This window comes from Marinobacterium marinum (assembly GCF_013868415.1).
GTDB lineage: Bacteria > Pseudomonadota > Gammaproteobacteria > Pseudomonadales > Balneatricaceae > Marinobacterium > Marinobacterium marinum.
On record NZ_JACEMT010000041.1, the window covers coordinates 287277 to 344947 of the forward strand.

At 55.7% G+C, this 57671-nt stretch carries 44 protein-coding genes (2 of these 44 cut by a window edge); 17 read left to right on the forward strand and 27 right to left on the reverse strand.

What is annotated here, in order from left to right; all coding sequences use genetic code 11:
- Window positions 1-1288 carry the 5' portion of a Na+/H+ antiporter family protein gene (locus H1S06_RS06565; protein WP_181738424.1) on the reverse strand. It extends 29 nt beyond the left edge of the window, so 1288 of the gene's 1317 nt are visible here — the first part of the coding sequence; its start codon is at window positions 1286-1288; its stop codon lies off the left edge, out of view.
- Between the two features lie 93 nt (window positions 1289-1381).
- Window positions 1382-1999: a flavin reductase family protein gene (locus H1S06_RS06570; protein WP_181738426.1), complete on the reverse strand. Its 618-nt coding sequence runs from the start codon at window positions 1997-1999 to the stop codon at window positions 1382-1384.
- A gap of 234 nt (window positions 2000-2233) precedes the next feature.
- On the opposite strand from H1S06_RS06570, the gene H1S06_RS06575 reads away from it, so the two are divergent.
- A complete protein-coding gene (locus tag H1S06_RS06575) occupies window positions 2234-2509 on the forward strand; it encodes a hypothetical protein (RefSeq protein ID WP_181738429.1) in 276 nt (91 codons plus the stop codon).
- Between the two features lie 59 nt (window positions 2510-2568).
- Here the strand turns inward: H1S06_RS06575 and H1S06_RS06580 are convergent, their stop codons facing one another.
- Together H1S06_RS06580 and H1S06_RS06585 are read right to left on the reverse strand one after the other, a co-directional pair.
- Entirely contained in the window at window positions 2569-3498 is a 930-nt protein-coding gene (locus H1S06_RS06580) for an electron transfer flavoprotein subunit alpha/FixB family protein (RefSeq protein WP_181738431.1), read from the reverse strand.
- Entirely contained in the window at window positions 3498-4247 is a 750-nt protein-coding gene (locus tag H1S06_RS06585) for an electron transfer flavoprotein subunit beta/FixA family protein (protein ID WP_181738433.1), read from the reverse strand. The genes H1S06_RS06580 and H1S06_RS06585 overlap by 1 nt, the downstream gene beginning before the upstream one ends.
- Window positions 4248-4510: 263 nt before the next feature.
- On the opposite strand from H1S06_RS06585, the gene H1S06_RS06590 reads away from it, so the two are divergent.
- The 4 genes from H1S06_RS06590 (at window position 4511) to tal (ending at window position 11327) form a co-directional block, all read left to right on the forward strand.
- Complete coding sequence (locus tag H1S06_RS06590; protein ID WP_220183795.1) at window positions 4511-6145, forward strand: electron transfer flavoprotein-ubiquinone oxidoreductase; 1635 nt, start codon at window positions 4511-4513, stop codon at window positions 6143-6145.
- A gap of 1173 nt (window positions 6146-7318) precedes the next feature.
- Window positions 7319-9022, forward strand: coding sequence for a group II intron reverse transcriptase/maturase (gene ltrA / locus H1S06_RS06595; protein ID WP_181738437.1), 1704 nt, complete (start codon window positions 7319-7321; stop codon window positions 9020-9022).
- Between the two features lie 287 nt (window positions 9023-9309).
- Window positions 9310-10344 (forward strand): tRNA dihydrouridine(20/20a) synthase DusA, encoded by a 1035-nt coding sequence (gene dusA / locus H1S06_RS06600; RefSeq protein WP_181738439.1) that lies wholly within the window; start codon window positions 9310-9312, stop codon window positions 10342-10344.
- A gap of 35 nt (window positions 10345-10379) precedes the next feature.
- Window positions 10380-11327 (forward strand): transaldolase, encoded by a 948-nt coding sequence (gene tal / locus H1S06_RS06605; protein WP_181738442.1) that lies wholly within the window; start codon window positions 10380-10382, stop codon window positions 11325-11327.
- 33 nt (window positions 11328-11360) lie between these two features.
- Here tal and H1S06_RS06610 read toward each other — a convergent pair whose 3' ends face one another.
- The 9 genes from H1S06_RS06610 to H1S06_RS06650 form a co-directional block, all read right to left on the reverse strand.
- A complete protein-coding gene (locus H1S06_RS06610; RefSeq protein ID WP_181738444.1) occupies window positions 11361-11846 on the reverse strand; it encodes an STAS domain-containing protein in 486 nt (161 codons plus the stop codon).
- The gene (locus tag H1S06_RS06615; protein WP_181738446.1) at window positions 11843-13012 is read right to left on the reverse strand and encodes a PP2C family protein-serine/threonine phosphatase; all 1170 of its coding nucleotides are present in this window, start codon (window positions 13010-13012) and stop codon (window positions 11843-11845) included. Before H1S06_RS06615 ends, H1S06_RS06610 begins: the two co-directional genes overlap by 4 nt.
- Window positions 13013-13086: 74 nt before the next feature.
- Window positions 13087-13791 (reverse strand): MlaA family lipoprotein, encoded by a 705-nt coding sequence (locus tag H1S06_RS06620; protein ID WP_181738447.1) that lies wholly within the window; start codon window positions 13789-13791, stop codon window positions 13087-13089.
- 160 nt (window positions 13792-13951) lie between these two features.
- Window positions 13952-14941, reverse strand: a complete 990-nt coding sequence (locus H1S06_RS06625) for a porin (RefSeq protein ID WP_181738449.1) — start codon at window positions 14939-14941, stop codon at window positions 13952-13954.
- 348 nt (window positions 14942-15289) lie between these two features.
- Entirely contained in the window at window positions 15290-19201 is a 3912-nt protein-coding gene (gene hrpA, locus H1S06_RS06630; protein WP_181738451.1) for an ATP-dependent RNA helicase HrpA, read from the reverse strand.
- A gap of 67 nt (window positions 19202-19268) precedes the next feature.
- On the reverse strand, window positions 19269-20921 hold the full coding sequence (locus H1S06_RS06635) for an AMP-binding protein (protein WP_181738453.1): 1653 nt from the start codon (window positions 20919-20921) through the stop codon (window positions 19269-19271).
- Window positions 20922-20924: 3 nt separating this feature from the next.
- Window positions 20925-21707 carry a class II glutamine amidotransferase gene (locus tag H1S06_RS06640; RefSeq protein ID WP_181738455.1) on the reverse strand — a complete coding sequence of 261 codons (783 nt, stop codon included), beginning with the start codon at window positions 21705-21707 and terminating at the stop codon, window positions 20925-20927.
- Window positions 21708-21710: 3 nt separating this feature from the next.
- Window positions 21711-22187 (reverse strand): bactofilin family protein, encoded by a 477-nt coding sequence (locus H1S06_RS06645; protein ID WP_328515321.1) that lies wholly within the window; start codon window positions 22185-22187, stop codon window positions 21711-21713.
- On the reverse strand, window positions 22136-23068 hold the full coding sequence (locus tag H1S06_RS06650) for a M23 family metallopeptidase (RefSeq protein ID WP_181738458.1): 933 nt from the start codon (window positions 23066-23068) through the stop codon (window positions 22136-22138). Before H1S06_RS06650 ends, H1S06_RS06645 begins: the two co-directional genes overlap by 52 nt.
- 166 nt (window positions 23069-23234) lie before the next feature.
- Between H1S06_RS06650 and H1S06_RS06655 the strand changes: the two genes are divergently transcribed.
- Window positions 23235-25592 carry a proline dehydrogenase family protein gene (locus tag H1S06_RS06655; protein ID WP_181738460.1) on the forward strand — a complete coding sequence of 786 codons (2358 nt, stop codon included), beginning with the start codon at window positions 23235-23237 and terminating at the stop codon, window positions 25590-25592.
- 2 nt (window positions 25593-25594) lie between these two features.
- Here H1S06_RS06655 and ppnN read toward each other — a convergent pair whose 3' ends face one another.
- Window positions 25595-26980: a nucleotide 5'-monophosphate nucleosidase PpnN gene (ppnN, locus tag H1S06_RS06660; protein ID WP_181738462.1), complete on the reverse strand. Its 1386-nt coding sequence runs from the start codon at window positions 26978-26980 to the stop codon at window positions 25595-25597.
- Window positions 26981-27199: 219 nt separating this feature from the next.
- On the opposite strand from ppnN, the gene H1S06_RS06665 reads away from it, so the two are divergent.
- The 4 genes from H1S06_RS06665 (at window position 27200) to H1S06_RS06680 (ending at window position 33062) form a co-directional block, all read left to right on the forward strand.
- Window positions 27200-28588: a PhoH family protein gene (locus H1S06_RS06665; RefSeq protein ID WP_181738464.1), complete on the forward strand. Its 1389-nt coding sequence runs from the start codon at window positions 27200-27202 to the stop codon at window positions 28586-28588.
- A 299-nt stretch (window positions 28589-28887) separates the two neighbouring features.
- Entirely contained in the window at window positions 28888-30441 is a 1554-nt protein-coding gene (mqo, locus tag H1S06_RS06670; RefSeq protein WP_181738466.1) for a malate dehydrogenase (quinone), read from the forward strand.
- A 100-nt stretch (window positions 30442-30541) separates the two neighbouring features.
- On the forward strand, window positions 30542-30826 hold the full coding sequence (yidD, locus tag H1S06_RS06675) for a membrane protein insertion efficiency factor YidD (protein WP_181738468.1): 285 nt from the start codon (window positions 30542-30544) through the stop codon (window positions 30824-30826).
- Between the two features lie 31 nt (window positions 30827-30857).
- Complete coding sequence (locus H1S06_RS06680; RefSeq protein WP_181738471.1) at window positions 30858-33062, forward strand: sodium:solute symporter family protein; 2205 nt, start codon at window positions 30858-30860, stop codon at window positions 33060-33062.
- A 2-nt stretch (window positions 33063-33064) separates the two neighbouring features.
- Here H1S06_RS06680 and H1S06_RS06685 read toward each other — a convergent pair whose 3' ends face one another.
- Window positions 33065-33883 (reverse strand): mechanosensitive ion channel family protein, encoded by an 819-nt coding sequence (locus H1S06_RS06685; RefSeq protein ID WP_181738473.1) that lies wholly within the window; start codon window positions 33881-33883, stop codon window positions 33065-33067.
- A gap of 130 nt (window positions 33884-34013) precedes the next feature.
- Here H1S06_RS06685 and H1S06_RS06690 point away from each other — a divergent pair, with 130 nt between their 5' ends.
- On the forward strand, window positions 34014-34586 hold the full coding sequence (locus H1S06_RS06690; protein WP_181738475.1) for a TIGR04211 family SH3 domain-containing protein: 573 nt from the start codon (window positions 34014-34016) through the stop codon (window positions 34584-34586).
- 72 nt (window positions 34587-34658) lie between these two features.
- Here H1S06_RS06690 and H1S06_RS06695 read toward each other — a convergent pair whose 3' ends face one another.
- Together H1S06_RS06695 and H1S06_RS06700 are read right to left on the reverse strand one after the other, a co-directional pair.
- Entirely contained in the window at window positions 34659-34883 is a 225-nt protein-coding gene (locus H1S06_RS06695; protein ID WP_181738477.1) for a hypothetical protein, read from the reverse strand.
- Window positions 34884-34895: 12 nt separating this feature from the next.
- A complete protein-coding gene (locus H1S06_RS06700) occupies window positions 34896-37436 on the reverse strand; it encodes an EAL domain-containing protein (RefSeq protein ID WP_181738479.1) in 2541 nt (846 codons plus the stop codon).
- Between the two features lie 143 nt (window positions 37437-37579).
- On the opposite strand from H1S06_RS06700, the gene ptsP reads away from it, so the two are divergent.
- Window positions 37580-39886, forward strand: a complete 2307-nt coding sequence (gene ptsP, locus H1S06_RS06705) for a phosphoenolpyruvate--protein phosphotransferase (RefSeq protein ID WP_181738480.1) — start codon at window positions 37580-37582, stop codon at window positions 39884-39886.
- Window positions 39887-39906: 20 nt separating this feature from the next.
- On the opposite strand, the gene H1S06_RS06710 is transcribed toward ptsP, so the two are convergent.
- Complete coding sequence (locus H1S06_RS06710) at window positions 39907-40815, reverse strand: ATP-grasp domain-containing protein (RefSeq protein ID WP_181738482.1); 909 nt, start codon at window positions 40813-40815, stop codon at window positions 39907-39909.
- Window positions 40816-41132: 317 nt separating this feature from the next.
- Here H1S06_RS06710 and H1S06_RS06715 point away from each other — a divergent pair, with 317 nt between their 5' ends.
- Both H1S06_RS06715 and H1S06_RS06720 read left to right on the forward strand, forming a co-directional pair.
- The gene (locus H1S06_RS06715; RefSeq protein ID WP_181738484.1) at window positions 41133-42167 is read left to right on the forward strand and encodes a glutathione synthetase; all 1035 of its coding nucleotides are present in this window, start codon (window positions 41133-41135) and stop codon (window positions 42165-42167) included.
- Window positions 42151-44127: a flavohemoglobin expression-modulating QEGLA motif protein gene (locus tag H1S06_RS06720; RefSeq protein WP_181738486.1), complete on the forward strand. Its 1977-nt coding sequence runs from the start codon at window positions 42151-42153 to the stop codon at window positions 44125-44127. The genes H1S06_RS06715 and H1S06_RS06720 overlap by 17 nt, the downstream gene beginning before the upstream one ends.
- A 32-nt stretch (window positions 44128-44159) precedes the next feature.
- Here the strand turns inward: H1S06_RS06720 and H1S06_RS06725 are convergent, their stop codons facing one another.
- Both H1S06_RS06725 and H1S06_RS06730 read right to left on the reverse strand, forming a co-directional pair.
- Entirely contained in the window at window positions 44160-44978 is an 819-nt protein-coding gene (locus H1S06_RS06725; RefSeq protein WP_181738488.1) for a class II glutamine amidotransferase, read from the reverse strand.
- Window positions 44979-44981: 3 nt separating this feature from the next.
- On the reverse strand, window positions 44982-46172 hold the full coding sequence (locus H1S06_RS06730) for an MFS transporter (RefSeq protein ID WP_181738490.1): 1191 nt from the start codon (window positions 46170-46172) through the stop codon (window positions 44982-44984).
- Window positions 46173-46377: 205 nt separating this feature from the next.
- Here H1S06_RS06730 and H1S06_RS06735 point away from each other — a divergent pair, with 205 nt between their 5' ends.
- A complete protein-coding gene (locus tag H1S06_RS06735) occupies window positions 46378-47178 on the forward strand; it encodes a response regulator (RefSeq protein ID WP_181738492.1) in 801 nt (266 codons plus the stop codon).
- Between the two features lie 7 nt (window positions 47179-47185).
- Here H1S06_RS06735 and H1S06_RS06740 read toward each other — a convergent pair whose 3' ends face one another.
- The 5 genes from H1S06_RS06740 to H1S06_RS06760 all read right to left on the reverse strand — a co-directional run bounded on the left by H1S06_RS06740 (window position 47186) and on the right by H1S06_RS06760 (window position 53641).
- Complete coding sequence (locus tag H1S06_RS06740; RefSeq protein WP_181738572.1) at window positions 47186-48985, reverse strand: methyl-accepting chemotaxis protein; 1800 nt, start codon at window positions 48983-48985, stop codon at window positions 47186-47188.
- 112 nt (window positions 48986-49097) lie between these two features.
- Window positions 49098-49784, reverse strand: coding sequence for a M48 family metallopeptidase (locus H1S06_RS06745; protein WP_181738494.1), 687 nt, complete (start codon window positions 49782-49784; stop codon window positions 49098-49100).
- Window positions 49784-51760 (reverse strand): transglutaminase family protein, encoded by a 1977-nt coding sequence (locus H1S06_RS06750; RefSeq protein WP_181738496.1) that lies wholly within the window; start codon window positions 51758-51760, stop codon window positions 49784-49786. The genes H1S06_RS06745 and H1S06_RS06750 overlap by 1 nt, the downstream gene beginning before the upstream one ends.
- Entirely contained in the window at window positions 51757-52740 is a 984-nt protein-coding gene (locus H1S06_RS06755; RefSeq protein WP_181738497.1) for a DUF58 domain-containing protein, read from the reverse strand. Before H1S06_RS06755 ends, H1S06_RS06750 begins: the two co-directional genes overlap by 4 nt.
- Entirely contained in the window at window positions 52724-53641 is a 918-nt protein-coding gene (locus H1S06_RS06760) for an AAA family ATPase (protein ID WP_255482932.1), read from the reverse strand. The genes H1S06_RS06755 and H1S06_RS06760 overlap by 17 nt, the downstream gene beginning before the upstream one ends.
- 308 nt (window positions 53642-53949) lie before the next feature.
- On the opposite strand from H1S06_RS06760, the gene H1S06_RS06765 reads away from it, so the two are divergent.
- Complete coding sequence (locus tag H1S06_RS06765; protein ID WP_181738500.1) at window positions 53950-54432, forward strand: FKBP-type peptidyl-prolyl cis-trans isomerase; 483 nt, start codon at window positions 53950-53952, stop codon at window positions 54430-54432.
- 114 nt (window positions 54433-54546) lie between these two features.
- Here H1S06_RS06765 and rlmKL read toward each other — a convergent pair whose 3' ends face one another.
- Window positions 54547-56688: a bifunctional 23S rRNA (guanine(2069)-N(7))-methyltransferase RlmK/23S rRNA (guanine(2445)-N(2))-methyltransferase RlmL gene (gene rlmKL / locus H1S06_RS06770; RefSeq protein ID WP_181738502.1), complete on the reverse strand. Its 2142-nt coding sequence runs from the start codon at window positions 56686-56688 to the stop codon at window positions 54547-54549.
- A 316-nt stretch (window positions 56689-57004) separates the two neighbouring features.
- Between rlmKL and rmf the strand changes: the two genes are divergently transcribed.
- Window positions 57005-57211, forward strand: a complete 207-nt coding sequence (gene rmf, locus H1S06_RS06775) for a ribosome modulation factor (protein ID WP_181738504.1) — start codon at window positions 57005-57007, stop codon at window positions 57209-57211.
- A 58-nt stretch (window positions 57212-57269) separates the two neighbouring features.
- Here the strand turns inward: rmf and H1S06_RS06780 are convergent, their stop codons facing one another.
- On the reverse strand, window positions 57270-57671 hold the end of the coding sequence (locus tag H1S06_RS06780; protein ID WP_181738505.1) for a quinone-dependent dihydroorotate dehydrogenase. It continues 633 nt past the right edge of the window; the window shows 402 of its 1035 coding nt (coding positions 634-1035); the start codon falls outside the window, past its right edge; it ends in the stop codon at window positions 57270-57272.

The window sequence follows — 57671 nt, forward strand, 5'->3', positions numbered from 1 at the left end:
CCACCAGTAATGGCAGGTTGTAGTGCAGAAAGGTCGGTACAACCGTGTCCCAGATATGGTGGTGCTGGCCATCCACGTTCAGGCCCGCTGTCGGCCCTAAAGTGGAATCGGAGGCGGGTGAACCTGCGTCACCCAGCGCACCGGCAGTCCCCACCAAAGCAACAATCGCCAGCGGACTGAAGCCCAGTGACAAGGCCAGCGGCACATAGATTGCGGCAATAATCGGAATGGTCGAAAATGAAGAACCGATCCCCAGCGTCACCAGCAAACCCACCAACAGCATTAGCAGCGCTGCCAGTGCCTTGTTATCACCGATGATGGCAGCCGTACTGCTGACCAGCGTGTTGATTTCACCCGTCTGACGCATGACTTCGGCAAAGCCGGCCGCCGTAATCATGATAAAGCCGATCATCGCCATCATTTTCATGCCGTCGATCAGGACGCCATCGGCCTGCTTCCAGCGAATGATTCCGGTCAGGGTACAGATCATGTATCCAGACAGCGCTCCCAAAATCATGGATCCGGTCCACAACTGCACACCAAAGGCCGCCAGAATCGCAACACCCACAGCTATCAAGCGAGCTGCGCTGTAGTTCACCTCAACCCGCTCAGCCGCCTGCAGTCGCTCCATATCGTAACGGCGTGGCTTGCGATAGTTGAACAGTGCCAACAGCAGGCCTGCCAGCATCCCTGCTGCTGGAATCCACATCGCCGACATCACATTAATCCCGTCAATCGACAGGCCGTTGTCTTCAACATTTTTCAGCAGAATATTGTCCAGGAAAATCCCGCCAAACCCCACTGGCAGAAACATGTAAGGCGTCACCAGACCAAACGTCAGGACACAGGCGATCAATCGCCTATCCAATTGCATCTTGCTCATAACCACCAACAATGGCGGTACCAGCAGGGGGATAAAGGCGATATGAATGGGGATCAGGTTCTGCGATGAAATCGCGATCAGCACCAGAACCAAAATCAACGCATACTTTACCAACCGTGCCGACTGCCCCTCTCCGGTACCCAACTTGCGCTGCACAAAATCAGCCATGGCATGAGGCAGCCCCGATTGCGCGATGGCGACTGCAAAGCCCCCCAGCATGGCATAGCTCAATGCCACTTCGGCACCACCACCGATGCCGCCCGTGAACGCATCCATAGTCTGTTCAAGCCCCATTCCCGCCAGCAGGCCCGCGCTCAACGCACCAATAACCAGCGCTACAACAACAGGCGTGCGCAGCAGACTCAAGGTCAGCATCACCACCACCGCTGCAAGTACAGCATTCATCACGTTTTCTCCCGGTTTTTATCAGGGGTTGGTAAAGGGATTGGTAAAAAAACGCGCACTCTGCAGCAGGCCCGCGCCGTTGTCAAACCCACCCTAACGCCGTTCAAGCCGGAACATCTCGCCCAGACGAGCATATTCCGAGCCTCCCAGACGCGCCAGCGGCTCCACTCTGTCAGCCGCAATACGCACTCGCCCCTTGCTGTCCGTATAACAGACATTGTCATCAACCCAGAACTTTTCCACCTCAACCAGCAACAGGTGCTGCGGACGATTACCCACTTCTATATGCTGATACAGTCGGCAATACAGCGCGATCGGAACAGTCTTCAGCCGCTTCATGTCCGTGCCTTCAAAATCAACCAGTTCACAACCGGCCTGTTCCACCTCCGACTCACCAAATGCCATTTCTTGTGCGGTATCCGAAATCGCCTGTGCCTGCCTATCCGTCCCCAAATGAACGACACAATGCCGACGCTCGAGCAGATTGACGCAACTGTCCTTCAAGCTGCCATCCGTCTTGTTGCCCATGGACAGCATCAGCACAGGAGGATCACTGCAGACCGCATTAAAAAACGAAAAGGGTGCCAAATTGAAATGACTGCACGCACGGTCATTAGGACTCAATACCCAGGCAATCGGGCGTGGTATGATGATCTGGGTCAAGGTGTGATAGACATCGGCTGTCGCCATATCACGTGCCGAAAGAATCATTGCTGCTCCGCACTCATTGTAATCGAGTCCGCAGGATACCACTCTTGCCCCCCTGCCCGCCCGTTTTCATGCGCACATGCAGCATGAACCCCTCTGCCACAACCGCCATGCGGCCATGAAAAATACACATTTGCAACACTCGTAATCCGCAGCAATCGTCCTACACTGAAAACCCGACACTAACAATCGTGCTTTTACTTCAGACTGACCCCTGAGCCGAGGAGGATAAGCGAGATGTTGACCTACGAAGAATGTCTGGAAATGAGCGACCTGACCCCTGACGAGATCTCCGCCATCGCTGAACACGAACACCTGAACCCAATGATTGCGGTTGCTCTTGGCCACTATCTGATCACCCATGATGGTGAGCAGAAGATTCAACGCTTTATTCTGGATGACCTTGAACGCGCCAAACGCTGCGGCGATCGACACAAGCAGGCGCTACTGACGGGCGCCTTACGGCATTTTATCGCCAACCATCCTCAGCAAAACGGTCAACGCGGCTACTGAGTACAGGCCGAGCATAGGCTCGGCCTGGTTAATGCGGGCCACGGCCGTGGCCCGCATGTTTACAGTGCGTCATCCAGCTCTGGCAAGGCGGTAAACAGGTCCGCCACCAAACCATAATCCGCCACCTGAAAAATGGGAGCCTCTTCATCCTTATTGATCGCCACGATCACCTTGGAGTCTTTCATCCCAGCCAAATGCTGAATCGCCCCCGAAATACCGACGGCAATATACAGCTCCGGCGCCACGATTTTGCCAGTCTGCCCCACCTGCATATCATTGGGAGCAAAACCCGCATCCACCGCCGCACGAGACGCGCCTACCGCCGCTCCCAGCTTGTCAGCCACCTTCTCCAGCAAATGGAAATGCTCGCTGTCAGCCATCCCCCGTCCGCCGGATACGACGACACGTGCTGCTGTCAATTCGGGACGATCTGACTTGGCCACTTCTTCACCGACAAAACGGCTCAATCCCATATCTTCAACCTGAGACAGCGTCTCAACAGCAGCACTGCCACCTTCGGCACTCACGGCATCAAAAGCGGTACCGCGTACCGTGACTACCTTCACCGCATCCAGAGACTGAACAGTCGCGATTGCGTTACCCGCGTAGATCGGACGTGCAAACGTATCGGCCGACTCGACCCGAATGATATCGGACACCTGACCAACATCAAGCAGCGCCGCCACACGCGGCATGAAGTTCTTACCGTTAGCCGTCGCCGGGGCCAGTATATGGGTATACCCCTCAGCCAGAGAAACAATCAGTGCCGCCATATTTTCGGCAATTTCATGATCGTACGCCGCATTGTCCGCCAACAACACTTTGGCAACACCTGCAGCCCCTGCAGCAGCCTGAGCCGCAGATTCACATCCACTGCCTGCCACCAGCAAGGTGATATCACCCCCTATTTTCGCAGCGGCAGCCAAGGTACTCAGGGTCGACGGTTTCAGCGCCTGAGTGTCATGTTCAGCAATAACCAGAATACTCATCAGATCACCTTCGCCTCGTTCTTCAATTTTTCGACCAATTCAGCCACATCAGCCACCTTGATGCCGGCTGTACGCTCAGCCGGGGCTTCAACTTTCAGCAACCGTGTGTGTGTCTTGACCTCTACATCCAAATCTTCCGGCGTCATGGTTTCCAAAGGCTTGCGCTTGGCTTTCATGATATTCGGCAATGAGGCATAGCGCGGCTCATTCAAACGCAAATCGACCGTCACGACGGCCGGCGTATTCAGCGCAACCGTCTGCAGCCCACCATCGACCTCACGCGTCACCTGAACCTGGTTGCCGTCGATCTTAACCTCGGATGCAAAGGTGCCCTGCCCCAGCCCAGCCAGTGCCGCCAGCATCTGCCCAGTCTGGTTATTGTCAGAGTCAATGGCCTGTTTGCCCATCAACACCAGATCCGGCTGTTCTTTTTCAACCACTCGGGCCAGCAACTTGGCAACCGACAGAGATTCCAGCGACTCATCACTTTGAACCAGAATGGCTCGATCCGCGCCCAGCGCCAGCGCCGTACGCAGCTGCTCCTGGGCAGCCTGAGGCCCCAGCGATACCACAACCACTTCGCTCGCCTGACCCGATTCCTTCAGCCGAACCGCCTCTTCAACCGCAATCTCACAAAAGGGGTTGATCGCCATTTTGACATTATTCAGATCAACATCGGTGTTATCGGACTTCACCCGCACCTTCACGTTGTAATCGATGACACGCTTTACCGTTACCAAGACCTTCATTGTCATACCCTTTGATTGTGTTATGAATCGCTGCAGCGATCTCACCTCTTATGGGTGTTGTTTCGCATCTTAACCACAGTTTTGAAATAAGCAATATCCCTTACACGAAAACCCTTTCCCTCGTACTTGCAGGCTATACGCTTTACAAATAAGGGTTTTTACTTATTATGTCTGCATACAATAATGTCATACGCTGTGGCACACAATAACTAGAAAAAGCAACCATCCACACCGATGGAGGAATTATCGTGAATCGCGAATCGATGGAATTTGATGTTGTAATCGTCGGCGCTGGCCCTGCCGGACTTTCCGCCGCCTGCCGTCTGATGCAACAGGCCCAGGCCGCCGAACAGGAACTGACGGTCTGCGTGGTGGAAAAAGGTTCTGAAGTCGGTGCCCACATTCTGTCGGGCGCCGTAATGGAAACACGCGCCCTGGACGAGCTTTTCCCCGACTGGAAGGAACGCAACGCCCCTCTCAACACCAAAGTCACCGAAGACCAGGTGTTCATGCTGAAAAACGAGACCAGCGCGGTTAAGCTCCCCAATGCCTTTGTTCCCAAAAGCATGCATAACGACGGCAATTACATCGTCAGCCTGGGCAATCTCACCCGCTGGCTGGGCGAACAGGCCGAGCAACTGGGCGTTGAAGTTTTCCCTGGCTTTGCCGCTGCCGAAGTCCTGTATCACGAAGATAACAGCGTCAAAGGAATCGCGACCGGTGATATGGGCGTGACCGCTGCCGGAGAGCAGGGTCCCAACTACATGCCCGGCATGGAACTGCATGCCAAGTACACTATTTTTTCCGAAGGATGCCGCGGCCACCTTGGCAAGCAGTTGATTGAAAAATTCGCCTTGGACAAGAATGCTGACCCCCAGCATTACGGGATCGGTATCAAAGAACTCTGGGACATAGACCCGGCCAAGCACCAACCCGGCCTGGTCGTACACGGTTCCGGCTGGCCACTGACCAGCGGCGCCAGTGGCGGTTTCTTCCTTTACCACACCGAAGACAACCAGGTAGTAGTGGGCCTGATTATCGACCTGAACTACTCCAACCCCTGGCTGAGTCCCTTCGATGAATTCCAGCGCATGAAACACCACCCCGAGATCAAACAGTATCTGGAAGGTGGCAAGCGCGTATCCTATGGCGCCCGCGCCATCACCAAAGGCGGCTTCAACACCCTGCCGAAAATGACCATGCCCGGCGCTCTGCTACTGGGCTGTGATGCAGGCACCTTGAATTTTTCCAAGATCAAGGGCATTCACACCGCCATGAAATCCGGCCTGCTGGCCGCTGAAGCCATTTCCGAGACACTGCTGAACGGGGACGAGGGCGGCCGGGATCTGGCCGGCTACACTGAGGCATACAAGACCTCCTGGCTGTATGACGAGCTTTACCGTGCCCGTAACTTCGGCCCGGCCATGCACAAGTTCGGTCCTTATCTGGGCGGCGCATTCAACTATGTCGACCAAAACTGGTTCGGCGGCAAGATTCCAGTCACATTGCACGACCTGCACAAGGATCACGAACAACTCAAACCGGCTGATGCATGTCCGGAGATCCAGTACCCGAAACCGGACGGTGTTTTATCCTTCGACAAACTGTCCTCAGTATTCCTCTCCAATACCAACCATGAAGAGGATCAGCCCTGCCATCTGCAACTGAAGGATGCCGGCATCCCCATCAACCAAAACCTGCCCCGCTATGCCGAACCGGCACAACGCTACTGCCCGGCAGGCGTGTATGAAATCGTCGAAGGCGATAACGGTCCTCAATTCCAAATCAACTCTCAAAACTGCGTGCACTGCAAAACCTGCGACATCAAGGACCCGGCACAGAACATCACCTGGGTCGTGCCGGAAGGCGCAGGTGGCCCCAACTATCCCAACATGTAAGTGCGACGAGAAGTCGCGTTTGCTGGCGTAAGTGCCTGTTTATAATAGGTATTTACGTAACGTGGTGTCAAGCGTCAGTCAGCTGGATGCCACTCGGTCGAGCCTTGAATCGACCACTTATCTCAACACTGCCCACCTCGGGCACTCATATTGGAGGGCTGCAAATACGCCCTCCACAGGTCACAACTCTGCGCGATTGGCGGCCTTGGCCGTTGCGTAGGGCACCTGTGCCGCGCCCCTGATCAGGGCACGGTTGGGTGTCGGCGGCTTTCTCAACCGCTGATTTGACCTGCACCTCGTCCAATGAAGACCTTTCCTGACCCTCTCCACCCTGTGGAACTGACACAACGTCGTCGTGGCTGACACTGATCAGTCACTACACTTTAGTCATGTCTGGCCAACCTGTTCAGGGTTGGCTGGGTGGGTAATGGAACAGCGGTCCGAACAGACCACAGGTGATTGAGGTGTTGGGATCAAACGCCAAAGCGTTCAGAGGAATTGTCTCACCGACTGACCGGTAGCGAGACCCGCAGTGTGCCCTGCGGTAGCCTAGGGATAGTGCAGGACGGGTAACTGTTTTGTGCGAAGCTTCCTGACAATGTACCCCCTCCTCGGAGGTGGCGTGGCCCGCGAGGGTGCGTCAGAGGCTGCGAGTGACGATGCGGCTTAGGGGCTAGGCTGGGCAATAGGATGAACGTATGTGAACCGTTGATAAACGTCGTTATGGGGACGGAGCCAAAGTCACTGACAGGCTTCAACCAAAAGGTATCTGGTTGGTTCTGGTGTTTTACATTCACCAGACGGCACCCTTCAACCAGCGGCGAAAAGACGGCATCTACGTTGCTCGTGTTTCTTTGAATGAACTCGGTAAGCCCGTATCCCTGCCCCCTGGGCAGGTCCATCGTAAGGTGGGCTGTTGGGGGTGCGGGTAGAGGAGGATGGAGAAAGCGAAGGCCGTGGTTAATCCCACGGATAGCAGCACGAAACATGGCTGCCAGCGAAAGCTGTGCCCACTTCCATCTGGTCTCGCGTGGCGAGACAACTGGGCAACCCTCGAAACGGGTCGCACGTTGAGGCTAGGCTGATCGTGTACCCAACAACTCAATTCCTGACGGGAACAGACCTCCCGTCAGGGCTGGTCCGTCTCCTGTTCAGGCTGTAAAGGAGATTAGCATGACCAGCAATCCGACTTCGGCGGATTCTGCACTCTCCGGCAGACCTGAAGGCTGGCACCAGATCGACTGGCGTCATGTCGAATGGACTGTCCGAGGGATACAGATTCGGATCGCCAAAGCAGCTCGTGAACGGAAGTGGCGCCAGGTCAAGGCCCTGCAACGCTTCCTGACGCGTTCGTTTTGTGGCCGAGCCTTGGCCGTGAAGCGAGTGACTGAAAACAAGGGCCGCAGAACTCCCGGCGTTGATCGGGAGCTATGGGGCACGCCCAAGGCCAAATGGCGGGCGATAGGTCGACTAAAACGACGGGGGTACAAGGCTTTGCCACTGCGCCGAGTCCGTATTCCCAAGGCAAATGGCAAGGAGCGCCTGCTGGGTATTCCAACCATGCGGGACAGAGCCATGCAGGCATTGTACCTGCTCGCCTTACAACCTGTGGCGGAAACCACGGCGGATCCGAACTCCTATGGATTCAGGCCGCAGCGGTCAACCGCCGATGCCATCACGCAGTGTCATCAGATGCTGTGTAAACGCGGCTGTCCCGAATGGATTCTTGAAGCGGACATACAGGGGTGTTTTGACCATATCGACCACCAATGGCTGGTTGACCACGTCCCAATGGACAAAAAGGTACTGCGCAGCTGGCTAAAAGCCGGCGTTGTCGACATGGGCCGAGTGTGGAAAACGGATGAAGGCACACCGCAAGGTGGCATTATTTCCCCCACACTTGCCAACATGGCTCTGGATGGTCTGGAGGCATTACTGGCTGAGCACTTCGGTGCAAAAGGCAGCAAACGGCGGCGCAAGACCAAAGTGGGACTTGTACGCTACGCGGATGACTTCATTGTCACCGGCATCTCGAAAGAGCTGTTGGAACAGGAAGTTAAACCGCTGATCGAGGTGTTTCTGGCCACTCGTGGTCTGAAGCTGTCACCCGAGAAAACGTGCGTGACTCACGTCAACCACGGCTTTGATTTTCTGGGATGGACCGTGCGCAAGTTCGGCACCAAGGTTTTGATCAAACCTTCCAGAAAGAATACCAAGGCGTTTTTGGACAAGTGCCGCGGTATCATCAAGGCCAGCAACGGAGTGGCCCAGGAATACCTGATCTGGCAGCTGAATCCGGTCATTCGTGGCTGGGTGAACTACCACAAGCATCAGGTGGCCAGTGATGCATTTGCTTCGGTGGATGCAGCACTCTGGAAATCACTCTGGAAATGGGCACGACGGCGCCACAACAACCGTCGACGCCGCTGGATTGCCAGACGCTACTGGCATACCGTCGGTAATCGGCAGTGGACGTTTGCCGTCCCTACGGCAGGTGTGGAGGCGGGTGAGAAAGCCGTATCACTCACCTATGCCAGCGACACACGGATAAAGCGCCATATCAAGGTCAAAGCGGAAGCCAATCCCTTTGATCCGGCATGGGAGGTGTACTTTGAGGAATTGAGCCGAAAACGCATGGAGGACTCGCTTCGCCATCGACGACGGATCAACACACTCTATGCGCGCCAGAAAGGGAAATGCCTGCAATGCATGAACCTGATCACCCATGAGACCGGCTGGCATGTGCATCACCTGATCCCTCGGGTACAAGGTGGGCCTGACACGCTGGAAAATCTGGTGTTATTACATCCGAACTGCCACCGCCAAGTGCATCACTTGGCAACATCAGTCACGTTGCTGGTTCCATTGGGAGCTTAGACGAGGCTTGAGCCGTATGCGGGGAAACTCGCACGTACGGTTCTTAGGGGGCTGGGGCGCAGCAATGCGCCTTGGCTACCCGACTGCTAGGACAAGACCACGGAAGACCGCCCTGCGGTCTTCCGCACCCTCTGCCAAACACCCAATTTCACCCCGTCATTTCGCGACCATTGTGCCCACCTCCCTGTGTTATAGTAGCCATCAACAGGCACGCCTGACGACTCCGTGCTCGCAGCGCAGTCAAGAATGCGAAACAACCCAGCGGAAACAGTATTTAACGGGCAAAAATGAACGAAATCCCAGCAGCCGTAGCAGCAGTCAACACACCCTCCGATGCCGTCAACACACATGATGCGGTGAACCGCCGCTTCAGCGTCGCCCCCATGATGGATTGGACCACCAGTGACTGCAGAGTCTTTCATCGCCTGATGTCGCGGCACACATTACTCTATACCGAAATGGTCACTACTGGCGCACTGGTCCACGGTGATGCCGCACGCCACCTGCAATACCATCACAGTGAGCACCCCGTTGCCCTTCAACTGGGCGGCAGCGATCCCAAGGCACTGGCACAATGCGCGCATATGGCTCAGGAATGGGGCTACGACGAAGTCAACCTGAATGTCGGCTGTCCCAGCGATCGGGTCCAAAACAACATGATCGGCGCCTGCCTCATGGCGCACCCCAAGCTGGTCGCCGAATGCCTGGCCGAAATGCAGGCGGCAGTGCGTATCCCCGTCACCATCAAGCACCGCCTGGGCATTGATGACATGGACAGCTTCGAGCACCTCCACCAGTTCGTTGATACCGTCAAGGAAAGCGGCTGCACAAGCTTTACCATTCATGCCCGCAAGGCCATTCTGGACGGCCTGAGCCCCAAGGAAAACCGCGATATTCCTCCCTTGATCTATGACCATGTCTATCGCATCAAAACACTTTATCCCGAGCTTGAAGTCATCATAAACGGCGGCATCAAAACGCTTGATGAGTGCGACACACACCTGCAACATGTGGATGGTGTAATGATCGGCCGCGAAGCCTACCAGAACCCCTGGCCATTGCTCAGCCAAGTCGATTCCCGGTATTTTGGCGACCATCATGAGATCCCCGATCGCATGGACGTTGCCCTGGCTTTCATCCCCTATCTTGAGCAGCGCCTTGCAGAAGGCGCTCCCCTCTACGCCGTGACCAAACACTTACTGGGGCTGTTTCACGGACAACGCGGGGGTAAACAGTTCCGGCGCTACCTCAGCGAAAACGGCCACCAGCGCGGAGCGGCAAGCGACACCTTCAAGGCCGCGCTTGAGTGCCTCACCCGCTGACGAACATTTAGGAAAATGGATACAGGACACCACCGATGGACCAGCTACAACAACTCAAACAGATGACCACGGTTGTCGCCGATACTGGCGACATTGACGCCATCCGCCAGTTTCAACCGGTCGATGCCACCACCAACCCCTCCCTACTGCTGAAAGCGGCCCAAGACCCCAAATATGGGCAGTTACTGCAGGAGTCACGCGACTGGGCCGACCAGATCAGCCAGGACGCTCAACTCCGACTCATCCACATGAGCGATCGTTTCAGCGTGCTGGTTGGACGAGAAATAACTCGGCTAATTCCGGGCCGTATTTCGACCGAAGTTGATGCTCGACTGTCATTTGACACCCAAGCCACCGCTGCCAAGGCACGACAGCTGATCGAGCAGTACGAAGCTCTGGGAATCAGCCGCGACCGCGTACTGATAAAAATAGCCTCTACCTGGGAAGGAATTGAAGCAGGCCGCCAACTTGAGCGCGACGGCATCAACTGCAATCTGACACTACTGTTCAGTTTCGCTCAGGCCCAAGCCTGCGCCGATGCGGGTATTTACCTGATTTCACCTTTTGTCGGCCGCATTCTGGACTGGCACCGCAAGCAGCAGCCGAACACCGATTTCAGCTCCGACAAGGACCCCGGTGTACAGTCAGTAAGCCGTATTTACCACTACTACAAAACACACGGCTACAATACCGTCGTGATGGGCGCAAGTTTCCGCAACATCGGTGAAATCCAGGCACTGGCAGGCTGTGACCGCCTGACCATCAGCCCTGCCCTGATGCAGCAGCTTGCCGAAGACCCGACGCGACTTGAGCAAAGACTCAACCCGGAAACCGGCAGCCCAGACCCAAAACAGAGCCTGGACGAAAACCAGTTCCGCTGGGCCATGAATGAAGACGCAATGGCGCAGGAAAAGTTGGCCGAGGGTATTCGCAACTTCGCAGCCGACCAGATAAAACTGGAACAGCTACTGAGCCAAATCTGACTTCAGAGCCATACCCGCCACTCCGGGAGCTGCTCAGCGGCAGCTTTCCAGAGTGGCCACCAGATCCTTGAACGCCTCTCGGTTGCTTTCATTCAGGCCAATGAGAACCCGATGAGCATCCAGAATACGTAAGCGCACCTCTTCTTCCGACTCCTGCACCAGCGGAACCTGCTTAAGATCACACCGATTGGCCGGCAGCTCCTGCAGCAACACAAACACCCGGTCAAACCCCATACTCAATAGAATACGAGTGATATCTTCCTGAGTGGAAACCAAAGTCGGCTGTGGCATGCCCTTTTCGGTTGCCTTGATCGCCAATTTGGCAATCAATCCCAAGGAAGTGCTATCAATGTTTTCAGTTTCGGTCAGATCAACCAGGGTGTCAGTCACATCCTCACGCTGCAATACAGCCTCAAGATGTCGCTCAATAGTGGAGCACAAGGTAAGACGCACATCGCCGACAAACTTCAGGACATAGTGCCCGTCACAGCACGCGTAATAAATCGCGCCATCACTCATAAAGACTCTCTACGTACAGTCATGATCGCAACATCATCGGGATGCACCCGTTCGACAGGCATCATACTCTGCAAAAACGCTGCTGGCGACCCCATATTATCGCGGCACAACCGCAACAGCGCCTGCTCCTTATCTGCCAGAGACTCGCCCGCCAGCACTTCGAGAATACCATCGGAAAACAGTGTCAGGGCAAAGCTGGCATCCAAAGCCAACTCGCACTCATCAAACACGGGATCCTCGAACAGACCCAGCGGCATGCCCCGCCCTTCAAGGAAGGCCACGCTCCCTCCCTGCTGCAGCACAGGCATCGGATGATGGCCTCCTACTGCATAGCTTAGCGTATTATTACGATGATCGATCAGGCCCACAAACATCGTTAAATGCTTGCCCAGCGAAGTCAGCAGCAACTCCTTGTTAATGCGGCGCAAGGTATCGGACGGCGACAGAATATCAAAGCTGGAATGACGCTTGTAATTGCGCAGCAAACGGTGGGTCATATTTTTCAGCAGCACTGTCACCAGCGCCGAAGAGGTGCCGTGCCCAGACACATCCGCCAGGTAGAACAGACTCAAATCATTATTGACGGCAACCGCATCAACAAAGTCCCCGCTCAGCAGCAGGGAGGGTTTAAGGCAATAGTCAAACTCAATGCCGTTGATAGATTGATGTGCTGGCGGCAATAGATTCTGCTGCACCTGCTGTGCCGCATGCTGATCGTCACGCAATTCATCCAGACTGCGCTCCAAACTGTCTCTAAGCCCGTGCACTTCCTCTATAAACTGTGCGCGGCGCAATTGACGCTCCACCGAACGTGCAAACAGCTCTGGATGCAGACTTAACTCATCGGCCACATACACGTCATCAGCACCATTGCGCAACGCGGCAACCAACTGCTCAGCTGTTCCCTCCTTGATCAGCGCCAGCAGCGGCTTGGGACTGATTCTCTGCGCCAACTGGTCCATCAACAGACTGCTGCCAATCGTCGCCAAATCAAAAATAATCAGGGAAACATCGAAGTGTTCGAGCTGACGATCAACCTCTTCGGCATCAGCGCACACAACCAGGCTGAGGCGCTGATGATCGCACAACTTGCAGAGCTCGAAGATTCGGTTAACCGTATGGGCACAGGACGAGAGCAGCAACACTCTCTGCGTATTAACTTCCATTGATCAGCCACTCACTCGACACTGATTCAGGAGTCTTCAACAGTATCCCCAAGCCAGCAGCGATGCAAGCCACGTCAAAAATCGCTATCGTACTGTACGCTCACAGCGCCATCGTTGATCAGGTACTCTCGACGCTGCAGGTAGGCATCACGAATAAAACCGTATCGATCCCCACTGATGATCTGCTCAGCCTTAAGCAGGCGACTGCGCGCATCCAGCAAGTCCAGACCATACAAGGTGTTACGCGTCGGCACATGATCCACATACACCACAGGTGCCGTTACCCAGTCAACGGACAACGCAGCACCATCACGCACGGTGCTTGGCCCCCAGAAGGGCACAACCAGATACGGACCCGAACTGACTCCCCAATACCCCAGTGTCTGGCCAAAATCTTCAGAATGCTTTTCGATCCCCATTGGGGTCGCTACATCGATAAAACCGGCCAGACCAAACGTCGAGTTGAACGTCAGACGCGCCAGCCCCTTGCCTGCCGCTTCGAACTTGAGCTGTAGCACACTGTTGAATACGTTGCTGACATCACGCAGGTTTTCAAAGAAATTACTGACCCCGGTCTCGGCAATATCAGGCGTTACATACCGATAGCCCTGTGCCAAAGGCTTCATCGCATAGCGATCAACCGTTTCATTAAAGTTGAAAATGGACCGGTTAAGCCCCTCCCAAGGGTCTTGTTCGGTTTCCGCCCAAACCGGTGCGGCTACCAGAGCCATACCCAAACCGGTTGCAGCCAAACCGGAGCGCAGTGTAAAAGAGAGCATCACGTATCCTTAACAAGCCGACTCATTATAATCAGGCTATTTTAACGGGGGCCTTCCGCTGAGGAAAGCGCTGACAGCAGCAAGATCATACCGAATACCGCAACAATGCAAAAAGGCTCCCGAAGGAGCCTTTTTAAACACTATCCAATATCAAGCGATATTAGAAGTCCAGGCGGTAGCCCAGAACCAGAGTGTCTTTAGCAACAGTTTTGGCTTCGCCTTTAACCATGCTGTAGATGCTGGAAGCGATTGCCTGACCTTCAGTATCGAAGTCAGTGTAGCCTACGTATACGCGACCACGCTTGCCCAGTTTCTGTTCAACTTCAACACCCCACTGGTCGCCGTCCAGGTCAGCTGCACCAGTAGTTTCGATTTCAGCGTTGCCGTAGCGCGCTTTGAAAGAAGTTGCGCCCATGGTGTAAACACCAGCGATTTCCCAGTTGGAGAAATCAGTGTTCTGAGCATCGATAGAACCGTCTACGTACTTACCAGCAACGGTGAACGCATCGATCTGGTAAGAAGCGGCAACACCCAGGATTTCCCAGTTGTCAGAATCGTTGGCAGCACCGTAGGAGATACCAGCGTCCAGACCGTTTGCAGCATAGTTAACGCCGATGTTGTACGCGTCCAGATCTTCTTCAGCCGGGTTATTGTCGCTGCCGCCATCCATTACGATACCAGCAACAGCCTGCAGGCCGTTCATGTTCGGAGTAGCGTATGCAACAGTGTTGGACTCACGCTTGTGCGCGATGTTACCGAACTGGAAAGCTTCGCCGAAATCGTTACCAGCAGAGTTGAAGATGCCAGTTTTGGATTCGATCATGGTGTAGAACGGGTGGTACTGACGACCGATCAGCGCGGTACCCCAGTTACCAGTAGCGCCCAGGTATGCCAGACGGCCAGAGCCCCAAGCACCGCTTTCAGTGCTGACAGCCTGTTCGAAAACGAACAGACCTTTGGTGCTTTCCAGACCCAGGTCTACATCACCTTTGATACCGATACGTGAAGATTCGTCTTCAACGTTCAGTTTCTGATCATCAGCGCTTTTGATACCGGCACGGAGAGAACCGTACAGAGTAGCGTCAGCCTGAGCGACGATCGGAGCAGTCATGGCACCAGCAACAGCCAGAGCAATCAGTGACTTTTTCATCAACATTTCCCCTTCATTCAACATACTAGTAGTGAATTCTAGTTTTTCTTAAGCACACGAAGCGCTCCCAGAAAAATACTATAAATCCAGATTATTGCAAACCAATGAACGCAAAAACCTTTCCATTTTTTGCGCTATTTCGCCTGCGATGTTGCTTGGCAATTGCTTTCCATAGCGAGGAAATAGACTCGCCGCCGTCGAGCAACTACCTAAATTTGCCGCATTACACCACAGCACCGCCGGTGGTGCAAGCGCAACACCCCATATTATGCAGGCTTGCGCCATTGTTTGATGCTTATCAAAAACACCCAGTTCCCGACACTCTCCAGAGTGTCGCACTATAGCGATTTATAATACCTGAAGCGCTTGTTTGAGGCGCTTTTCCGATACACTTTCACGGGTCCCCAGTTGCTGGGCAAACAGCGATACCCTGTACTCTTCCAGCAACCAGCGAAAACGCACCAGGTCATGAGGACGCTCATTGCGCGCCCGGCACTCCTGCTCTTTTTTCAGATATTGCTGCCGCAGGGCGGTCAACTGCTCTGACCACAGTGTCTGCTGACGCAAATCCCTCTGATATTTATCCAGTCGCATTTCGATCGCCTGCAGATAACGCGGATATTCCGATAGCCAGTCAGACTCGGTTTCCACCAGATAATGTCGCTGCATTAACTCAGCCAACTGCTGTTTGATATCATTAAGCACCGTGACCGCCTGCAAATTAATACGCCCGTTTAACTGTTTATTAATTCGATGAATGGACTGATGGCACGCGTAAACAAACTGCCCCAGGACTTCAACTTCCTGTGCAATATTCATCCGCATCCGCTCACACAGCGAATTAAACGCCTCCGCAGTACGCGGCAGACTGGCGACCGCCAATCCGGCAGCTTTCCGTGCCGCTACTAACAACACATCATCTTCCAGCTCTCTGCGGTCAAACAGCTTGCCACTCAACATCAGACTTTCCGTCAAGCGCGGTATATCACGGCGCAAATATTTAAGCTGCTGAGCCGGCAAAGACAACAGCAGCAAGCGAGCAACACCCTTCAGACTTTCATAACACGCCAGATCGGCCGAGGGCAGCACCTTTAACTCGACACTGGTCTGCATATCCATCAGCGCCGGCCAAGCCTCGACCTCTATACCTCCCGCCTGACGCAAAGACACCGAGGCAGGCAAATCGCCAAAACTCCATGACGTCAGCCCCGATTGTCCCCAATGCTCGGATGGGCCCGACTGCAACGCAGCTTCCGCACACTCCCCATAGCGTTCATTCAACGCCGCCCAGTCACGCCCCTCACCGACTACCTTGTTGCGATCGTCACGCAGCCGCAAATTGAAACGCAGATGTTCCTCCAGCCGCACGTCCGCCAACTGCTCCGGCTCCACACGGGTACCGGTCATCCGTAGAAGTTGCAGTGACAGGGCCTCGTGGAGATCTCCTTCCGCGAACACGACTGCGTTGCAAAACGCCTCGGCATAGTTGGGGACAGGCACGAAATGTTTGCGCATTTGCTTGGGCAACCCCTTCAAAATAGCGACAACCTTTTCTTCCAACATCCCCGGCACCAGCCACTCCAGGCGCTGCACCGGTGCAACACGCAGCAGCGCCAGTGGCAATTCCAGCGTGACGCCATCGTCTTCGGCGCCCGGGGCAAAGTGATAGGTCAACGGCAGATCAATACCGTCTAAAGGCAGGACATCAGGAAAACGCACCCCGGACACATGGCCGGTATCCCGCTGCAGAATATCCTCCTCACGCATGAACAGCGCTTCCGGATTCTGCTGTTCAACCTGCTTGCGCCAGTGCTCAAATCCCTTGCCATTGACAACTTGCGTACCACTCAACACCTCAAAGCGCTCGGCATAGAACCGATATAACTGCTCTTCGTCCACCAACAAATCACGCCGGCGCGATTTATCTTCCAGGGCCACGACTCCCTCAAGCAACCGGCGATTATGGGCAAAAAATGGCGCCTGCGTTCGATACTCGCCTTCAACCAACGCACTGCGAATGAAAATTTCATGGGAAATCACAGGATCGATACTGCCGTAGTTGACCCGGCGCCGCGGTACGATGATGACACCAAACAGACTGACTTGCTCCTGCGCCACCACTTGAGCACGTTTCTTTTCCCAATGCGGCTCCATCCAGCTGCGCTTAACCAGGTGCATCGCCAACGGTTCGATCCATTCCGGCTCGATACGCGCCACCTGATGGGCAAACAGCTGACTGGTTTCCAGCAGCTCAGCTGCCATCACCCACTTGGGTGCCTTTTTAAACACACCTGATGCAGGAAAAATCTTGAAACGCCGGTTACGTGCGCCCAGGTACTCTCCCTTTTCCTGCTTAAAGCCTATATGGCTTAGCAAGCCGGCCAGCAGGGAGCGATGAATGACCGGATACTCGGCGGGCTCCGTATTTTCCCTCAACCCAAGCTCACGCACACTGAGTAACAGTTGCCGATGGACATCCCGCCATTCGCGCAGCCGCATGAATGACAAAAACTGTTTTTGACACCAGCGCCGCAGTTGGCTTTGGCTCAACTGCTCGCGCTGCTCGTGCCACAACTGCCATAAATTCAACAGCGTCATGAAATCCGATTCTTCGTCGGCATATTCCTTATGCTTCTGGTCTGCTGCCTGGCGCTTGTCATGAGGACGCTCGCGCGGATCCTGCACACTCAACGCACTGGCAATCACCAGTATTTCTTTCAGCGCCCCCTGTTTGGCCGCTTCAATCACCATCCGTGCAATGCGCGGATCGACCGGCAAGCGCGCCAGCTGCCGCCCGACCGCTGTCATGCCACGACGGCCATCCACGGCACCCAACTCTTCCAACAGCTTGTAGCCATCATTAACCAGACGTGTATCCGGTGGATCTACAAAAGGGAAATCCCGAATATCGCCTAGCTTCAATTGCAGCATTTGCAGAATGACGGCTGCCAGATTGGTACGCCGTATTTCCGCATCCGTGAACTCCGGCCGCGCCAGGAAATCGTCTTCGGAGTACAGCCGTATACAAACCCCGGGAGCTACACGCCCACAGCGTCCCGCTCGCTGGTTGGCACTGGCCTGCGATACGGCCTCCACGGGTAATCGCTGCACCTTTGAGCGATAACTGTAGCGCGAGATACGGGCCTGTCCGGGATCAATGACATATCGAATACCGGGCACGGTCAGTGAGGTTTCCGCCACATTGGTCGACAGCACGATACGACGCCCGGCCTGACGGCTTTCATGGAATACCCGGTTTTGTTCCGTCAGCGACAGACGGGCATAGAGAGGAATAATTTCGGTATCGCGTAACTGCGCCCTGCGCAACGTCTCTGCGGTTTCGCGAATCTCGCGCTCGCCCGGAAGGAAAACCAGAATATCGCCAGGACCGGCACCCCTTTTCTCCCGATCAATAGCCACCAGTTCATCCACCGCTGCAAGAATACCCTGCTGCAGGTCAACCGCCTTCTCGTCCTCGCCCTCCATCTCGTGCAACGGCCGGTACAGCATTTCCACCGGATAAGTGCGCCCGGACACCTCAATGATAGGGGCATCGTCAAAATGCTGAGAAAAACGCTCCAGATCAATAGTCGCCGATGTAATAATGACCTTCAGATCCGGCCGGCGCGGCAAAATGCGCTTGATATATCCCAGCAGGAAATCGATATTGAGGCTGCGTTCATGAGCCTCATCAATAATCAGCACTTCGTATTGTTCGAGAAAACGGTCCTGCTGTGTTTCAGCCAGCAGGATGCCATCGGTCATCAGTTTGACCTGTGTTGTATCCGACACCTGGTCATGAAAACGAACCTGGTAGCCGACCCGTTCCCCCAGCGGGGTTTTCAGCTCTTCGGCAATGCGCGCTGCCACAGTACGTGCCGCCAGCCTGCGCGGCTGGGTATGCCCTATCATGCCAAAACACCCCAACCCCAGCTCCAGGCACAGCTTGGGCAGCTGGGTAGTCTTACCGGAGCCGGTCTCACCGGCCACCACAACCACCTGGTGTTCAGCGATCGCCTTCAGCAACTCTTCACGACGTTCGGCCACCGGCAAATCGGGATAGTCCGGAACCGTCGTCAAGTGCTGCAGCTTTTCTACCCGCGCACACGAATCCTGGATGCGCTGTGACAAACGTACCAACCTTTCAGCATCAGGCGGTGACTGGCACTTGATGCGATCCAGCTCACGACGCAGATGAAAGCGCTCGGCGATACGACATTGATTCAGCTGTTGTTGGAGTGTCTTGATAGCGTTGGACAAAACGACTGCGACCCTGTGGCAGGTGAATGAAACAGCCGCGTATTATCGCTTAACCCCTGACCGATTACTAATGAACAGCACGTCCGCGCAACGCCAACTCTCTCAGCTGACGACGACAGACCTTGCCGATGGGGGTACGCGGCAACGCACGACAGAATTCCACCGTTCTTGGCACCTTATAGGCTGTCAAGCGCTCGCGACAATAGTCCCGCACCTGGCGGATGGACAAGCTTGAATTCGCTGGCACCACATACAACCTGATCTGCTCATTGCCGTCACTGTCCGGCAGCCCCACCACGGCACACTCCAAAACATCAGGATGGCTGGCGATAATGCTTTCCAGCTCACTGGGGTATACCTTGAAACCGGACACATTAATGATCTCTTTGCGCCGATCAATAATTTTCAGATATCCATCCACATCCAACTGACCAATATCCCCGGTATCCAGCCACCCTTGCTGAAGTACCTCCTCGGTTTCCTTGCGCTGATGCCAGTACCCCTCCATCAATTGAGGGCCACGCACCCAAATATTGCCACTTTCGCCTGTAGGCAAGGGCTGGCGGTCCACATCCAGAATTCGCACCTCCGTACCCGCCAGAGGCTTACCCACCGTCCCGACACGAACCTGGCCCGGACGGTTCACACTGACCACTGGTGAACATTCCGTCAGGCCGTAGCCTTCACAGATCTCTCCACCGGTAACATCACGCCACAACCTGGCAACCGAATACGTCAGCGCCATGCCCCCGGAAATGGTCAATTTCAATGATGAAAAATCCAGCCGTTGGAATTCAGGCTGTTGGCACAGATGAGTCAGCAGAGGATTGATGCCGGCCAGCACGGTAGGTTCAAGACGATCCCAGCACCGAATCAAAGCCCTGGTACGGCGCGGATCAGGTATCAGCTCGACATGGGCCCCCACACTGAACATCAACAGCGTCAAGGTGAAGGAATAGATATGATAAAGAGGAAGAGGCTGTAACAAGCGCTCACGTCCCGGCTCCGTGTACAGCTGCAATACTACTCCCAGCTGCGCCAGATTACTCAACAGCGCTTTCTCACTCAGCATGGCACCTTTGGCCGGTCCGGTCGTACCGCCGGTATATTGCAGCAGTGCCGGCCCGGTATTGGACACTACGGGTCGCCACACCCGCCCGGCCCCGATTTGCAGAACATCCGGTAACGACACCTGAATGATGTCAGACCCGACTCGGCCGCCACGTAGACCACGACCGGCCTTCAGCCGTTTCAGCCTGACCAGCAGATTCAACCACTGCCGCCGAGCAACAGAGTGCAGATCACCCAATTCGGTCGTAATCAGATAGTTCACTTGAGATGTCGGTGCCACCGACAACTGCTCCGGCGCAACCGGTGCCAACGTCACCCAGGCTCGCGCCCCCGAATCACGCAACAGTCCGGCCGTCTCTTCCGACGACAACATGGGATTGGCATTAACCACCACCAAGCCGGCCCTGCGCGCACCAAACAGCACAACCATATACTGCATGACGTTCGGCAGCTGCAGCAGAATACGATCGCCGGGTAGAAGATCCGTTTCATGCTGGACCCAGGCCGCAAAGCGCCGTGCGCGGCGGTCCAGCTCGGCAAAACCTATCACGCCGCCCATATGCCCGAAAGCAGGCCGTTCGCCAAAACGCTGCGCCAACTGAAGCAAAAGATCAGATAAACTGGCAACGTCCGGACCAACCGCCTTCATGCTCTACTCCTTCAGCTGCGCCTCAACTTCCCCATCCACAAACACAACCAGCTCACCGGGCTCAAGCTTCTGCCACTGCTCGTTATCGGTCAAGGGGTCTGTCGCAATTACCGTTACCACATCATTCGGGGTTGTTTCAGCGCCAAAATCCACACTGACCTCGCAATCCTTCAGGCTCGCCTCGCCAAAAGGTGCTCGTCGCGTAATCCAGGCCAGGCGCGTGGTGCAATAGCAGAACAGGTGAACGGATTCACTGAGCAGCATATTAAACACCCCCAGCGCACGCAGTCGTTCGCAACAGGCATGAATAAAGTGCAGCAATTCGCCTCTGTCAGCGGGGCATTCGGGATAACGCTGCCGAATCTGATCCAACAGCCAGCAAAAGGCATATTCGCTGTCGGTGGTACCTACCGGGTGGTAAAACGTCAATGGCCAGTCAAAGACCGACTTGTCCAGCTGTCCATTGTGCGCAAAGGTCCAGGTATGACCCCATAATTCACGACTGAAAGGGTGAGTATTTTCCAGACACACCGTGCCCACATTCGCCTGGCGAATATGACTGATGACCACTCGACTCTTGATCGAGTAATCCGCCACCAGGCGGGCGATGCGCGAGTCGGCGCTGGGCTCGGGGTCATGAAAGCTGCGCAGCCCCTTGCCCTCGTAAAAAGCGATACCCCAGCCATCCCTATGTGGCCCGGTGCGACCGCCACGCTGCATCAGTCCGGTAAAACTGAAGCAGATATCCGTCGGCACATTGGCACTCATCCCCAGTAATTCACACATGCTTCAATCCTCCTTGCGGCCCAGGGTAATGCGATCCGGAAGGGTATCAATGAGCGTATGCTCCAGATCTTCGATCAAACCCTCACCTTGTACCGGCACTTCCGGCCGGTACTCCAACCTTGGAGGCGACTGCTGCATGCGGCGCTCCCCCAGAAAACAACCCTGCGGATCGATACTCAACTTGTCACTGCAAACCTGCCCCCTGACCTGCCCGCCTCGCTCGATATGCAGCGATGCACAGACAAGATCACCTTCCAGCAGCCCACTGACATTGACATGCTGCGCAACAAGGCTGCCACGCACCACCCCATGCCGCCCGATCGAAACGTCATCGACCGCTTCCAGGTGTCCTTCCACGACACCATCCACATGTACCTTGCCGCTCACACGCATGTCCCCCGTCAGCTGATTGCCGCGGGCAATAATGGTTACTGCGTTCCGGCCTGATTTAGCGGATACATCGCGCTTAAGGATTCCCACGGCACCTCCTCAACTTCGGTAAACAGGGCATTAAAATTATCCAGCCCCCACTGCAGGAAAGGCTCGGGGTTCAGGGGTTGATACATGAAGCGCACCTCGTAATGCAGATGCGCCCCCGTTGAGCGCCCGCTGTTGCCACTCAATGCCACCTGCTGCCCCTTGTGCACGAAGGTGCCGCTCTCGACCTGCACTTCCTGCAAGTGCGCATAATAGGTTTTAAAGCCGAAATTATGCTGCAAAACCACCAGGTTGCCAAAACCACTGCCCTTGCGATACCCGGCGTACTCGACAACACCGTCAGCCGTGGCATAGACAGGCGTACCCTTGTCCGCCTTGAAATCCATGCCATTGTGCATTTTGCGAGTTTTCAGTACCGGGTGTCGTCGCATGCCATAACTGTCATTGATCCTCTCGGCTGACACTGGCACACCATTGGGGATACTGTGCAACAGGAACAGACGTTGCCGCGCAGCCATGCGCGTCATCTCCAGCCGCTGCTCCATGCTGACCCCTTTGGGCGCCTGCACCAGCCCCAGGCGCGTTTCCAATGAGCTGAGCGTTGCACCGATCTCCTGATTTTCCTCTGCCAGACGTGCCCGCTCTGCACTCAAATCTGAGAGCGAACTGCCCAGCTCATCCAGTTCGGATATATACAACTGCTGCGTTCCCAACAGCAGCTGATACTGTTCGCTCAGATCCTGATGATCACGCTCCAGGTCATTTAAATCATCATGCGTTTTCACCAGCAACCAGTTGGAAACAAAAAAACTGAGCCCCGACAGCAAGACAAACGTCAACAGCAGGTAGGCCAGTAACTGATGCAGAAAAATTTGCCGTGACCCGTGGCGGGTCGTCAGCGTCAGAATCAACTTGCGTCGCAAAAGAGATACCCTGCAAATCAAAAGGAGCCACTATAAGCGATTAGCACGCACACCTCCATGTACAAATCACTCGGGATATGCGTGTTAAGCTGACAAGTTTGACGGCACCCTGTCGATTTTACGTTAGACTGATCACTGGATTTCAGCAACCCAGCGGAGTAGATGGATGTTACCGCTCAGTATTTATTTCTCGGACGAATACCGACTCCTGTCCCGCCAGCAGCTGGCCAAAAGCCTCGGCCAGTCCTTTGCACTCCCCGGTCAGTCACTGACCGACAGTTGGCAAGCTCTCAAGCCCTATTTGCCGCCATTACAGGGACATCACGAGACCGAGCCGGACGAACTTGCGCTGATTGACCTTGCACAAACACAACCCTTGACGGCCGAAGCCGCAAACCAGTGTTTCAACCGCTACCTGAAGCACCTGGAGCAGCCCGGCCCGTCCATCCTACTGATCAACCCCGCCGACTTGCATCCCCGTTACGAAGCTCTGAAGCGAAAGCTTATTCGCGAAGGGGTCTGCAATCGCCTGCACGCCCTGGCCCTGTCGGCACGGGAAAACCGCCATCACCTGATCCTGCGCGTTCCCGGCGAAGAGACCCTGGAACTCACACTGGAAATACTGGCAGCCTGTCTGGCCCGGCCCGATCTGGACAACTGGGGCCACCTGGGCATCTGCCTCCATACCAGCAGCAAGCGTATACTGCCGACCCTCGGCTGGCTGGAGCATCTTGGCCGCTCCTTGAATACCCGCATTCCGATCAAACTCATCAGCGGAATGCCCGAACCGGAAGAAATTCTGAACGCACAGCAGGCTGGCTATATACGCTACCCGGTACTAACCGACCCCGAGCAATGCCGTATCAGCCATGAGCTTTGCCAGTATTTCCTCCAGAGCCCCAACAACCAGAGTTTACACGCTTCGCTGTTGTCTCATCACCCGACACCCGAACGCTTTGAACCGCCACCGGCCCCCTCGGATATTTTTCTGCCCATCCGCAGTAACGTTGTTGGCACACCGGCAGGACAGACTCTGACTGATACTGCCCTGACCGACGCACTGGCACAACGCAGCCGGCAGGCCTTTGATGCCAAACCCCTGATCAACGGGGCCAGCCTGTCTAATGAGACGACCCGAGAACGCCTGAACCCGGCGCAGGTTGAGCAGACACTGGGGCAACTGCACCCCGCCACGGAAGAGCAGGTTCGTCAGGCCATTGAAGCCGCACAGGATAATCAGCAGTCCTGGAACCTGGCCGGCATCAAGCAGCGTACCGGTATTATCCAAGCCTGGGCCGAACGCCTGCAACAGGAACAGCATGCCCTGATTGCGACCTCAATCCATGAAACCGGGCTCAGCGTCCGTGATGCGCAGGCCGACCTGCGCACCGCCATCAACCTGTGTTATTACTACTGCAATCAGGCTCACACCAAGCTTACTCCCCGCACGCTGCATGGCTATCAGAACGAAGACAACCGGTTGGAACTGCACGGACGCGGCATCTACCTATGCCTGACCGATCACAACGAACCCTTCGCCACAGCTATCGGCCAACTGGCGGCACTACTGGTCAGTGGCAACACTGTCCTGTTGCACCCCGATTCGAGCTGTGTCGCCAGCCTCAGCCAGGCGTTCGGGCTGCTTCTGGAAGCCGGGCTGCCGTCCGGCGTCCTCGCCGTCCTGCCGGGCGACGCACGGGTCTCACAATGGCTCCTGGAAGACTACCGCATCAGCGGCGCAGCCTGCTTCCTGGCGCCAGGCCGCACCGCTGAAGTCAATGCGCTGCTTGGCAGCCGCCGCGGTGCTCCCATCATTCCTCTGCTGTCACACAGCAGCATGCCCGGCACCCAAATTATCGCACGTCGCTTGAGCCCCCCGGAGATACGCGCCTTACTGCACAGCGCCTTTGGCAATGCCGGACAACAGCGTACAACACTGGGCACCCTGTATATTGAAGCCTCCATTGCCGATGAAATCGAACAGCAGCTGGCCAGTGCCATGCAGCAACTGTTGCTGGGCGACCCGACACAACTGGAAACCGATATCGGCCCTCTGAGCCGCCGCGATCAGATGGAGCTGTGTTTTGAGCATATAGAACGTTTTCGATTGCGTGAGCGTGTGATCGCCCAACTGGAACTCGGGGAGCAGCACAATCATGGCTACTACGTACCCCCCACTCTGCTACGGTTGTACACGCTGGACGAACTGTCGGCTCCCATCAGCGGACCGGTGCTGCACCTGATTCGTTTCGAACGTGAACACTTGCCCCGCGTACTGGTAGAGATCAACCGTTACTGTCCGGGGCAGGCCAGTGGCCTTTATTCCCATAACGCCGCGTTGATCGAGGAAGTCGAAAGGGATTTGCAAGCCAGCCGCCTGCTGCTCAACTGCCCACTGTCGGATACGTCCGCCAGCATCCACCCGGCGGGCAGCTCGGGCTTCTCAGGCACGGGCCCCCTTTATGGAGGCCCCAACTACCTTATGGCTTTTGTCCGCGAGCGGGCCACCACACGCAGACGCTGATATCAGGAGGCCCTGCTGGCCGTTGCCAAACGGAAGCAGGGCTCGTATTCCTCATGATTGATCTTCATGCGGCGCTGCTCTACAAACGCCTGTAACAACAAATCCAGCTCTTCAATCACGTCGGGTTCGCCGTGCAACTCAAAGGGGCCGTGCTCTTCAATGGCACGAATGCCTGGCTCCTTGACATTACCCGCCACAATGCCGGACAGGGCACAGCGCAACTGGGCAGCCAGTTCATGGTCGGGCTGCTCACGCGACAGGCAGAGGTCACGCATGGCCGTATGTGTCGGCTCAAAGGTCTGCTGTAACATCAACGGAATATGCAGTTGCCAATTGAAGTGATAAGACTCGCCTGTTGCCCGCCGATGTGCGGTCACTTCGGCCAAGCCATCCTTCATCCGGGTTGCGACACCATGAGGATCATCAATGATGATTTCATAGCAAGCCGCTGCACGCTCTCCCAGCGTTGCACGAATAAAGCGGTCCACCGTATCGAAATACGCTTCACTGCCGGCCGGCCCGGTAAATATCAGCGGGAACGGCTGAGCCTGATTACACTCCTGCAGCAGAATGCCCAGAATATACAGAATCTCTTCCGCAGTACCGACGCCCCCTGGAAAAACCACAAAACCGTGTCCAAGGCGTACAAACGCCTCCAGACGGCGCTCGATATCCGGCATGATAATCAATTCATTGACGATGGGGTTTGGCGATTCAGCCGCAATGATGCCGGGCTCAGAGATCCCCACATAGCGGCCATCAAAGAGACGCTGTTTCGCATGGGCGATGGTTGCGCCCTTCATCGGCCCCTTCATCGCTCCCGGCCCGCAACCGGTGCAGATATCCATACCACGCAGGCCCAACTCGTATCCTACCCGCTTGGTATATTCATACTCCTCATGCACAATCGAATGACCGCCCCAGCACACGACCATGTTGGGCTTTTCGTGTGGGCGCAACGCATCCGCATGCCGCAACATGTTGAACACCTGATTGGTAATCGCCCCGGACGGCGTCAATCCTTCACAACAGCCATCAACCTTGTCCGCCACATACAGCAAATCCCTGAGCACTGAAAACAGATGCTCGTTGATCCCCTGGATCAATTCTCCATCAACAAATGCGGTCGCCGGCGCATTGATCAGATCCAGCTGAACACCCCGATGCTTGTGACTGATGCGAATATCAAAGGCGCGAAAACGATTCAGCACCATGCGCGTGCTGTCCAACTGACTGCCACAGTTCAATACCGCCAGAGCACACTGACGAAACAGGTTATACAACCCACCATGACTTTTATCCTGCAGGCGTGCCACTTCATACGGCGACAGGACATCGAGATTATCCAGCGGCGTAACGCTGGACGTAATGTAATGCTCGGTCATCATGCTGACCTCCTTGTTCCTTGCAGATACAGCTAACTACATGAACTTACGTGTCTATTTAACTATGAACCTTGTTATCCAGATTTACTACCGACGCGTGACATCGAGATGACAACCGGCAAAATCGGACACCGGGGTGGAAACCCCCACCCTGGCAATTGTAATTACCGCAGCCATGGATTAGCTTGAAGACATTAAATCGCTGTACAAGGAAGCTGTTCGATGTCTGCATCAAAACTGTATATCCTCGACACCAACGTGCTGCTGCACGACCCCAAGTGTCTGTTTCAGTTCAAGGAACAGGACATCACTATCCCCATGACAGTGCTGGAGGAGCTGGACTCGATCAAGGATCGCAAGCAAAACGTGGCCGCGGAAGCCCGGCATGCCATCAGAGTCATCGATAACATCCTCTCCACCGCCAGCAATGCCAGCCATATAACCAAGGGCGTACGCATTCTGCTGGAAGGCAAGGAGCGCGAACAGAAACTGGGCAAACTCTCCATTTTCCCCGACCATGAATTGACCAGCCGACAGGGTTTCCTCCCCGACGATAGCAACAAGGACAACCGCATCATCAACTGTGCCCTGCACCTGCAGGCCACCTTTCCGCATCGCCAGATCATTCTGGTGACCAAGGACATCAACATGCGCCTCAAGGCGCTGGGTGCCGGGCTGCAGCGGGTTGAGGACTACCGTACCGATCAGCTGGTATCCGATATCGAAATGCTGCCGGCCGGACACCACCACCTGGATGCCCCCTTCTGGGAAGGAGTCGACAAGGTCAACAGTTTTCAACGGGACGGACGGACCTACCACAAGGTCGATCGCAACCTGCTGCCCAATACTTATCTGAATGAATACGTTTACGACGACAGCAAGGACTTTTCCGCCCGCACGGTTGCCCTGGATGAAACCAGTGTCACTCTGCTGGATCTGGGTTACGAGCACCTGATGGATCAAGTGTGTTGGGGGATTCAGCCGATCAACCTGCAACAGGCGTTCGCCATGCAGTCATTGATGGACCCCGAACTGGATCTCAGCATCCTGCTGGGAGCAGCAGGGTCAGGCAAGACCTTGATTGCACTGGCCTGTGCGCTGGAGATGGTCATTGAGGAGCAACGCTTCAATAAAATCATCGTGACCCGATCAACCCCCCCCGTAGCCGAAGATATCGGTTTTCTCCCAGGCTCTGAAGAAGAGAAAATGACGCCCTGGATGAGCTCCATCAATGACAACCTCGAAGCCATGCACGAACAGGATGAACGGCCGCAGAGCAGCGTCAAATACGCACTGGAGAAAGCCAATATCCAGTTCAAGTCGCTCAACTTCATTCGTGGTCGCAGCATTCAGAATGCCATTGTCTTGATCGACGAGGCTCAAAACCTGACCCCCCAGCAGCTCAAGACCATCATCACCCGTTGCGGCAAGGGAACCAAGATGGTTTGCCTGGGCAACCTGGCTCAGATCGACTCCAATTACCTGACGCCCCTGACATCGGGTCTGACCTACATTGTCGAGCGCTTCAGGAATTTCGAAGGCTCTGCCAGCGTCCACTTTGAAGGCATTTTCCGCTCCCGCCTGGCCGAATACGCCGAAGAACACCTGTAATGCCTTTGTTGCAGTGGGCTCCTGCCCACTGCAACAATGCTTTTCATTTCTGCAGACCAAAGTCTAAAATTTCACCCCAGCGCACGGGACATGCGGGATACAGCCATTCCGGCAGAACCTTCGCGCAATCTTTGTCGACACTTCGAGTTTTATTCTGAAAACAGTTGCATATAATGCATCGCACCTAAGTATTAAGCGTAAATAATCAATCTGCCCAGCACACCCCCTCAATCGTGGGATGACGACGGCAGTGAAGCTCGGAAACCCGACCAGGTGATGTCGACCCTGGCATGGCGGGTATGCCAAAAGCTGTTTTTCCGGCGCTTCCAACTCCATTGTTTACGATCAAATGGCGAACTCATATGACCACTAAAACCGTAGATGTGCTGCTAGTCGGCGCAGGCGCGATGAGTACCACCCTTGGGATGATACTCAAGCAGCTGGACCCGAGCCTTAAGATTTGCATGGTCGAACGTCTCGATCATGTTGCCCGCGAAAGTACCGACGGCTGGAACAACGCCGGCACCGGACATGCAGCCTACTGTGAACTGAACTACACCCCCGAACAGGCCGACGGCAGCATCAACACCAACAAGGCTTTCGCAATCAACACATCTTTTGAGGTCAGCCTGCAGTTTTGGTCATACCTGGTCGAACAGGGTAACCTGCCGGCCCCTCAGGAATTCATCAACCCGACACCGCACTCCAGTTTTGTTTGGGGCGAGAAAAATGTCGAGTTCCTGCGCAAACGATACGAAACCCTCAGCCAGCACCACTGCTTCAAGGACATGGAATACAGCGAAGACCATGACACCCTGCGCGAGTGGATGCCACTGGTCATGAAAGACCGTGCTCCGACCGATAAGGTTGCGGGCACCCGTGTGCGCTACGGCTCCGATGTCAACTTCGGTGCACTGGCACGCTGCATGGTGATGAATCTGGAGCAGCAGGACAACTTCGAGTTGCTGCTGAGCCGTATTGTTGACGATCTTGATCAACAGTCTGACGGCAGCTGGAACGTCAAACTGAAGAACACCGAGAAGGGTGGTACTGAGTACATCAACAGTCGCTTCGTATTCCTGGGTGCCGGTGGTGGCGCTCTGCCTTTGCTGCAGAAAGCGGACATCCCGGAAGGCAAGGGGTACGGTGGCTTCCCGGTAAGCGGCATGTGGCTGGTGTGCAAGCGTCCCGAAATCATCGAACAGCACCAGGCCAAGGTCTACGGCATGGCTCCCATCGGAGCCCCCCCCATGTCCGTTCCTCACCTCGACACCCGCGTGATCGATGGCCAGAAGGCACTGCTGTTTGGTCCTTTTGCCGGTTTCACCACCAAGTTCCTCAAGCAGGGTTCCTTCATGGACCTGCCATGCAGTATCCGTCCGGGGAACCTGAAGCCGATGCTATCCGTCGCCAAGAACAACATGGACCTCACCCGCTATCTGATCAGCGAAGTGATGCAATCTCACTCCGCACGCGTGGACTCCCTGCGCAACTTCTTCCCTGAAGCCAAGGATGAAGACTGGGAACTTTCCTACGCCGGACAGCGCGTACAGATCATCAAGCCTGGTACCGAGACCGCTGGCAAACTGGAATTCGGCACCGAAGTCATCACCGCGCAGGATGGTAGTCTGGCAGCACTGCTGGGTGCATCTCCGGGTGCCTCAACTGCGGTCAGCGCCATGCTAAGCATCGTTGAGAGCTGCTTCGGCGAACGCTTGCAGGAAGACAGCTGGCAGCAGAAGATTCGCGAACTGGTCCCATCCTATGGCCAGAGCATGATCGAGGATGCCGAGCTGCTGAACCGCGTCCGCGCCCGAACGCTTTCCGTTCTGGAGCTGGATCGCCAGGCCTGATTCCATCGTCGGGTGCCTTTTGGCACCCGACCGCCTCCCGTCACTGGCCAGTCATGTCACCAGGGGCTATCATCTGCAAAGATGGTTTCGGGAGTTACACATGGTCAAGCGCCTGCTCACACGATTACTGATATTGCTGGTACGCCTGTATCAGATTGCCATCAGTCCTTTCCTCGGCAACAACTGCCGATTCTACCCCAGCTGTTCCAGCTACATGATCGAGGCCATACAAACCCAGGGTATTCTCAAGGGGCTGTACTTGGGGACGCGCCGCATATGTCGTTGCCACCCTTATTCCGAGGGCGGTTTCGACCCTGTACCGCCACCCCATGACGGCTCCCACTGCCAGCCACACCAGCCACAGACCAACGACTACACTGAATAGACCACCGCTATCCTGAAGTTGAGGTGTACCGATGTTCTCACCCCTGAGTGTTCTGCTGATCATCACCCTGTATATCGGCCTTCTGTTCGGGCTCGCACAATGGGGGGAGCACCGCACCCGCCGGGGGCGCCCGGTCAATTCGGCCACCGTCTACGCGCTGTCACTGTGCGTGTATTTCACGACTTGGACATTTTACGGCAGTATCGGCTTCGCAACCCGCTCGGGGCTGCTGTATCTGGGCATTTATGTTGGCGCTCTGCTATCCCTGTTTTTTTGGCAATTCACCATCCGGCGCATGATTGCCGTCAAGGAGACCTTTCATATCACCAGCATTGCCGATTTCATATCGACACGCTACCGCCGCTCTCAAGGCATCGCCGGCCTGGTGACCCTGATTGCCGTTTTCGGTCTGCTGCCCTACATCAGCCTGCAGCTGGAAGCCGTCATACGGTCGCTGCGCCTGATTACTCACGAAGGGGCAGAACATATTCACTGGAGCACATCCGGGCTGCTCATCACTCTTCTGATGACCCTGTTTACCATCATGTTTGGCATACGCCGCCTGGACCCTACTGAGCGCCATCAGGGCATGATCCTTGCTCTGGTGGCCGACTGCATCCTCAAATTGCTGGCGTACCTGGCCGTCGGCCTGTTCATCAGCTACCATTTTTTCGACGGCCCCGGCGATATCTATCGTACGATCCAGCAGAACAACCTGAGCCACCTCATCAGCTTGGGGGGCGACGATAGCGGCCTCCACTGGCTCACCCTCATCGTACTGAGTTTTGTCGGCATTCAGCTGTTGCCACGTCAGTTCCACGTCAGCGTGGTGGAAAATGTATCCCCCGGCCACATGAAACGGGCGCTCTGGGTCTTTCCCCTCTACACCCTGCTCATCGTAATGTTCGTCGTGCCCATCGCGGCAGCCGGCAACCTGCTTAACCTGCCACTGCACAATGCCGACTTCTTTATGCTCCTTGTACCTCAGGCTCTCGACCAACCCTACCTGACCCTGCTCTCGTTCCTGGGCGGTTTTGCAGCCGCAAGCGGCATGGTGATTATCACCACCGTGACATTGGCCACCATGGTATCCAACCACTTGTTGCTCCCCATCTGCGAGCGGTTCCAACAACTGGCCTGGATGCGCACCTGGCTGCTGCAAATCCGCTGGGTACTGGTAGCCTGCATTCTGTTCGGCAGCCTGCTGCTGGCCCGTCTGCTCAGCGACACCTACATGCTGGTATCGGTCGGCATGATCTCCTTTGTTGCGGTACTGCAGTTTGCGCCTGCCGCCTTTATTGGCCTGTTCTGGAGCCGCGGCAACAGCCTGGGCGCCATGCTGGGGCTTCTGATCGGTTTTGCTGTCTGGACCTGGACACTGATCATTCCAGCCTGGGTTGAAGAAGGGTGGCTGGCGATGAGCCTGCTGGAACAAGGCCCTCTGGGCCTACACTGGTTATCACCTCTGAAACTCTTCGGCAGTGATTGGCCCAAGATTCCTCATGCTGTCTTCTGGTCTCTTCTGCTGAACACACTAGCCTACCTGCTAGGCTCGTGGTTTTACAATCCACAGAAGCAGGAACGCACCCTGACCACCGAGTTTCTATATACCACGCGTGCGCTGCGCACTCAGGAAAAAGCCCGCCCGACAGGCCTCAATGCTTATATCGAGCTGGCTCCCAAACTGGTTGAAGCCGAACAGCTGCTGCGCCGCTATCTTGGTGATGAAAAAGCTCAGAACAGCGTCAACCGAATTGCTGAGGACCTGCAAGTCTATGACAAAAGCCATATCTCGATTGTCGAGCTGATGGAGTTCCACCGCATGCTGGAGCAAACGCTGGCCGGCGCAATCGGTGCTGCAAGCGCCCATACCGCAATTGAGGACAATATTCGCTACACCGACCGAGAGCGTGCCGACTTGACGGCGTTATACAGCCATATCGTGAGCGAGCTGCAAAGCTCTCACCGCTTTCACCCTGATCGACCTCAGGAACCTCAGACCCGCGGCCTTGACATGCTCGGTGACCTGCAAAGCCAGATAGAACAGCTGCAGCTGAAGATTGGCAGACGGGATAATGAAATTGAACAGCTGGAAACCAAACTGGAGTGCCAGTACGAGGAAATTTTCAACTATCGAGTAGAGGCGCAGCGCTTGCGTCACGAGAACGAAGCGCTGCGCCGGCAGCTTGTCAGCACGGAGGATCCGAATGACACCCCGGCCGAGCCGCATACCTAGATTCAGCCCTTGGCGTCTGTATCCGGCTGCTTGTGCACATGCACATCCATCTGCGGGTACGGGATACTGATACCCTGACGATCAAACTCCAGTTTGACCTTCTCGGTGGTATCCCAAAGCACAGGCCAGTAATCGCCATTCTTCACCCAGGGACGCACGTTGAAGTTCACACTACTGTCGGCCAGTTCAGCAACTCGAACACTAGGCTCCGGCTCGGCCAGCACACGCTCATCCTGTTCAAGGATTTCCTGCAGAATACGCTTGGCCTTCAGCAAGTCATCGTTGTAGCCAATGCCAAAAACCATATCGACACGGCGTGTTTCACGCTTGGAGTAGTTCACGATCTTGTCGCTGTAGATTTTACCGTTGGGCAGGATGATTTCACGATTGTCGCCGGTACGAAACACCGAGTTAAAAATGGTGATACTCTCGACAATACCGCTCACACCTCCGGCCTCGACGAAGTCACCTTCGCGGAACGGACGGAATACGATCAACATGACACCGGCAGCAAAGTTTTTCAGCGAATCCTGCAGAGACAGGCCAATGGCCAGGCCTGCTGCACCGATCAAGGCAATCAGCGAAGTTGTATCAACACCCAGTTGTCCCAACGCAGCGATGACAACAAACAGCAGTAACAATGCGTTCGCAATTGAACTGACAAAATTGACCAGCATGGTGTCCATTTTGGTTTTATGCAGAAGACTCTCAAGCACCTTCATCAGCAGCTTGACTACCCAACGACCGATCACGAAGATCGCGATTGCCGTGGCAATATTGATCGCCCAGGGCAGAATATATTCTTGAGAGAAAGACTCCATGTAAATTCCCCTTTGAGTGTGGAAATAGAAATATCAGTTCGGCTGCCATTCAGATTCGGGACAGCTCCTAAACGATAAAGTGTTTGTGGTGTAAAATCATGCGTTTGTTGCTTCAGTCGTTGGAATCAGTATGAAAAAAGTTTTATTACTCGGCGCACTCCTCTGCGCCTCCGCCCCGGTCCTGGCCGAGAAAGGGCATATCTCGGATGATGCCCATGTTTTCTTTCATAGCGGTCCCAGTAACCAGTACCGTATTACCGGGCGCATCAACAGTGGCGAGTCCATCCAAATTCTGGGCCGCAATAACGAAACCGAGTACGTCCAGATCCGTACGTCAGGAGGACGCACCGGCTGGCTGCCCGGAGATTTGGTCAGGTCAGGCGACAGCAAGCTGATCGAGCTGCCCAAACTGGAAGAAGCGTTGGAGCAAAGCCGCACCACTATCAGCGAGCAGGCCGACACCATCGAAAAGCTGAACAGCAGCCTGACTCAGCTGCAGCAGGAAAGCAGCACCTATACCGATCAGATCCGATCACTGAACACGGAAATCCGCGATCTCCAATCGCAAATCAACAATATGGATCAGAGTAATCTGATGCGCTGGCTTACGTATGGCGGTCTTATTGCATTTGGTGGCGTCTTACTGGGCCTGATCGTGCCGCACTTGCCACGCAAGCGAAAACGCAGTGACGACTGGTTCTGATTGTCGCCCCTTTCGCCTTGGCTCAGGCATTAAACTGACTGAATATACGGCTCCGCCGAAGATCAATATTTCTTAGCCTTCGGCGGCCCGGAATTCAAGCTCTGCGGGGGTATCAGGGTCGGGTGGCGCAAGCTCGGCATAGCCCTCATCCTGAGCCCAGTATCGACGCCCCTGCTCAACCCTGACTACACCGTTGAAACGCTGCTGCAGATACTCCACCGCCTCTTCCAGCGTCTCGATATCACACAGAATAACACCTCCACGGTCGTTATCCGTCGCAAAAATATAACTCTTCAACCTTCACTCCACCTACTGCTTCGGTGTATCAATATCATGCCCCCGACCAGCGGCATAACCTTCGACCCAGACTGCCAGCTCGGCCGACGACATGGGACGGGCGATATGGTATCCCTGCGCCTGGTCACAGCCAAGTCGTTGCAGCACCTTGAGGTCCTGTTCGGTTTCAACGCCCTCGGCAATCACGTCAAGCGCCATGGCATGCGCCATATCGATGATGGCCTTGACCAGGCGACCACTGGTTTGTGTTTCATCAAGCTGGCTGATAAAACTACGATCGATTTTGATCATGTCTAGTGACATATTCCGAATATAACCCAGACTGGAATAACCGGTACCGAAATCATCAATCGCAACCCGCACGCCCTGCTGCCGGAGACTGACCAATTCACGCTCGGTCGCATCGGTACTGTGCATGAAACAGCTTTCGGTCAACTCGACCACCAGTTGCTCGCCTGGCAGTTGATACTGTTCCAGCAATTCCAGCACCTGACCTGCTACCTGTCCGCGCTGAAATTGACGCGCTGAAAAGTTCACCGACAACTTCAAGAGCAGCCCCCGAGTCGCCCAGGACGCCGCTTCTGCAATTGCGCGCTCCAGCACCCAGGAACCGACTGCTTCGATCAGGCCAGCATCTTCCGCCACCGGAATAAATACCTCGGGCGACACCTGTCCAAGTTGCGGATTATACCAGCGTAGCAAGGCCTCGACGCCCAACAGATCGCCACTGTCGATGGCCACTTGCGGCTGATACACCAGGCTGAACTCTTGGTTGTCCAGCGCCTGATGCAACAGACCGGCCAAACGGTATCGACTCAGCGTGGCTCCGTGCTGCTCCGGCGTAAAAAAGCAGATCGTATTACGCCCCTGCTCTTTCGAATGCTGCAGGGCAATCTCGGCACAACGGATCAAAGCCTCTCCCGAATCAGCATCGATTGGCGCCATCGCGACTCCCATACTGACCAGTACCCAAACCTCCTCTCGCCCCAGCCAAAAGGGTACGGCCAATGCACACGTCAACTCATCCAGAAAGTCCGTCAACCTTGACTCATCACTCGTATCAGTCAGAATGATATAGAACTCGTCACCCGCAGGGCGTGCCGCAGTGCCACGCCCCGCCAACACGGTCTCAATCCGTGTTGCCATCTGCTCCAGCAGCCGATCACCGCCACTGTGACCGAAGCGGTCGTTGATCTGTTTGAACAGATCGATATCCAATGCCAGCAGTGCCATCACCTGTTGCTGTTCGCGGCAATAGTTGTACGCCAGGCGCAAGCGGTCCTCGAACAGGCGACGATTGGCCAGGCCGGTCAGCGGATCAAACCAGGACAGCTGTTGCATCTGCGCCTGAGAGCGCTTCATCTCGGTCAGGTCATGAAAAATGGCCGCATACTGGCACACCTCTCCATGATCATCCTTGATCGCCGTGATACTGAGCCATTCAGGGTAAACCGTGCCGTCCTTGCGCCGATTCCAGATCTCGCCCTGCCAGCACCCTTCCAGCGCCAACACGCTCCAAAGCAGCTGATAAAACCGGGTATCATGCAGGCCTGAGCTGAGCATGCTCGGCTTATTACCAACCGCTTCGGCAGTGCTATAGCCAGTGATGGCGGTGAAAGCAGGGTTCACGCTCAGAATGCGCCCTCTCGCATCGGTTATCACAACCCCCTCTCGCGAGGCATTCACTACCCGCTCGATCAGCTTAAGGTTATGCCGCGACTGTTCTAGTGCACTGCTCTGGTCGTTCAACAAGGCACGTAGACGATAGCTGTAATCCCGCTCGACGCTGCGCAAGATGTCAGCATACGAGGCCAGGCCAATCACCCGGCCCGCCTGATCCCTGACTCCGATATGACGAAACCTGTGCCGCCTGAACCAGCGCCGCACCTCAAACAGACTCATGTCATCCTCGACCGCAATCAGCTCAGGCAAACCCAGCGACTTCAAGGACACATCATGATCGGTTTCCTCTGTCAGCACCCGCACGACATCCGTTTCCGTCATGATGCGCCACCCCCTCGCCTCATCTCCCACCAGCACGGCCGAATAGTTGGCGTCATACATGCGCTCCAGGGCATGCCGAAAGGTACAGGATTCAGACAGTCTCACGACGTCAAAATGTGTTACCGAGCGCAGCAGGCGAGGAAACAGATCATGTTCCAGACCCTGATGGGTCACCACATCACTTTGACTGACGATGCCCAGACACCGCCCCGAGCCTTCAAATACCAACGCATGCGTCGCCCTCATGCCGGTCAGTTCAAAGCCCAGCTCGTCCAGTTCCAGATCGCCACTTACATGCGGCAGGGCTCGTGGCATCTGGCGCGTCACCAGCCCCTCTCCGGCCTGGGTCAGTACCATACCCATGATCTGCCGACGGGTGATAATACCCAGCACCTGCCCCTGCTCCTTCACCAGCACCGACCCCACATGGTGCTGGATCATCAGTTCAATAGCGCAAGACAGGGACGTGCCCGGCTCGACACTGATCAGGCTGGACTGGCAGATATCTGCAACTTTAAGTGCTGTTTGTTGCCTTGGAGTATTATTCATGCTGGCAGATTAGCATAACTGTCCCGGCTTCCAGGTGGATCAGGGTCAGCCAATGGTAAGATTACTGCAATAGAGGCATTGCCCTGCTGCTGCCAGTGTGCCAGCATCAGGCATTACACCCCGCTCAACTCGGAACCACAGTCATGCATCAATCACCCCTCAACGCTTTGACATCCATTGTTGAACAGATTGCCCGCACCGGCGACCCCAAGGCAGTCATGAGCAATATCGTTCAGAGTTTGCGGGAATTGATGCAGGTCGACGTATGCAGCCTCTATCTGTGTACGCCTGACTTTAAGCATCTGATTCTGGCCGCCACCGAGGGTCTCTCACCACGCGCTGTCGGTAAGGCCAAGTTGAAACTGGATGAAGGCCTGGTCGGCCATATTGCTTCCTCACTCAGCACCCTGAACCTGGGCAATGCGCCGGCCGATGACCGTTTTGTCTTCATCCCCGAAACCCATGAAATGCCCTATTACCGTTTCCTGGGCGTGCCGCTGCTGCATCTGCGCAAATTGATCGGCGTGCTGGTCATTCAGGGGAAAGAACGCCAGCCTTTCCCGCAGGAAGCGGAAGCCTTCCTGATCACCGTAGCGTCCCAACTGGCCGGCACTCTGGCCCAGCTGCAAAGCAAGGGTGAGTGGTACAAAAAACGCAATCCTCGCCAGGGCTACCGCCGCTTCCCCGGCCTCAAGGGTGCACCCGGACTGGGTATGGGGAAATTGCGTCTGGTCCGCCCTCACCTGTCGCTGGACCAGGTAAAAGCAGCCTGCACTTCCGAAGCGGAAGCCGAAAAAAACGCCATCTCCGAAGCGCTAGCCGCTGTCAGCGAAGAGCTGGAATCGGGGTCTGGTCACCTGGGGCAACACTTGCCCAGCGACCTCAACGCCCTGTTCAACGTCTATCAAATGATGCTGCAAAGTCCTGAACTGAGCCAGCAGATTTTGGCGCGCATCGACGCTGGGGACAACGCTCCCTGGGCACTGAAGCAAACCATTGATGCCATGGCGGAACAGTTCCTGCAGGCCGATGATCCTTACCTGAAAGCACGAGCGGAAGATATCTGCAATATCGGCCAGCGTATCCTGAATCAGCTTCTGTCCCGCGAGCGCCCCTCCACGGAAGCGCCGGACGAAGCCCTGATTCTGACCGGCGAACTGATCAGCATTGCCGATCTGGCCGAGTTCCCACTGCACCAGATTCACGGCATCATCTGTACTCAGGGCTCAACCCTGTCACACACTGCCATTCTTGCCAACGCACTGGGTATCCCTGCCGTGATGGGGGTCGAACAGTTTGAGCCCGAACAACACAAGGGAGCCACTCTGATCGCCGATGGCCACCGTGCCGAATGCGTCCTGAACCCGCCGGCCGCACTGTTGGCTGAATATCAGCGCATGATTGATGACGAGCAACGTTTCATGCAGGGCCTGGAGCGCCTGCGCAACCAGCCGGCCATCACCCGTGACGGCTTCACCGTCAGCCTGCTGACCAACACAGGTCTGCTCGCCGATGCAACCCCCGGCCTGTTGCGTGGAGCCGAAGGCGTGGGGCTGTATCGCTCCGAAATTCCCTTCATGATCCACGAAAACTTTCCGACCGAACAGGAACAATACACCTTGTACCGCAAGGTCCTGCAAGCCTATGCGCCACGCCCGGTCAACATGCGTACTCTGGATATCGGGGGCGACAAGCAACTGCCATATTTCGATATCAGTGAAACCAACCCCTATTTGGGCTGGCGCGGTATTCGCTTCAGCCTGGACAACGCTCAGTTACTGATCAGCCAGGTGCGCGCCATGCTGAGGGCCGATATCGAGCATGGCAACCTGCGCCTGCTGGTCCCCATGATCAGCCGCATAGACGAAATACAAAGTTTCCGTCGCTACGTGGAAAAGGCCGTGGATGCACTGAACCGTGAAGGCCATGAAGTCCGCATGCCTGCAATCGGTATGATGATCGAGGTACCCTCAGCCATGCTGTTGCTGCCGCGACTGACCCCCTATATCGACTTTGTCTCCATCGGCTCCAACGACCTGACCCAATACCTGTTGGCCGTTGATCGCAACAACCCGCGTGTTTCAGGCCTGTTCGACCATCTGCACCCGGCCGTTCTGGTTGCCTTGGAACAGATCCATCGGCAGTGCGAAGCGCTTGGATTGCCGGTCTCACTCTGTGGCGAAATGGCCTCGGACCCGGCGGCTGTCCTGTTGCTGGTCGCCATGGGGTACCGCTGCCTGAGCCTGAGTGCCTACAACATTCCGCGAATCAAGCTGCTGATCCGCTCCATCAACCGGGAAACACTGCTATCGCTGCTGGAACAAACCCGCCAGTGCAACAGTGAAACGGAAGTACGTGCTCTGCTGGCACCGGTACTGGCAGAGGCAGGCTGGGGACGGGACAGCCGCCCCAGCCTGCCGGGTGACACGGCTTCCGGGGCGACTCACTGAATGCCCCCTAGCACGCAGGCTTACTGAAAATTGCCCAAGCGAATGCGCAAGAAGTGATAAATTTCATTGACTACATCGACATCACAGCAGCTTTCCACACCTTCAAAGCCCGGTGACGAATTGGCTTCACACACCTTGTAGTGGTCACCGTCAAACAGCAAATCGACTCCAGCAATTTCCAGACCCAGCACTCGAGCCGTCTCAATGGCAAGCCATTCGACCTCGGGCGTCATCGAAAACTCGCGTACCGACGCGCCTCTGGAAAAATTGGCTTTGAAGCTGCCTTCTTCAGCCACTCGCTCCATACAGGCAACAGCACGCCCTCCGATCACAATGACACGCAGGTCACGGCCACGACTGTCGGCGATGAACTCTTGCAGGATAATATTGGCCTTGGGGTTCGTCACTTCAACCATTTGCATCAGGTCTTCGAAGTGGCCCAGCGTTTCACACAGAAACACACCGCTGCCCTGCGAACCCGACAGGGTTTTCACCACCACCGGGAAGCCGATCTGACGCTTGACCAACTCCGGGTTCACCGGAAACTTGACCAGCATGGTTTTCGGTACCGGCAAGCCGTTCTGCGCCAATATCTGATGGCTGTACAGCTTGTCTTTGACCGTATCAATACTCTCGGCCGAGTTAAAGCTGTGCACACCCAAGCGCTCCAGGTGCCGTATCACCGCCAAGGCGAAATAGTTGGTACCAGCCCCCATTCGTGGCAGAAAAAAATCCGGCAGTGGCGTCGACTGGCCATCCAGCATAACACTGGTACGATCATCCCGCGTTACCATCAGGTCAAAGGCTTCTGGGGTATAAACCCTGATATCAATACCGTGCGAACTGGCCTGACTGACCAGCCGTTCGATCTCGTAGGTCTCCTGTTTGACCAAGGTATGATCGGATTTGTAAAGGATCCAACCCAGCATCGGTTTTTCCACTCCTGAATGTAAAGGTGGCGCGATATTAAGCCTGTCCGCGCTCCGGCACCAGCTCTTTGAGCAGCGTAGGCGATGCGTCTGACGAACGCGCCTATACTGGCGCATATAGATGAAAAAAAATAACGTCTAACTGGTATAAAAATGCTTGCTCAGGGCTCGGTTATAGCTTTCAATGCGCGCACTTGCCACAGGCTACTCAGTCCTGAGTCCTGGCACTTTTCTCTTTTGCCTACCTTTACGCCGACAGCCATTACCAAGGGCCTCTTTGCAGCCCCCCACACCCATCTGTCTGCAGGAGAAACACAATGAAAATCTGCTTTCTGATGTACCCCTGGGAACAGGTCAAACCGGACACCGACACCACCTTGCGCATGGTGCATGAAGCTGCATTGCGTGGTCATACCGTTGCCATTACTTCGCCAGCCAATCTAACCATTCGCGATAACATCAGCAGTGCCTTCTGTAATGTGCTGCGCAAAGGCAAGGTATCCGACAACATTCCGTCGTTTTACCGTCATGCGGAGTTTCGACGCAGCCGTTTGCCACTGGCCGGCTTCGACGCGATTATTGTGCGCCTGAACCCGCCGCTGGACACCATCGTGTTGAACTTCCTCGACTCCATACACGGGGATGTTTTCATCATGAACGGACTGGATGGACTGCGTATTGGCAACAATAAACTGTACACGGCGGCCTTCAATGGCCCTGCATCCAAGTACATGCCGGTTACTCATGTCTCCAAGAACAAGGAATACCTGGAAAAGGCGCTGGAAGAATCACCGGGAGAACGCATGATCCTGAAACCGCTGAACGGTTTCGGCGGTAAAGGCGTGATCGTGATAGAAAAAAGCGCACGCCAAAGCTTCCGTTCCCTGCTCGATTTCTACATTGGCAGCGGCGGCAGCAGCAACTACGTGATTCTGCAGGAATACGTTGACGGTGCCGAAAACGGAGACGTCCGTATTCTGATGCTCAACGGCGAACCCATAGGCGCCATGCGTCGCATTCCGGCTGACAACGATGTTCGCTCCAACGTGCATGCCGGTGGTCGAGTGGTCAAGCATTCACTGACCAAGGAAGAGCGTGAACTGTGTCGCAGTATCGGTCCAAAACTGGTCCGCGACGGTCTGTACTTCACCGGTTTGGACGTCATCAACGGCAAGCTGATCGAAGTAAACGTAATGGCACCCGGCGGCATTGTGCGCATCAACAAGCTGAACCGAGTCCGCCTGCAGCGTCAGGTAATCGATTTTGTCGAAAATGTTATTGATGCACGCAATTTGGTCGAACTGCGCAAAAGTGCCTTCCGCAAGGTGATCGAAGATGCAGACGCTGTCTGAAGCCGCCATCCTGGCGCTCATCGAGAACCGACAACCGGTCCATGCCCGCCTGCGCAATGGCGGTCTGAGCATCCGCATTGACGAGTATGTACCGCTGGTTTGTACCGTTCTGCATGCCGGGACTGAACTGCGCGACACTGTTGAGCAGCGCTTGCTGCTCAACACGGAGCAACGTCGTCAGCTGGAAGCGGCCGGTACGGACCAACTGGCCGCCCTGCTCCCGATCACGCTGATTGTAGAAGAGTCCCGACTGGCCTGCGATCTGAACTTCTCACTGGCACAATGCATGCGTAAGCGTCTGGAAGGCCGCAGCCTGTGGAAGCGACCACCGACCAAGGCAATGCAGCAATATGCGCACCGCCGCCATCGGCGCTTCTACCATCTGCTCGACGCCCTGTTGGACGCCCTGGAGCATGATCACGGCCAATGCCTGCTGATCGATCTTCACAGTCAGGCATGCCGTGGCAACAACGGTATTTTTCATATCATCGACAGTCAGGTTCGCCTGCCCGAAGGGCAGGCCGTGGTAGCTTGCCTACAACAGCAATTGCAAACCATCGCCCTGCCCCATCAGGACGTCAGCACGTCCAGCGGTGGTGCCGAGCACCAGGGCGACTACCTCAGCGCCCATGTCAACACTCGACATGAGCAGACACTGACCATCCCCTTGCAGATCGACCCCGTTTTCCGGGACAGCCACAATGTCCTCTACCCACTGATGGTCGATGCCCTGCGCGATGGGCTCCACAGCAGCCTGTATGAAGCGGCTGCAACCCTTGCACGACAAAGTACCAAACGTCCTCTGAGCGGCCATGACCTGATGCCCAGCGAACTGCCGCCGGAAGTACTGCGCGTTGATCAGGCACTGAAAAAACTGGCCAAGGGACTGGAAACACTGCTGTATATCAACCCGATCAACATCGCCCGTGAAGAACGCCTGTTCATGCGCAGCAAAGGGCATTACCAGCCACAGTTCCGTTACCGACAGTTACGTATCGACCCGTATGCACACCGAGAAAAGCTCTACCGCCTACCGGTAGACCGTATTCGAGACCCGGCCCTGCGTCAGCTTTATCGTGAGGTAATCGACGCTCTGGCCGAGCGTATCGACCTGCTGGTCAGCATAGGCAGCGACCGTTTTCTGTACAACTCGCTACGTTACTACGGCGAGCCCACCGCGGAAGATCTGGCCAATGCCCGCTTCCTGCTGCATGCAGCAGAACGCCCGATCGAGACCAATAGCCCACGCTATTCATCCGAGCAGATGATCCCTTTCTTTGAGCAAAAGGCACAGGAGTGGGGGCTGGAATGCAAGGTTGAACTGTCTGATCGATTGCTGGCTCAGGCCATGGTCAACAATGGCCGCAAGGCCCTGATGGTACGACGCCACACCAGCGCCAGTGAATCGGAACTCCACGCTCTGGCCCATCATGAACTGGGCGTCCATATGGTGACCTCACTGAACGCGGCAGCACAACCGCTGAAAGTGTTCACACTGGGTCTGCCCGGCAATACCCACGCCCAAGAGGGGCTGGCCATACTGAGTGAATTCCTGTGTGGCCACCTGACACTGAAGCGCCTGAAAACACTGGCCTTGCGCGTCATTGCCGTTGATCAGATGATTCGCCACAACGATTTTTGTCGCACCTGGCGCACGCTGGTCGAGGACCATCAGTGCCCGCATGATGAAGCGTTCAAAATCACGGCTCGAGTCCACCGTGGCGGCGGCTTTACCAAAGATCACCTGTACCTGAGCGGGTTCAGTCAGGCACTTAAGCTGTGGCGGAGCGGGAATATCAACGGGTTGTATGTCGGCAAAACCGGATTCGGTTATTTGCCCTTGATTGATGAGCTTCTGGCTCGGGGATTGGTAAAGGCCCCAACCTTTTTACCGGACAGCCTGTTGAATCCACAAGACAGTCACCCGGAAATTGCCTACCTGGTCAACTGCATCCGTTGATGCATACCCACTGGGTGTCGTGATGGCGGCCGTTACTCCTCCAGTGCCGCCATCGCTTCATGCCACAGAGTCAGGCGGGGACAACTGTCCAACAGCCGCCCATCCCGAAACATCATCACCTCGCCCTCAGGCAAAGGCTGCCAGGAAAGACAATCCGCAGGAGCGCTGGTCAGCATGGTCATTGCCCCTTCCAAAGAGCCGACCGGCGCGCCCTGGTCGGCTTCGCGCCCCAAATTGACCTGCCACTGATACAACCCTTCAGATACAACTTGGTCAGCCTGCCGACGCACATCACTGTGTGCAAACAACAGCTCCCCATCAGAATAGAGAAACGTGGCAGGTCCCAGTGAGCGCAAACGGGCAGCAAAATCCGCGACGATTGCCAAGCGCACATCAGGGTCCGGCCGCCCGTCCTGCCACAGCGCGGCCAAACGCGCCATCAACACACAGAATGCGCGTTCGGAATCCGTTTCCCCGAGCGGGCGAAAATGCCCGACCGGAAAACGTTTCGGATTATGAATGAACCGACTCAACTGACCACTATGGGCAAACAGATGAACAACCCCTCCTGACTCACGCTGAAAGGGTTGAGTATTGCGCAGCGTTTCCTCGTTGCCTGCCTGATGCAGATGCCCAACAAACAGCCGAGCGCAACACCTTTCGTCGCTCAACCAAAGGGGCCGAAGCGTCGAGCCACTCGATACCGCTTCTCGCACACGATGGACATCACCCTGTTCGTACCAGGCAACTCCCCAGCCAGCGCTCTTTTCGCCATCCGGCGGAACAGGAGGCATCACCAACGCTGGCAGCTGAACAGCCTCGGCACTGCTAATTGCCCAAAGTGCACACATGAATCAACTTACCTCAACCGACCGAGCACCGACTTCGGCCTCACGCCTGACCGGTTCCAGCAAAAACAGGGCCAACAGCGTAAAGACAAGGACCGGAATCATCAAGATATTCATGCTGGCCCAACCCAGACTCGACTCCAGCCAACCGGCCGCCAGGGCCGACACCGTGACCATGCCGAACACCAGAAATTCATTGGCTGCCTGAGCCTTGGCTTTTTCCGCAGGGCGATACGCCCGAGTCAGGAAAGACGTTGCACTGATAAACATCCAGTTCCAACCAACGCCCAGCAAGAACAGGGCCGCCCAGAAATGCCATTCGCTCTGCCCATGCAGGTTGACCGCGATACAGGCAAGGGTCACCACTGCACCCACCTTCATCAACGACACTTCACCAAACCGGCGAATCAAAGAAGCCGTGAAAAATGACGGCAGATACATGCCCAGCACATGCCACTCAATCACATTGGCGGCACTGGTAAAACTATAGCCACACCGGTTCATCGCCAGCGGGGTCGCCGTCATCAGCAGGTTCATCACGGCAAAACTGACCATACCCGCCAGCACCGCCATCAAGAATCTCGGCTGCAGCATGATCTCTCCGAGCGGTCGGGCGCTACCGTCCTGTTCTCGAGGCATCGGTGGAATACGAATCCACAACAGCAGTACCAGCGCCAGCAAGTATACGCCGGCCAACAGGGCAAAGGCTCCGCTGAAATCCACCCCCAGCTGCATGGAGCGACTGTACACCGCCAGATTCGGTCCCAGTACAGCAGCAATGATACCGCCCAGCATCACCATGGAAATGGCACGACTTTCCTGCCCTTTGCGACAGACTTCAACCGCTGCAAAGCGATACAGCATGCCAAAGCCGATACCAACCCCCAGGAGGGTTGTCCCCAGGCAAAACAGGGCAAAACTGGCGACTTGCAGTGCCCACAAACAGGTCAGCGCTCCGCCCAGACCAATCAGGTTACCCAGCAAAAAACCGTTACGCCGACCAATACGTTGCATGATCAATGAGGCAGGAATCGTGGCCGCCATCAGGCCCACAAACTGGAACGCCACCGGCAATGTAATCAATGCTGCCGTCGGCGCCAACTGTTGGCCAATCAGAGCATTAACCGACACCAACAGCACATTACCCGTATTCAACAGTGCCTGGCACAATGCCAACAACCAAACATCTCTATTCATATAACCACCAAGAATAAGACAAACGCCTATTTAAAGCGTTCATTCTTCAGGTTGCAAGACACCCTCTATCACCGAGTCTTGCGAACACGAAGGTCAGTAGCGGTAAAAGCAGGATTCAGCGTCGAAAATTTGAGACACTGCTTGTATATTCAGAGTGCTAACTCTCGATGTACCTGCAACGAATTGAACAGGAAGAAAACGGTATATGACACTTGATGAACTGCTGGTACTGGTCATTGAACCATCCAAGCTGCAACGTACCATCATAACCGACCACCTGAGAGAGATTGGACTCAAGGAGATCGAGGCGTTCGAAGAGGCGACCCCCGCTCTGCAGCGCATGCAGCAGGTGATACCCGATATAGTGGTGTCCTCCATGCACCTGCCCGACATGACCGGAACCGATCTGGTCACGCGCATGCGGCAGCACCAGGCACTCACCGATGTGACTTTCCTGCTGATTTCATCGGAAACGCATTATCGTTATCTGGAACCCATACGACAGGCCGGTGCCATTGCCATCTTGCCCAAACCCTTCAGTCAGGATGCGCTTGCCGCTGCACTGCGCAACACCATGCACTACATCCGCGACTTGCATGAAACCGAGCCAGAAGAGCAAAGCGAGCTGGAGTTCATGCAGATTCTGACGGTTGACGACAGTAGCCTGTCCCGTCGCTACATCATCAAGGGGTTGAACGCCATTGGCATCGAGCAGGTAACGGAAGCCTCGGATGGTGCCGAAGCCTTACAAATAATGAAGCACCAGCGCTTTGATCTGGTCATTTCCGATTACAACATGCCAAACATTGATGGCCTGGAGCTACTTGAACATATTCGCCGATACAGCGACCAGCCCACCGTACCCGTGATGATGATCACGTCGGAACAGAATCAAAGCCGCCTGGCCGCCATTCAAAGCGCCGATGTATCCGCCATTTGTAACAAGCCGCTCAACTACGACATGCTGAAACAGATGGTTCGCCGACTCACCTCCGGAGTCATTTAGTCCATCGCTAGAGCCCTTCCCTGAGCAAATGCTCAGGGTTGAATCCCATGATCAATGCCCCCCAGTGTTTGCCATTGAGATAAATGGGAATCGACAGGTCATTCAGAACTTCTCCCGTATCACGGATAAATGTCTGCAGCAGAAACGGCGACGTATGAGAAGCCCGGCGCTTTTCAGCCCTGTTGCCCGTGAAAATCCGCCGATTACGGCTGTACAGGTTATCCACCTGAAAATCCCCGGTCAGCGGTTTGGAAACCTTGGCATGATGCGCCGGAGCATAACCGTTACGATCAATCGCAATCGCATAGGCAAATTCGGGACGCTCGGCAATAAAACGGTCAAACATCGGCTGCAGCAGGCGTTCAAATCGATCCGTATAACCGCAGTTGAACTGCTCTGGCTGCTGCCCCTCATTGATACAACGGTAGTTCTGATCAAAGAGATCAACGCCTTCCGCCTGCAACTGCTCCAAAGCCGCAACGGTTTGCTGATTCCACTGTTTGCCCGTCTGGATCATGTGCTCAAAGCCGCCATAGCCGATAACAAAGCGAGACAGCAGCTCCTGGGTTTCTTCAGTCGAAATTTCCAGCTCTTCCGAATAGCTGCGCGACTGCGCCATTTCATCGCGTATTTCGGTGGAAAGCTCGGTAATACTCTGCACATGCCCGTGCGATTCCCGGTTGGTATGCGAGAGTTCATCGATTGCAGCACTGATACCGGTCAACTGCGCGTTCACCTCTTCGAAGTCCGACACCATGCGGGAAAATTGTTCATTGGTCGCGCTGATAAAACGGTCTGTGTTATCGACATACTCAAGAATATTACGCGCACTGGCACGCGTATCCTCGACCAGAGTAGCCATTTCACCGATATTGTCGTCAATCTCCCGCGTAGCATTGCTGACTTTCTGCGACAGCCCGCGCACCTCATCGGCAACCACGGCAAACCCGCGCCCGGCCTCACCGGCCCGCGCCGCCTCAATGGAGGCATTCAAGGCCAGCAGATTGGTTTGATCGGAAAAATCCTTCACCATCGACAGAATGTTGGTGATATTGCCCGAGTTTTCACTCAGTTTGTCGACCGTTTGCTGAAAACCGGCAGCCAATTCACATACCGACCGAACCTGTTCGTGTACCCGTTGCAGCTCATCACGGGAGGCATGGACCTCCTGCATATTACCGTTATTCTGCTCGCTGATGGTCAGGGTGCTGCCGGCAATCTCGTCAATCGCCTGAGTGGATTCCTGACTGGCCTGAAATACCAGCTGAGCCTGCTGCTCCTGATCCTGTGCCGAGCCATGAGCCTGCACAACCACTTTTTGCAGCCGTGTCGCACACAACGCCACACTCACTGAACGGCGCTGACTTTCCGCTATCATTTTTTTCAGACTGCCGGAAAACTCATTGTAGGCAGCCGCCATCTCGGAGATTTCGTCATGGGTATACTCCGGCAAAGTGCCGGAGATATCGCCATCCTTGTCCTTGATTGCGCGCAGTACGGCGGTGATTTCACGAATCGGGCGCAAAAACAGGTGACGCATGAAAAATATCGTGCCCACACCCGCAACCAGTGCCACGGCAATGGTAACCCCCGTACTCCAGAGCAGGGCTGAGAAACGCCCCTCAACGGCCAACAGCTGCTCGGGCGTCAAGGCCAGATCGGCCAGCAGCCGATGCATATCAGCCGCAAAGTAACCACCCAACAGAACGAGGACCAGATAAGGCAACAGTAGGAAAAGTACGTTACCGACTATTTTCCTGGTCAGTGTATTGAATACCGCTTTTTCTATTGCTGTATAAAGAGTCATCGTCATCCCGCTGATTATCATTATTATGCTGTTTGGCTATTCCCTTGACCCACAGGAAGTGTCTTATTTTTGACACATCTTCAAACGAAATACCAGTCTCTCAAGGTCTCTTTCACCACGTCAACCAAGGCGTGAAACGCCGCATCTCTGTATTCAGGCGTGGATGTTCCGGGCAATGGTGCTGCAACAGCTCATGAAATTCGGGCCCGTGGTGCATGTACCGAAGATGACAGAGCTCATGCACAATCACATAGTCTTGCAACGCCGGTGCCAATTGCAACAACCTCCAGTTCAACTTCACCTCGCCCGAGCGGGAACACTGCCCCCAACGACCGCGCCAGCTCCCTATGCTAGTGCTGGACGGCTGCAGCCCTGTTCTGACTGCAAGCGCTTGCGTACGAGCCGGCAGACAGGCCTCAGCCTGCTCTTGAAACCAGCGCTGCAGTTGCTCTGTTACAACCTGACATTCATCCCGGCGAACCCGGCTCGATAGCGTCACCTGAAAGCCGTCGGTGGTCTGCCTTACTCCACTGGCCTCCCCACGCTGCCAGTACAACTCCAGCATTTGTCCCCGCCAGGGCACAGACCCGCCCTGCCGCACCTGAACACCCAGCTGCTCAATTTCTCGCTGTTGGCGCTGCCGATGAAGACCGATCCAGTCGGCTTTGCTCTGCACAAAGCCTTCGATCGCTGCTCGGGTGGCCGATATAGGTGCACGCACAACAACCTGGCCATCACGGACCTGGATCGCCAACGTCTTGCGCCTGGCACTGCGCAGCAGCTGATAGTCTGGTGTCATTATCGCTTCTTCCGCGGCAATTGACGCATCAGAATGCGGCAAAGCCGTTTCATTTCCGCCTGTTGGTGTGGGTCTTTCCGCTCGATATAACGTTGCTGGTCATCAAGAAAGGCAAGGCGCAGCATCAGCGCCCTCTGCTTTGGCCAATCATCAGCGACTCGCTGCAGCCACATAGCCAGCGATTCCGCCGGCTCGCGCCCGGACTCCAGCGTGGCAAAGCGCTGCTGCAAGCGCATCAAAGCACGTGCCATCGGGTCTCGCGGCAAGGTCGGCCGAGGTCGCAACAGCCAGTATCCGACCGTACCGAACACCAGCATTGTTGGCAACAGCCAGGCCAGCAGCCTGCGCCATCGATCTTCCCCCCCCAGCCAGTCATCCAGTAGCTGTACTTGCTGGCCCTGGTAATTCAGCACCCAACGGTGCCAGGAGTAGTTAAACGCATCATAGCGTTGACGCAGATCCCTGAGCCAGTCGATACCCAGCCCCATTCCGGCACTCGAAAACCCCTCGTTGGTACTGAAATAATCCTGCGCCGAGGTACGTATTCGCTCAGGCGCAACCGCCGCTGTCGGGTCCAGCCGTTGCCACCCGGCCTCGGGTTGCCAGTACTCCACCCAGGCATGGGCGTCATACTGACGTACCTGGAGATACCCTTCATACGGGTTCCATTCTCCTCCCTGGTAGCCGGTGACTATACGTGACGGAATACCGGCACTGCGCAGAACAAAGGCGGTTGCACTGGCAAAGTGCTCACAATATCCCTCTCGGGTTTCAAACAGGAATTGATCGACACTGTCACGTCCTAGTCGTCCGGGCTCCAGCGTATACACGAAGGTTTTGTTGAAATAGGCCTGCAGCAGAGTAATGACCCCGTCCGTATTCCCGTCCGCCTGCGTCAACAAACGTTGCGCCAGAGCACGGCTGTCCGGGTTGCCCCCGGCCGGCAACTGCAGATAGTGCCGTGCTTCCTGGCGGGTCAGCAGCGGCTGCTGACGATACTGCAGCACCGACTCAACCGGATACTGACGACGACGCTCCAACGGTCGATCCATAACCAGGGTACGTACGGGCGTCATCAACGTTCCCTGTCCCGCTCTCAAGGGCTGATCCAGAGCCACCAGCCAGGGGCGACCACTGGCTTCCATGATCACTTCATAACGCTGTGCCGAGACCAACGGCTGCAACTGCTCCGGTCTTAACACCTGGCGCTGTTCGTGGGAAGGGCGTGTCCAGCGCCGCCCGTCGAACTCACTCAGCACCAGAGAGCGCCAGTAACGCTGCGCCGGCAGAGGCACTTCGCCCTCAAAGGTCGCCCGGAATGCCAGCTCGTCGGATTGTGCCAGTTTGCTGACATCTCCCGGCGAGAGCTCATCGGACAAACCGGTCTTGGCCTGCCCACTGTCGATCGTGACCGACCAGAAAGGCTCCAACCGCGGAAACAGGAAAAACAGCACCAGCATGAATGGTATCGCCGGCAACAACAGACGGCCTGCACTTTTAAGATTGTCGCGGAAACGGCGGGCACTACTGGATTGTTGAATACTGTTCAAGGCCGCCAGTACCAACACGGTTGTCAGCAGGATATAGCCCGCAATCCAGACCGATTCACTGAACAGGAATGCGGTTGCCGCCACGAACAGGCTAACAAACAGTACAACCAGCGCATCACGTCGGTGATAGACCTCCAGCAGTTTCAATGCCAGCCCGACCACCAGAAGTGCCACCATGGTTTCAGGACCCGCCTGGTGGTTGAAACTCAGAATCAGGCCGCCACTGGAAGCGATGACCAGCAGCGCCTTCACCGACCAGTGAGGGAATGACCAGCGACCACTGTGAATCATCAGACGCGAGCCAATCGCCAGCACCACCAGCGCCGGCACCCACAGAGGCAGCCACTGCACGTGCGGCAACACAACCAGCATCACGGCAAGCAACTGCCACACCACAGCCGTACGGCTGATCTGCCTGCCTTTCATGCTTCTCCCTCCAGACCGTAGAGCGCCAGTGCAGCCAAAGCACGTGTGCAATGGGCTTCACCCTCTGCCGGTTCCAGCACAAAGCTGCCCAGACGCACACCAAAACGCACATCCCGAGTGGACAGATACTGTACCCAGGCCGTCATCCGTGACAAACGACGCTCCAATGTTTCTCCCCCCAAAGCATCCAGATCCAGCCAGTAATCGGGATCTTGATGACCGGCAAAATGCTTGGCATACAGACCGCGGCCACGAGCATAGCTTTTCCAGTCGACCTGACGTGGTGACATGCCGGGTTGAAACCGCTCAAGCCCGGCAAAGTCGTCATCACCACGTCGCATGGACAGATGCGCCTCTCCCGATACGGCCTGCCCCTGCGCACCTTCCGGCAACGTCGTGTCCAGCGGCTCGGGATACACCAGCGTTTTCAGTTCCAGATTGAGCCAGGACCAGGCACGAAACAGCCCCAGCGGATAGGTGGTTTCCAGTTTGACACCACCAGGACTCATCCATCCCCGCCGACGAGCCGGACTGTACAGGCGCACCTGCTGACGGGCCTGTTGCAGATCAACGATCTGCTCCAGCTCTGAATGTTCAAGCCTCAGACTCAACTGCTCCAACTGACGCGAAGAGTGCCGCTGCAGTTCCAGCTCAAACGCGGCCTGACCACCGGCAAAACAAGGCTCTGAAGGCAGCACCTTCACTTCGATCCCGGCCAGGTTGGCATAGGTGTGAAACATCGCCGACAGGAATACTCCCAACAGCAGGAACGTCAGGGCATAGACCAGGTTATTTTCATAGTTGATCGCCATGACCAGCATCAACAGCAACAGCAACAGCCAGACACTCCCCGCCCGGCTCGGCAGAATAAAAATGCGATTCTGGGTCAGCGTCTGTGTGCGAGCCGGTGTTTGTCGTGCCAGTGTCCAGCGTCTGACGCGTGCCTGAATAGAACGATAGAGTTCACTGGCCAATGACATCCACCTCTGCCAGCAATTGCGCTACCAGCCGATCACTTTCATGTCCGGCCAGATCACTGGCAGAGCGAATACGATGTCCCACCACGGCTCCCAGAACAGCCTGAACATCTTCAGGTACCACATGATCACGCCCTGACAGCCAGGCCCAGCAACGTGCGCAACGTAACAAGGCCAGCCCACCTCGGGGGGACACACCGTAACTGAAACCTTCCGCTTCACGCGTGTGCTGCAGCAGGCGCTGTACATACGCGATCAGGCTGGCTGATGCATGCACCTGCCGACAGGCTGCCTGTACCTGTTTCAACTGCTCAGACGTCAAGCAGGGCTCCAGCCGGTAGGCCTGCTGCCGCGTCCCGCCCCCGGCCAGTAATTGCAGTTCCACGTCCGCCGTGGGATAACCCAGCGTAATCCGCATCAAAAAACGGTCCAGTTGTGATTCCGGCAGTGGGAAGGTACCAAACTGGCTGGAGGGGTTCTGGGTAGCAATAACAAAGAAAGGCACCGGCAACGGGTACCGCTCGCCTTCAACACTGACCTGCCCTTCTTCCATGGCCTCCAGCAAGGCCGACTGAGTTTTGGGCGTCGCTCGGTTGATCTCATCGGCCAGCAGCAACTGTGTAAACACCGGGCCCTGATGAAAGCGGAAACCGCTCTCCTGCGGTTCGAAAATGGAGACACCGATAATATCCGCCGGCAACATGTCACTGGTGAACTGAACCCGCTTATCCTCCAGTCCCAACACCCGTGCCAGGGCATGGGCCAGAGTTGTTTTACCCATCCCCGGCAAATCCTCGATGAGCAGATGCCCTTCTGCCAGTAGACAGGTCAATGCCAGTCTGACCTGTCGCTCCTTGCCCAACAGCACACTGGAAAGTGAAGCCAGTGCCTGCTCTACGTTCATCCTGAGTTTTTCAGCCACAACCATGTCCTCCAAAAGTGGCTGCCAGTCTACCAGCGCTCAGCTGTCGTTCTCCACTCCAGAACGCCCTGTCAAAGGTCATTGTGCCGAAGATCAAAACTTCAATGTTAATATCCGCAGGTTTCGGGTTGCACCCGCCGGATACGATCGTTAGCATGTGCGTCAAACCAACCGGGAGCCCTGCCAAGCTGCCCTGTTACCGGCTCAAGGAGCCCTTTGTCATCGTTGGCGGGGACCGGCCAGCGGTAGCCTGAGCATCGACGCATCTCCACGCAACCAGGAGACCCCTGATGCAGATCGCCGATAAATCCGTCGTATCCATTCACTACACTCTGACCAATGCCGAAGGCAACGTGCTGGACAGCTCCAATGGCCAGGAACCTCTTGCCTACCTGCACGGTGCCAGCAACATCATCCCCGGTTTGGAAAATGCTCTGGTCGGCAAAGTTGTGGGAGACAGTCTGCAGGTCACCGTTGAGCCCGAAGAAGGCTACGGTCCTGTACGTGATGAACTGGTTCAGGATGTTGAGCGCAGCGCTTTCAGCGGCATTGACGATATCCAGATCGGCATGCAGTTCATGGCCCAGACTCCCTGGGGAGAGCAGCCGGTTACCGTCATCAAGGTTGAAGGCGACAACATCACTCTGGACGGCAACCACCCGCTGGCCGGACAGACACTGACCTTTGATGTTGAAGTTGTTGAAGTTCGTTCCGCAACTGAAGAAGAAGTCGAGCACCGCCACGTGCATGGCGCCGGTGGCCACCACCACTAAGCGCTGACGGGTGCGCTCCCGAACAAATCGGGGCGCACCACCACCGACGCCTCAGGCGCGGCGGCAGCACGCCTCTCGTCCGGTCACCGCCCTTTCATTCGACTCCTGACACCCTCAGGCAAGGTGTCGAATCTCAAAGCAGCAATGAATCTTCGGATTGCGCGCAAAGTCGGGATCCAGCGTCTGTGCGGTAATGTCCTTAAGATCAAACTCGGCTAGATTGTCACGATCAATCACGAAGCGCCGGTAATTGTTGGAGAAGATCAGAACCCCCTCCGGCTTCAGCAACTGCATGGCGCCCCGAATCAAACGCACATGGTCACGCTGCACATCCAGCACATCCTGCATGCGCTTGGAATTTGAAAAGGTTGGCGGATCCATGAAAATCAGGTCGTAACGTTCGGCACGGGGTTGATCCAGCCACTTGAAGCAGTCTGACTGCACCAGCTTGTGACGTGCCTTGGGCAGGCCATTCAGCTCCAGATTACGACGCGCCCATTCCAGGTAGGTCGCCGACATATCGACACTGGTCGTGGTCGCCGCCCCACCCACACCCGCATGTACACTGGCCGTGGCGGTGTAACAGAACAGATTGAGAACATCCTTCCCTTGAGCCATCCGTTGCAGTCTGTACCGCACGGGGCGATGATCCAGAAACAGCCCCGTGTCCAGGTAGTCATACAGATTCACCTGCAAGCGGCAGCCATGTTCGACCACTTCTATTACCTGACCGCTCAGATCCTGACGCTCATACTGTTGCTGTCCCTGCTGGCGCTTGCGCTGTTTGAGCACAACGCGTTCAGCCGGCAGCTCCAGCACCACCGGTACAGCCTGCATCACATCCTGCAGACGTGAAAAAGCCTTTACGGGATCAACCTTCGCCGGTGGCGCGTATTCCTGCACCACCGCATGACCGGGATAGAGATCGATTGCCACGGCATATTCGGGCATATCCGCATCATAGGCCCGGTAACACGTAATCCCCTCTCGCTTGACCCAGCGCGACAGCTGCTTGAGATTTTTCTTCAACCGGTTGGCAAACATCTGCGCCTGCTCTGACAGCTCACCTGTCGCTGACAAGCCGTGCACTGCCTCCGGTTCAACACGTTCATGCACCTTGAACAACAACAGCTTGCTATCCAGCGCGCCATTAAACATTCGATACTGCTTGTCGGCTCGCAGCTTCATCACCTTGCACAGTTCCGGGTTGGCCGTAAAGACAGCCGCCTCCCAACCGACACAGCAAGCCTTAAGCCGGTCTCCCAGCGTACGGTACAAGAACATCAATGATGACGCCTCACCCAAGCGCTCGCCGTAGGGCGGGTTAGTCACCAGAAGACCTGGACGTGATACGCCCGGTAAAGCAGCCAACTGCTCCAGAGGTCGTTTCTCCAGATGAATAAAGTCCTCTACACCGGCACGCCGAGCATTGTCACGGGCACGATCCAGCACGCTCTGATCTGCATCAAAGCCGTAAAAACGAGCGGTCAGCGCAGCCCGCCCTTGCTCTCGACGCTGATTGGCTTCGTCCTGTATGGCAGCCCACAAGTGCGCATCATGCCCCAACCAGCGACTGAAGCCGAAACGCTGTCGATAGAGCCCCGGGGCGATATCGGCGGCCATCAGCGCGGCCTCTGTCAACAAGGTGCCAGAGCCGCACATGGGATCCAGCAGCGGCGCATCCCGGTCCTCCAGCGGCCATCCCGCACGGATCAGCACAGCAGCCGCCAGGTTCTCCTTCATCGGCGCTGCACCGGCCTTCAATCGATAGCCTCGACGGTGCAGGCTCTCGCCCGACAGATCCAATGCAACTACGGCTTTGCCACGATGCACATGCACATTGATACGCAAATCAGGCTGATTACGATCCACGGTTGGCCGCTGCCCCGTCGCCGTCCGGATCTGGTCAACAATTGCATCCTTCACCTTGAGTGCGCCAAAGTGAGTATTGTTGATACCTCGCGAACGGCCATTGAAGTCGACTGTCAGTGTCCCCGAAGGACGCAGATGCTCTAACCAGTCGACCTGCTGTACCAATGCATACAATGCATCGGCCTCTTCCGCATCGCCTTCGGCTATGGGCATCAGCACGCGATTGCCCAAGCGAGACCAAAGGCACAGGCGATAGGCACATTCCAACGTGCCTTCGGTATACACCCCTGCAACCGTTTGCCGCGTGTGCTGACCACCCAGCTGGTCGATCTCATCCTGCAGCAGGTTCTCCAGCCCCTTCGGGCAGGTAACAAATAATTTCATGGGGCGGGAAAACTCCGATATCGGTGTGCCCTGCGGCCAGGTTAACCCTTCCTGACTACAAGGTGAGAAAATTTCAATACTTTAGCGCACTCGGCCAAAAGCAACTAACTTTTTGATTTATATAACAATGCTGCAGATGCGCTCGGATAAAATTCATGACACTTCTGTAACACTATAGTTTTTTTAAATCGCCACTGACTACGTTTTCAGATATCAATAGAGGGGTGACGTCACAGAGAATCGAGAGAACAGTGCATCCCCGGTGACCACAGTTCAACCATCGGGGAGAGTATAATCAGAATATGTGAGGCGCAATATGAAGAAACAGAAACGGAATCGTACCTCTACTCTGTTTAATCGTGGATTCATGGCTGGCATCAACGGGCGATCCCGTGAGGAGTGTCCAGTCCAGTCAGTTGAACTGCGCAGTCACTGGATGAGTGGCTGGCGCGAAGGACGCGAGGCGCATTGGGGTGGAATGTCCGGTGTTTCTGCAATTCAGGCCAACCCTTCATTACATTAAGACACGCCCCTGTAATGATCTGACAGGCTCCCTCTGCGGAGCCTGTCTTCAATACCACCTAGCTGATGCCGCCCTTCAACTCGGCAATGGCAGCAACCGAGTCACGCACCAAGGCCGGTCCCCGGTAAATGAAGCCGGTATAAATCTGCACCAGACTGGCACCAGCCTCTATTTTTTCAGCCGCATCAAAACCTTCCGTGATACCACCCACCCCGATAATAGGCAGGGCACCATCCAGATGTTCCGCCAGCGCTCGAATCGTTCCCGTGGAGCGATTACGTACGGGAGCGCCACTCAGCCCCCCCGCTTCCTGCGCCAAGGGACTGTCTTCAACCCCTTCACGTGACAACGTCGTATTGGTTGCAATCACCCCGTCCATTTCATAAGTTTTCAAGGAGGAGGCTACCAGACCCAATTCTTCCTGTGTCATGTCCGGGGCGATCTTGACGGCAATCGGAAC

Bases quoted from the DNA above. Each gene is read 5' to 3' on its own strand.
- H1S06_RS06570 (WP_181738426.1), bottom strand. From the start codon at position 1,999: ATGATTCTTTCGGCACGTGATATGGCGACAGCCGATGTCTATCACACC.
- H1S06_RS06575 (WP_181738429.1), top strand. From the start codon at position 2,234: ATGTTGACCTACGAAGAATGTCTGGAAATGAGCGACCTGACCCCTGAC.
- H1S06_RS06580 (WP_181738431.1), bottom strand. From the start codon at position 3,498: ATGAGTATTCTGGTTATTGCTGAACATGACACTCAGGCGCTGAAACCG.
- H1S06_RS06585 (WP_181738433.1), bottom strand. From the start codon at position 4,247: ATGAAGGTCTTGGTAACGGTAAAGCGTGTCATCGATTACAACGTGAAG.
- H1S06_RS06590 (WP_220183795.1), top strand. From the start codon at position 4,511: ATGGAATTTGATGTTGTAATCGTCGGCGCTGGCCCTGCCGGACTTTCC.
- ltrA (WP_181738437.1), top strand. From the start codon at position 7,319: ATGACCAGCAATCCGACTTCGGCGGATTCTGCACTCTCCGGCAGACCT.
- dusA (WP_181738439.1), top strand. From the start codon at position 9,310: ATGAACGAAATCCCAGCAGCCGTAGCAGCAGTCAACACACCCTCCGAT.
- tal (WP_181738442.1), top strand. From the start codon at position 10,380: ATGGACCAGCTACAACAACTCAAACAGATGACCACGGTTGTCGCCGAT.
- H1S06_RS06610 (WP_181738444.1), bottom strand. From the start codon at position 11,846: ATGAGTGATGGCGCGATTTATTACGCGTGCTGTGACGGGCACTATGTC.
- H1S06_RS06615 (WP_181738446.1), bottom strand. From the start codon at position 13,012: ATGGAAGTTAATACGCAGAGAGTGTTGCTGCTCTCGTCCTGTGCCCAT.
- H1S06_RS06620 (WP_181738447.1), bottom strand. From the start codon at position 13,791: ATGCTCTCTTTTACACTGCGCTCCGGTTTGGCTGCAACCGGTTTGGGT.
- H1S06_RS06625 (WP_181738449.1), bottom strand. From the start codon at position 14,941: ATGAAAAAGTCACTGATTGCTCTGGCTGTTGCTGGTGCCATGACTGCT.
- H1S06_RS06635 (WP_181738453.1), bottom strand. From the start codon at position 20,921: ATGAAGGCGGTTGGTCCGGACGTTGCCAGTTTATCTGATCTTTTGCTT.
- H1S06_RS06640 (WP_181738455.1), bottom strand. From the start codon at position 21,707: ATGTGTGAATTACTGGGGATGAGTGCCAATGTGCCGACGGATATCTGC.
- H1S06_RS06655 (WP_181738460.1), top strand. From the start codon at position 23,235: ATGTTACCGCTCAGTATTTATTTCTCGGACGAATACCGACTCCTGTCC.
- ppnN (WP_181738462.1), bottom strand. From the start codon at position 26,980: ATGATGACCGAGCATTACATTACGTCCAGCGTTACGCCGCTGGATAAT.
- H1S06_RS06665 (WP_181738464.1), top strand. From the start codon at position 27,200: ATGTCTGCATCAAAACTGTATATCCTCGACACCAACGTGCTGCTGCAC.
- mqo (WP_181738466.1), top strand. From the start codon at position 28,888: ATGCCAAAAGCTGTTTTTCCGGCGCTTCCAACTCCATTGTTTACGATC.
- yidD (WP_181738468.1), top strand. From the start codon at position 30,542: ATGGTCAAGCGCCTGCTCACACGATTACTGATATTGCTGGTACGCCTG.
- H1S06_RS06680 (WP_181738471.1), top strand. From the start codon at position 30,858: ATGTTCTCACCCCTGAGTGTTCTGCTGATCATCACCCTGTATATCGGC.
- H1S06_RS06685 (WP_181738473.1), bottom strand. From the start codon at position 33,883: ATGGAGTCTTTCTCTCAAGAATATATTCTGCCCTGGGCGATCAATATT.
- H1S06_RS06690 (WP_181738475.1), top strand. From the start codon at position 34,014: ATGAAAAAAGTTTTATTACTCGGCGCACTCCTCTGCGCCTCCGCCCCG.
- H1S06_RS06700 (WP_181738479.1), bottom strand. From the start codon at position 37,436: ATGAATAATACTCCAAGGCAACAAACAGCACTTAAAGTTGCAGATATC.
- ptsP (WP_181738480.1), top strand. From the start codon at position 37,580: ATGCATCAATCACCCCTCAACGCTTTGACATCCATTGTTGAACAGATT.
- H1S06_RS06710 (WP_181738482.1), bottom strand. From the start codon at position 40,815: ATGCTGGGTTGGATCCTTTACAAATCCGATCATACCTTGGTCAAACAG.
- H1S06_RS06715 (WP_181738484.1), top strand. From the start codon at position 41,133: ATGAAAATCTGCTTTCTGATGTACCCCTGGGAACAGGTCAAACCGGAC.
- H1S06_RS06720 (WP_181738486.1), top strand. From the start codon at position 42,151: ATGCAGACGCTGTCTGAAGCCGCCATCCTGGCGCTCATCGAGAACCGA.
- H1S06_RS06725 (WP_181738488.1), bottom strand. From the start codon at position 44,978: ATGTGTGCACTTTGGGCAATTAGCAGTGCCGAGGCTGTTCAGCTGCCA.
- H1S06_RS06730 (WP_181738490.1), bottom strand. From the start codon at position 46,172: ATGAATAGAGATGTTTGGTTGTTGGCATTGTGCCAGGCACTGTTGAAT.
- H1S06_RS06735 (WP_181738492.1), top strand. From the start codon at position 46,378: ATGACACTTGATGAACTGCTGGTACTGGTCATTGAACCATCCAAGCTG.
- H1S06_RS06740 (WP_181738572.1), bottom strand. From the start codon at position 48,985: ATGACTCTTTATACAGCAATAGAAAAAGCGGTATTCAATACACTGACC.
- H1S06_RS06745 (WP_181738494.1), bottom strand. From the start codon at position 49,784: ATGACACCAGACTATCAGCTGCTGCGCAGTGCCAGGCGCAAGACGTTG.
- H1S06_RS06750 (WP_181738496.1), bottom strand. From the start codon at position 51,760: ATGAAAGGCAGGCAGATCAGCCGTACGGCTGTGGTGTGGCAGTTGCTT.
- H1S06_RS06755 (WP_181738497.1), bottom strand. From the start codon at position 52,740: ATGTCATTGGCCAGTGAACTCTATCGTTCTATTCAGGCACGCGTCAGA.
- H1S06_RS06760 (WP_255482932.1), bottom strand. From the start codon at position 53,641: ATGAACGTAGAGCAGGCACTGGCTTCACTTTCCAGTGTGCTGTTGGGC.
- H1S06_RS06765 (WP_181738500.1), top strand. From the start codon at position 53,950: ATGCAGATCGCCGATAAATCCGTCGTATCCATTCACTACACTCTGACC.
- rlmKL (WP_181738502.1), bottom strand. From the start codon at position 56,688: ATGAAATTATTTGTTACCTGCCCGAAGGGGCTGGAGAACCTGCTGCAG.
- rmf (WP_181738504.1), top strand. From the start codon at position 57,005: ATGAAGAAACAGAAACGGAATCGTACCTCTACTCTGTTTAATCGTGGA.